The sequence below is a fragment of the Aromatoleum sp. genome (assembly GCF_032027225.1).
Classification (GTDB): domain Bacteria; phylum Pseudomonadota; class Gammaproteobacteria; order Burkholderiales; family Rhodocyclaceae; genus Aromatoleum.
The window spans coordinates 171,200-228,870 of the sequence record NZ_JAVSMM010000002.1 but is presented as its reverse complement, the minus strand read 5'-3'; the positions used below and the strand labels follow the sequence as shown (position 1 = coordinate 228,870).

At 67.2% G+C, this 57,671-nt stretch carries 46 protein-coding genes, 1 tRNA gene and 1 pseudogene (1 of these 48 cut by a window edge); 14 read left to right on the top strand and 34 right to left on the bottom strand.

Annotation, left to right across the window (positions count from 1 at the left end):
- Positions 1–237 precede the first annotated feature (237 nt).
- From ROZ37_RS04245 to ROZ37_RS04185, 13 genes are all read right to left on the bottom strand, one after another.
- Complete coding sequence (locus tag ROZ37_RS04245) at positions 238–5,820, bottom strand: hypothetical protein (protein ID WP_312657771.1); 5,583 nt, start codon at positions 5,818–5,820, stop codon at positions 238–240.
- A gap of 1 nt (position 5,821) precedes the next feature.
- Positions 5,822–6,016: a hypothetical protein gene (locus ROZ37_RS04240; RefSeq protein ID WP_312657770.1), complete on the bottom strand. Its 195-nt coding sequence runs from the start codon at positions 6,014–6,016 to the stop codon at positions 5,822–5,824.
- A gap of 100 nt (positions 6,017–6,116) precedes the next feature.
- A complete protein-coding gene (locus tag ROZ37_RS04235; RefSeq protein ID WP_312657769.1) occupies positions 6,117–6,365 on the bottom strand; it encodes a hypothetical protein in 249 nt (82 codons plus the stop codon).
- Positions 6,362–6,631 (bottom strand): hypothetical protein, encoded by a 270-nt coding sequence (locus ROZ37_RS04230; RefSeq protein ID WP_312657767.1) that lies wholly within the window; start codon positions 6,629–6,631, stop codon positions 6,362–6,364. Before ROZ37_RS04230 ends, ROZ37_RS04235 begins: the two co-directional genes overlap by 4 nt.
- Positions 6,632–6,820: 189 nt before the next feature.
- Entirely contained in the window at positions 6,821–7,126 is a 306-nt protein-coding gene (locus tag ROZ37_RS04225; RefSeq protein ID WP_312657765.1) for a hypothetical protein, read from the bottom strand.
- Entirely contained in the window at positions 7,119–7,589 is a 471-nt protein-coding gene (locus ROZ37_RS04220) for a hypothetical protein (protein ID WP_312657764.1), read from the bottom strand. The genes ROZ37_RS04225 and ROZ37_RS04220 overlap by 8 nt, the downstream gene beginning before the upstream one ends.
- A gap of 21 nt (positions 7,590–7,610) precedes the next feature.
- Positions 7,611–7,958: a hypothetical protein gene (locus ROZ37_RS04215; protein ID WP_312657763.1), complete on the bottom strand. Its 348-nt coding sequence runs from the start codon at positions 7,956–7,958 to the stop codon at positions 7,611–7,613.
- An 18-nt stretch (positions 7,959–7,976) separates the two neighbouring features.
- On the bottom strand, positions 7,977–8,546 hold the full coding sequence (locus ROZ37_RS04210; protein WP_312657761.1) for a hypothetical protein: 570 nt from the start codon (positions 8,544–8,546) through the stop codon (positions 7,977–7,979).
- Positions 8,543–9,214 (bottom strand): hypothetical protein, encoded by a 672-nt coding sequence (locus ROZ37_RS04205; RefSeq protein ID WP_312657760.1) that lies wholly within the window; start codon positions 9,212–9,214, stop codon positions 8,543–8,545. The genes ROZ37_RS04210 and ROZ37_RS04205 overlap by 4 nt, the downstream gene beginning before the upstream one ends.
- A 74-nt stretch (positions 9,215–9,288) precedes the next feature.
- Positions 9,289–9,762: a hypothetical protein gene (locus tag ROZ37_RS04200; protein WP_312657759.1), complete on the bottom strand. Its 474-nt coding sequence runs from the start codon at positions 9,760–9,762 to the stop codon at positions 9,289–9,291.
- A complete protein-coding gene (gene dnaB / locus ROZ37_RS04195; protein ID WP_312657758.1) occupies positions 9,755–11,086 on the bottom strand; it encodes a replicative DNA helicase in 1,332 nt (443 codons plus the stop codon). The genes ROZ37_RS04200 and dnaB overlap by 8 nt, the downstream gene beginning before the upstream one ends.
- Positions 11,083–11,880, bottom strand: coding sequence for a helix-turn-helix domain-containing protein (locus ROZ37_RS04190; RefSeq protein WP_312657756.1), 798 nt, complete (start codon positions 11,878–11,880; stop codon positions 11,083–11,085). The genes dnaB and ROZ37_RS04190 overlap by 4 nt, the downstream gene beginning before the upstream one ends.
- Before the next feature lie 311 nt (positions 11,881–12,191).
- Positions 12,192–12,425: an AlpA family phage regulatory protein gene (locus ROZ37_RS04185; RefSeq protein WP_312657754.1), complete on the bottom strand. Its 234-nt coding sequence runs from the start codon at positions 12,423–12,425 to the stop codon at positions 12,192–12,194.
- 263 nt (positions 12,426–12,688) lie between these two features.
- On the opposite strand from ROZ37_RS04185, the gene ROZ37_RS04180 reads away from it, so the two are divergent.
- On the top strand, positions 12,689–12,934 hold the full coding sequence (locus ROZ37_RS04180) for a hypothetical protein (protein ID WP_312657753.1): 246 nt from the start codon (positions 12,689–12,691) through the stop codon (positions 12,932–12,934).
- Positions 12,935–12,939: 5 nt separating this feature from the next.
- Here ROZ37_RS04180 and ROZ37_RS04175 read toward each other — a convergent pair whose 3' ends face one another.
- The 4 genes from ROZ37_RS04175 to ROZ37_RS04160 form a co-directional block, all read right to left on the bottom strand.
- Positions 12,940–13,248 (bottom strand): hypothetical protein, encoded by a 309-nt coding sequence (locus ROZ37_RS04175; protein ID WP_312657751.1) that lies wholly within the window; start codon positions 13,246–13,248, stop codon positions 12,940–12,942.
- 80 nt (positions 13,249–13,328) lie between these two features.
- Complete coding sequence (locus tag ROZ37_RS04170; RefSeq protein WP_312657749.1) at positions 13,329–14,570, bottom strand: phage integrase central domain-containing protein; 1,242 nt, start codon at positions 14,568–14,570, stop codon at positions 13,329–13,331.
- Positions 14,571–15,026: 456 nt separating this feature from the next.
- Positions 15,027–15,362, bottom strand: coding sequence for a hypothetical protein (locus ROZ37_RS04165; RefSeq protein WP_312657747.1), 336 nt, complete (start codon positions 15,360–15,362; stop codon positions 15,027–15,029).
- Positions 15,363–15,417: 55 nt separating this feature from the next.
- Complete coding sequence (locus ROZ37_RS04160; RefSeq protein ID WP_312657746.1) at positions 15,418–16,434, bottom strand: RNA methyltransferase; 1,017 nt, start codon at positions 16,432–16,434, stop codon at positions 15,418–15,420.
- Positions 16,435–16,554: 120 nt separating this feature from the next.
- On the opposite strand from ROZ37_RS04160, the gene ROZ37_RS04155 reads away from it, so the two are divergent.
- Positions 16,555–16,995 carry a nucleoside deaminase gene (locus tag ROZ37_RS04155; RefSeq protein ID WP_312657745.1) on the top strand — a complete coding sequence of 147 codons (441 nt, stop codon included), beginning with the start codon at positions 16,555–16,557 and terminating at the stop codon, positions 16,993–16,995.
- Positions 16,996–17,153: 158 nt separating this feature from the next.
- Here ROZ37_RS04155 and ROZ37_RS04150 read toward each other — a convergent pair whose 3' ends face one another.
- From ROZ37_RS04150 to ROZ37_RS04095, 12 genes are all read right to left on the bottom strand, one after another.
- Complete coding sequence (locus ROZ37_RS04150) at positions 17,154–18,305, bottom strand: ABC transporter substrate-binding protein (RefSeq protein WP_312657744.1); 1,152 nt, start codon at positions 18,303–18,305, stop codon at positions 17,154–17,156.
- A 155-nt stretch (positions 18,306–18,460) separates the two neighbouring features.
- A complete protein-coding gene (locus tag ROZ37_RS04145; RefSeq protein WP_312657743.1) occupies positions 18,461–19,189 on the bottom strand; it encodes an SDR family oxidoreductase in 729 nt (242 codons plus the stop codon).
- A 49-nt stretch (positions 19,190–19,238) separates the two neighbouring features.
- Positions 19,239–20,024, bottom strand: coding sequence for a cyclase family protein (locus ROZ37_RS04140; protein WP_312657742.1), 786 nt, complete (start codon positions 20,022–20,024; stop codon positions 19,239–19,241).
- A 184-nt stretch (positions 20,025–20,208) separates the two neighbouring features.
- Entirely contained in the window at positions 20,209–21,453 is a 1,245-nt protein-coding gene (locus tag ROZ37_RS04135; protein ID WP_312657741.1) for an SDR family NAD(P)-dependent oxidoreductase, read from the bottom strand.
- Positions 21,450–22,622 (bottom strand): thiolase family protein, encoded by a 1,173-nt coding sequence (locus ROZ37_RS04130; RefSeq protein WP_312657739.1) that lies wholly within the window; start codon positions 22,620–22,622, stop codon positions 21,450–21,452. The genes ROZ37_RS04135 and ROZ37_RS04130 overlap by 4 nt, the downstream gene beginning before the upstream one ends.
- Positions 22,619–24,253 carry an AMP-binding protein gene (locus ROZ37_RS04125; protein ID WP_312657737.1) on the bottom strand — a complete coding sequence of 545 codons (1,635 nt, stop codon included), beginning with the start codon at positions 24,251–24,253 and terminating at the stop codon, positions 22,619–22,621. Before ROZ37_RS04125 ends, ROZ37_RS04130 begins: the two co-directional genes overlap by 4 nt.
- Positions 24,254–24,267: 14 nt before the next feature.
- Positions 24,268–24,750, bottom strand: a complete 483-nt coding sequence (locus tag ROZ37_RS04120; RefSeq protein ID WP_312657736.1) for an aromatic-ring-hydroxylating dioxygenase subunit beta — start codon at positions 24,748–24,750, stop codon at positions 24,268–24,270.
- 10 nt (positions 24,751–24,760) lie between these two features.
- Positions 24,761–26,074, bottom strand: a complete 1,314-nt coding sequence (locus ROZ37_RS04115) for an aromatic ring-hydroxylating dioxygenase subunit alpha (RefSeq protein WP_312657734.1) — start codon at positions 26,072–26,074, stop codon at positions 24,761–24,763.
- Positions 26,075–26,112: 38 nt separating this feature from the next.
- Positions 26,113–27,102: a PDR/VanB family oxidoreductase gene (locus tag ROZ37_RS04110; RefSeq protein WP_312657733.1), complete on the bottom strand. Its 990-nt coding sequence runs from the start codon at positions 27,100–27,102 to the stop codon at positions 26,113–26,115.
- Between the two features lie 109 nt (positions 27,103–27,211).
- Positions 27,212–28,813, bottom strand: coding sequence for an indolepyruvate oxidoreductase subunit beta family protein (locus tag ROZ37_RS04105; RefSeq protein ID WP_312657732.1), 1,602 nt, complete (start codon positions 28,811–28,813; stop codon positions 27,212–27,214).
- Between the two features lie 10 nt (positions 28,814–28,823).
- Positions 28,824–31,025 carry an indolepyruvate ferredoxin oxidoreductase subunit alpha gene (locus ROZ37_RS04100; protein WP_312657730.1) on the bottom strand — a complete coding sequence of 734 codons (2,202 nt, stop codon included), beginning with the start codon at positions 31,023–31,025 and terminating at the stop codon, positions 28,824–28,826.
- 661 nt (positions 31,026–31,686) lie between these two features.
- Positions 31,687–32,148 carry an SRPBCC family protein gene (locus ROZ37_RS04095; RefSeq protein WP_312657729.1) on the bottom strand — a complete coding sequence of 154 codons (462 nt, stop codon included), beginning with the start codon at positions 32,146–32,148 and terminating at the stop codon, positions 31,687–31,689.
- A gap of 388 nt (positions 32,149–32,536) precedes the next feature.
- Here ROZ37_RS04095 and ROZ37_RS04090 point away from each other — a divergent pair, with 388 nt between their 5' ends.
- On the top strand, positions 32,537–33,961 hold the full coding sequence (locus tag ROZ37_RS04090) for an aldehyde dehydrogenase family protein (RefSeq protein WP_312657728.1): 1,425 nt from the start codon (positions 32,537–32,539) through the stop codon (positions 33,959–33,961).
- 261 nt (positions 33,962–34,222) lie between these two features.
- On the opposite strand, the gene ROZ37_RS04085 is transcribed toward ROZ37_RS04090, so the two are convergent.
- From ROZ37_RS04085 to ROZ37_RS04070, 4 genes are read right to left on the bottom strand one after another with little or no spacing between them, the layout of a single operon-like run.
- Entirely contained in the window at positions 34,223–35,485 is a 1,263-nt protein-coding gene (locus ROZ37_RS04085; RefSeq protein WP_312657727.1) for a DUF1329 domain-containing protein, read from the bottom strand.
- A gap of 19 nt (positions 35,486–35,504) precedes the next feature.
- Entirely contained in the window at positions 35,505–37,112 is a 1,608-nt protein-coding gene (locus ROZ37_RS04080; RefSeq protein ID WP_312657726.1) for a DUF1302 family protein, read from the bottom strand.
- Positions 37,113–37,164: 52 nt separating this feature from the next.
- A complete protein-coding gene (locus ROZ37_RS04075; protein ID WP_312657724.1) occupies positions 37,165–39,537 on the bottom strand; it encodes an MMPL family transporter in 2,373 nt (790 codons plus the stop codon).
- A gap of 51 nt (positions 39,538–39,588) precedes the next feature.
- On the bottom strand, positions 39,589–40,662 hold the full coding sequence (locus tag ROZ37_RS04070; RefSeq protein WP_312657722.1) for a YCF48-related protein: 1,074 nt from the start codon (positions 40,660–40,662) through the stop codon (positions 39,589–39,591).
- A gap of 464 nt (positions 40,663–41,126) precedes the next feature.
- On the opposite strand from ROZ37_RS04070, the gene ROZ37_RS04065 reads away from it, so the two are divergent.
- The 11 genes and pseudogenes from ROZ37_RS04065 (at position 41,127) to ROZ37_RS04015 (ending at position 53,032) form a co-directional block, all read left to right on the top strand.
- Complete coding sequence (locus tag ROZ37_RS04065) at positions 41,127–41,417, top strand: hypothetical protein (protein ID WP_312657720.1); 291 nt, start codon at positions 41,127–41,129, stop codon at positions 41,415–41,417.
- Positions 41,418–42,025: 608 nt separating this feature from the next.
- Complete coding sequence (locus ROZ37_RS04060) at positions 42,026–42,370, top strand: hypothetical protein (protein WP_312657718.1); 345 nt, start codon at positions 42,026–42,028, stop codon at positions 42,368–42,370.
- 750 nt (positions 42,371–43,120) lie between these two features.
- Positions 43,121–46,191, top strand: a pseudogene (gene fdnG, locus ROZ37_RS04055) (formate dehydrogenase-N subunit alpha).
- 1 nt (position 46,192) lies between these two features.
- Positions 46,193–47,128: a formate dehydrogenase subunit beta gene (gene fdxH / locus ROZ37_RS04050; protein WP_312657716.1), complete on the top strand. Its 936-nt coding sequence runs from the start codon at positions 46,193–46,195 to the stop codon at positions 47,126–47,128.
- A gap of 1 nt (position 47,129) precedes the next feature.
- On the top strand, positions 47,130–47,750 hold the full coding sequence (locus tag ROZ37_RS04045) for a formate dehydrogenase subunit gamma (protein ID WP_312657714.1): 621 nt from the start codon (positions 47,130–47,132) through the stop codon (positions 47,748–47,750).
- Entirely contained in the window at positions 47,747–48,745 is a 999-nt protein-coding gene (gene fdhE, locus ROZ37_RS04040; protein ID WP_312657712.1) for a formate dehydrogenase accessory protein FdhE, read from the top strand. The genes ROZ37_RS04045 and fdhE overlap by 4 nt, the downstream gene beginning before the upstream one ends.
- Entirely contained in the window at positions 48,745–50,193 is a 1,449-nt protein-coding gene (gene selA / locus ROZ37_RS04035) for an L-seryl-tRNA(Sec) selenium transferase (protein WP_312657710.1), read from the top strand. Before fdhE ends, selA begins: the two co-directional genes overlap by 1 nt.
- Complete coding sequence (gene selB, locus ROZ37_RS04030; RefSeq protein WP_312657709.1) at positions 50,190–52,106, top strand: selenocysteine-specific translation elongation factor; 1,917 nt, start codon at positions 50,190–50,192, stop codon at positions 52,104–52,106. The genes selA and selB overlap by 4 nt, the downstream gene beginning before the upstream one ends.
- 4 nt (positions 52,107–52,110) lie before the next feature.
- Positions 52,111–52,206, top strand: a tRNA-Sec gene (locus tag ROZ37_RS04025).
- Positions 52,207–52,223: 17 nt separating this feature from the next.
- Positions 52,224–52,649: a glycine cleavage system protein H gene (locus ROZ37_RS04020; RefSeq protein ID WP_312657707.1), complete on the top strand. Its 426-nt coding sequence runs from the start codon at positions 52,224–52,226 to the stop codon at positions 52,647–52,649.
- Complete coding sequence (locus ROZ37_RS04015; RefSeq protein ID WP_312657706.1) at positions 52,649–53,032, top strand: DsrE family protein; 384 nt, start codon at positions 52,649–52,651, stop codon at positions 53,030–53,032. Before ROZ37_RS04020 ends, ROZ37_RS04015 begins: the two co-directional genes overlap by 1 nt.
- A gap of 179 nt (positions 53,033–53,211) precedes the next feature.
- Here the strand turns inward: ROZ37_RS04015 and ROZ37_RS04010 are convergent, their stop codons facing one another.
- A protein-coding gene (locus tag ROZ37_RS04010) for an EAL domain-containing protein (RefSeq protein ID WP_312657705.1) crosses the window boundary here: on the bottom strand, positions 53,212–57,671 show its 3' portion. The gene runs 100 nt beyond the window's last position; the window shows 4,460 of its 4,560 coding nt (coding positions 101–4,560); its start codon lies off the right edge, out of view; it ends in the stop codon at positions 53,212–53,214.

Genomic DNA, 57,671 nt, shown 5'->3' with positions numbered 1-57,671 from the left:
AATCCTGTGGAGCCTCGGGGCGGCGACTCCCGGGCTCGTCATCGCCGTGGCGTTGTTGCCGTGGCGGGCGCGGCTTTACCAAGGGCACGAATGGTGGGTCCTTTGGGCCACTCTCTGGCCCTTTCTTCTGATCTACGCACTCTGGTTTGGGCTTGGCGCCTACCGTGACGCCTGGACAAGCTATCTCGCGAAAAGGGCGAACGCACGTTCAGTCGTTGGCAGGAACGCGCGCTGACGTCATTTACTGCCGGCGCTCGCCACACCGGACATGGCGCCGCGCATCGCGTCGGCTGCGCTGGTCGGCTCCACCCTGCCTTGGGCCACGTCCAGCCCGTAGCCGATCGGCTTGCCGAGCGCCGACACTGGAATGCCCGTGGAGATGCTCACGAGCGTGAGCGTGTCACGTGCGGCCCGCTTCCAGCTTCCGTCCTCCGCGATCGCTTTATAGACCGAGTGCGGAGCGCTGGCCGCGCTCTCGATCATCGACACCGCCGGCGCGGTGCTCATCCGGTCGTCGTAGGGTTTGCGGTTGAAGCTGTTCCAGACCAAGACCGCCCCCTGTCCGAATATCGGAACCATCGCCGCTGCGTTGCGTGCCGGGGCGCCCAGGAAGAACGCGAGGAAGTCGTCGAGATAGCCGTCGTCGTCCTCGTCGCCGAGTTCGCCGCGCATCCCCAGGACGATCGCCTCCGACACCCAACTTGGCACGAGGAAGCCGAGCAGGAGCACGTAGAACAACCGGCCCGCGCCGGCCTTCAGCCCGACGTCCTGCGCGATCTTCGCGAACTCAGTGCCCAGGATGTTCGCCTGCATGTTGAAGTAGCTCGTGAATTGCGTGAAAACCCGCGTGAAGGCCGTGCCCGACTCGAAGCTCGAGATGTCTTCCGGCGACAAGCTGCCTTGCGTCTCGCGCACGGCGGCGTTCGCGGCGCGGATCGCGTCCTGCTCGCTCGCCCCGTCTGCCGTCGCCTGGTCGAAGGCGCCGGCCCAGGTGATCGTATCGACAACGTTCTGGGCCGCGCTCTGCAGGAAATACGCGTGCTTCGCGCTCCACGCCTGCGCCTTCTCGTACGCGTTGGGGTTCAGCAGGAGGTCATCGATCGCCTGGCGCATCTGCATGACTTCGTTCTGCTGGCGGGTCGCCATGAACGGCGACAGCGCTGCGATCTGCTCGGCCACTTCGGAGGGCGCCCGGAGGTAGCGCCACGTCGCCGCCTTGAGGTAGTGAGGCTTCACCTTCACGGCGGCAATCGACAGGCCGGTGATCTGCTGCATGGCGTTCGTGAAGTTGACGAACATCGCCGCCATGCCAGAGCGCCGCCGCGCCCCGCGGAAGAATTTGTCGGTGAGCTTTCCTGCCCAGCCGGTGGCCGGCGTCTCGACGGTCTGCTTCGCCGCGCGGTTGAGCCACGGTAGCAGCAGGTCCGTGTAGGCCGTGGCGTCGTAGCGGTTCAGCATGCCGGCGAGCCCTTTTGCGCGGAGCGTGCGCATCACGTCACGCACCTTCGGCTCCATATGGGCGAAGAGCAGGGCCTTGTCCATGTGTTGCGGCAGCAGGCGCAGGTCGAGCGCGAGCGGCCGGTTGTACTCGACGCGGGATTTCGTGAAGCCGCGATTGGTCGCCGGGAACATGAACGCGTTGCCCTGGTTGATCGCGTCGAGCTGCGCGTTCAGCGCCGCGTCCTGCACTTCGAACGTGTCGGTGATCGCCGGCACGTAGCCGCCGCGATACACGCCGAACGGCGTTCCGAACTCGTGGGCGGTGATCTCTTCGAAGTAGCGGCCGAAAACGGCGCGGTGCGTCTTCTGCGCGAGCGGCTTGATCTCCTCGAGCAGATCCCACACCCCTTGGACGAAGTCGAAGTCGGCCTTCGTGAGCTTGCCCTCGGCGATCATCCGGCGCACGAAGGCATCCCAGCGCGACGTGTCGAGGACGCCCGGCGCGGGCTCCGTGGACCAGCCCCGGCCGAGCAGGAGCTTGCGCTTGTTCGAGTCGTTGCCGGTGTGCAGCAGCGCGTGCAGCAGTTCGGCCTTGCCGGCGTCCCCCTTCGAGAACCCGAACGTGTAGCCGAGTTCGGGCGCGTCGATCCTGCCGGGTTTCAACGTCGGCTCGATCGCCTTCAGCAGGTCGCGGTAGCGCTTGAGGTAGCGTGCCGCGTCGGCCCGGTAGGCGTCGGCCGCCTCGCTGATCGGGGTGAAGACGAAGCGCCGGAACGCGCCGGTGATCTTGCCGCTGTCCATGCGATCGACCCACGCTTCCACTCGGCGCAGCGCGGCGCGCACGCCCGCGAGGTAGCGCATCGTCTTCTCGCGCTCGGTGACGGCGCGGCCTTCGCCCGGCACGGTCTCGGGCACGCCGAGCTCGTTCAGGCGGTCGGTGAGCGCCTGCGTGACCTGCTCGCGGTCCATGAGCTGCCCGTCGATCTCCACCTGGCGCTCGCGTCGCGCGAGGTACCAGATCGACTCGACCGAGTCCGAGAGCGCGCGCAGTTCGCCGACGGTGAGATCGTCGAGCGGCTTCGCGGTCGCCTCGGCGTCGAGCAGCATCGGCTCGAGCACCGCGTAGAGATCCGGGTCGTAGGCCTTGACCGCCTCCATGTACTCGCGCGGATTCCTGCCGCGCGTCCCGAGCCCGTACTCGGCGAGGATCGCGCGGGCGGCGTTCCCGATGTCGGCGTTGCGTTCCTTTGCCAGCGCGTCGCCGGTCGTCGCGGCGATCTTGCGCAGGCGCGCGACCGTCTTCTGTGCGGCCGCCTGCGCCTCGTAGGCGGCCCGCGTGGCGGCGTGGTTGATGATCTGGTTGCGCTTCTGCCGGATCGCTTCCCGAATGTCGCCCTTCTTGAGCGCTTGTTCGGCGAGCTTGCCGGCCTTCACCTCGGCCGCGGCGTACTTCGCCGGGCGCAGCTTGCCGACCACCGTTTGCGCGATGAGCCCCGCGGCGTGCTCCTTCGCCATGCGCTCGATGAGGCGGGCGCTGCCGACTGCCTTCTGCAGGCCGGCGAGCTCGGTCGCAAGGAAGCGTGTCCGTACATCGTTGTGGATCGCCTCGTCGGCGGCGCGGCCGATCGCCTCCGGGCTCGTGAGATCCCCGTAGCGCTCGAGCATACGTAGATCGGTAAGCGCCTCCACCGCCTGGGCGAAGGGCTCGGCCTGCAGCAGCTCGCGCACCATCGCATCGCCGGACGAGAAGCCGAAGATCTCGGCGGCCTGGTCGGGGTGCATGCCTTCCTCGGCGAGTGCGCCGTACTTGCCGTAACCGAGCTTTTCCCACTCGACGGACGCGAGCGCGCCCTCCGGGTACATCGCCTTCAAGGCAGGAATCGACAAGCGATGGCCCGCGGTGGCTTTGATTTCCTCGCCGTCGGGCGCAGTCATCTCTCCGCGCTTGAACCAGCGCAGCGCGCGATAGACGGGCTTCGCGGCAACCTCGTCCCGTGCTTCCTTCCGGACTTCCTTGCGCTTGTCGATGGCGTCGCGGTTCAGGCGCTTCACCGTGGCCTCGCGCATCCGGGACGTCCACGTCATGTCGCGCACGCTGCGCGCTTCCATCTGCCCGAGCGCCTCGGCACTCGCGGCGCTCGTCATGCCCTGGTAGTCGTTCCAGTCGATGCCGAACTCGGCAGCCTGCTCGGCAGAAGTGAAGAGCGGATTCATCGCGCGGGCGCGCTGTGCGGCCTCGATCGCGCTATCGGTCGCGAGCATGCGATCGAGCACGCTGCGAACCTCCGGCGTCAGTTCGACGTTCAGCCCCTTCAGGCTGCGATAGACGGACGTGAGCCACGCGCGGAAGCGCTGGAAGAGGCTTTGCAGATCGATCGACGGCGCCTTGCCTTCCATCAGGAAGGACTCGAAACCTCGGGCGAACTTCTCGTGCTGCTCGCGCCGCTGATCGAGCGTCATCCCCTGCCAGGTGGCGAGATCCTGCACACCGAACCAGCCGAGCAGCGTCTGCATGTCCTGCTGCAGCGCGGGCGCGGTCTTCGCCATGTCGGCGTAGCTCTCCAGGAACCAATGGGCCGATTCGTGCAAGGCGGTTGAGAGATCCGCGTTCTTGAGCAGCGCAATGGTCCGCGTCTCGGGCACGAAGGCCCCGCGGCGCGTCTGCTCCAGGCTGTCGGCGGTGATGAGCGTTTCGCCGACGACGTTGGGCCGGTAGGTGCCGTAGAGCTCGGCCGGCGTCGTGCCCAGGCGTTGGGCCATGACGTCGAAGAAGGCGCGCGGCAGCGCCGCGTACTGGCGATTCACATCCGGCGTGAAGCGCCCCACGGTGTTGAACTGGTCGAACAGATCCTGCTCGATCTGGCTGAGTTCGGCCACGCGCTGCAGGTCTGCGGCCTGCTCGCCGGCAAGCTGCGCGATCTCGGCGCCGAGGTCCCGCTCCCCTTGGAAGAGTGCCTGCACTTCCGCCGGGCTCATGCCGTCCGGACGCGTGCGCACGTTCTCGAGCAGCGCCTCGGTGTAGGGCTTGCCCGCAAAGTGCGTCATGAACTGCGCGACGGGGATCTCGACGGCGGTGCCGTTCGCAAGGGCCGTGTCGAATTGTTCCGCGATGGCGGGCGACGCGGTGTCAAGCGCGACACCCGACTGCGCGAAGGCGCCCGCGAGAGCCTCCGCGTCGATGAATAGAGCCGCATTGGGTGCGGCCTGGCTGAGCATTTCCTGGAAGAGATCTGGCGCGCGTTCGCGCAGCTTCGACAGCTCGGCCGTCTTCACCAGTTCCTGCACTGCCTGAGCATCCTGCGCGCCTTGCTGCACCTGCTGCTCACGCTGTGCCCCGCGCGCCCGCACATGCAGCGCTGCCTCGATCACGGAGCGGGCAACCGCGCCGACCGTCGCGCCGACACCACCCTCGTAGAGCGTGCCGCCGAGGTCGAAGCCGGCGTTCGGGTTGGTCAGCAGGTTGCGTAGCGCGTCATGCCCCAGGTTCTCGGCCATCTCCTGCGCGCCTTCAGTGGCGCCGGCGATGCCGACCCGCGCGAGGGTCGCGGCGATCTGGTTTTTCACCGGCACGGCGAGCGGCCCGAGGATCTTGTCGAGCGCGTACTTCTCCGTGATGCCGGTCACGGCAGCGCCGCCGAGCACGGCGAGATCCTTCGCGCCCTGCGTCGCGAGGTCTGGCGCGATCCGCTCGTCCATGATGTCGGCGCCCTGCGCGAACAGGCCGATCCCGCGATCGATCGGCCAAGTGGCAATCTGCCCCGCGAGCTGCCCGAGCCCGCCCGTCACGTCATCGTAGAACGTGCGTCGCCCGGACGGCACCATCACCTTGTTGCGAGCAAATTGCTTCACGAGCGCGCCGCCTTCGCGCCAGCCTTCACCTATCAATGGGCCGGCAATGGAATCTGTCATCGCCTCGCCGCCTGCACGAGGCGTCGGCAACAGCGAGCCGATCGCCCCGGCAATGTTGCGCTGCGCGATGTCCAGCAGACCGCCATAGCCGGCAGCTTTGCTCCCGACAACCTCCACGGCGCCGCCGGCGAACTGGCGAACGGAGCGCTCGACCAGCGAGAGCTGGTCGACGTCGTCGTGTGCGAGCTTCGCGCGCTCCACGTCTGCGAGCAGTGCGGCGGTGGCCGGGGAGGTCTGCGCGAGCGCCTCGAAGTCGATCTCGCCGAGTCGCGCCTGCCTCTTCGTCTCGGCTGGCAGGTTGAACGCGGTGTCGATCGGGACGCCCGTCGAGCGCGCAACGCGGCGCGCTTCGGCCTGCGCGTCGGGGTTCGTGTCCATCGCGGTGACGAAGCCGAGCCGTACATCGTGCGCATTGGCTCGCGGGTTGAGTGTCGCAGCTACGGCCGCGTCGAAGTCGAATTCGTCGCCCATGTCAGCGCCTCCGGGGAGTTGGGAACAGCGTGCCGTAGGCGCTGGGGGGCACTTCCACGGGGCGGGGACGGGGGAACGCAGCGAAGAGCGCTTTGATGCCCTCGGCCTCCTCTCGGGCTTTGGTGGGGTCGATGCCGAGCGCGGCGGCGCGCTCAACGTAGTGCTCAACGTAGTGCTCGACATTGGGGTCGGTCATTGGGGTGTCCTTGAGTTGTTGCCGTACCTCGTGGCGGCGACGTTCGCATAGCCGAGGAATGACGCCAGCTCCTCGACGTTGAGATATCCATTTCGATTGATCATGGGAGCTCCTTGGCGGCGGCGACGCGCCGGACCGCACGGAGAAGACGGGCAATCTGCATGTTGTGTGGGTGCTTCTTGACCAGTGCCTCGTAGCGCTGAAGGCGCTCACCGTCAGAAGCACGGGGCTCGATTTCGATTCGCCGTCGGGCTTGTCGTAGGCGTTCGGCCAGCGGCAGGGCGAGGGACTGCGATCGCGCGGCTTCCAGATGCCGTAGACGGCTCTTTCTCGACGGTGCGATGCTCATTGCAGGAACCTCCGCTTGTCGGCCTCTTCAAGCGCGGTGAGTCGCGCCTCGATCTGTCCGCCCTCAATGACGCGAGCAAGAATCTGCAAAACGTTGGCCATGCGGCTTCCGTCCTGACTCTCGATCACACCGCCGCGCATGTCGCGGTAGAGGCGGGCGAGCTCGCGCTGCACCTCGTCGAGGTTGCGCAGCGGAATTCGAACCCGCCCGGGTCGGAGCCCATCCGCAGCGCGGCTGCGGCCTTCGGCGTCGTTTTCAGTGGCCATCGATGCCCCTAAGCCCCGAACTTCGCGGCATCACGTGCGCAGCGCGCGTCGCCTGGGGAACAAGAATCACAATGGAGCCGCCTTCCGCGCAATCGGGCTGGGGCACGCCGGTCTCCACGACAATGGGGACGTGGCGGGCGCCCTGCTCAAGACGCTCGACCCGGGAAAGAAGCCCCGCTCTCACTTGGGTTAGCTCCCGAGCAGCGTGTTCTTCCCGAGTGACAGAGACGACGAGTCGATACCGGACGGGCCGGTCAGCATCGTCGAACCCACGCCACCGCCGGCCGCCGCCGCGTTCGCGCCCAGCAAGCCCGAGATGTCCGGACGCTTCTTGTCCTGCATGCGGAACTCGCGCTCGGCCTGCTGTTGCTGCGCGAGCGCGGAACGCTCGGCCTTCTTCTGCGCACTGCGTTGGTCCTTCGCAGTGCTCCGCGCTTGGACCGCTTGTGCAACGGATGCGGCAGCCAGTACGGCTAAGGAAACGGGCTCACACATGGTCATGCTCCATTGAGAAGTTGAGGAATTGGTTATCTGGGCCGGTCGGCGTCGTTTCGATCGTGAAGCCGAGCCACCGAAGCCACCGCATCGATACCTTGTTGTCTCGGTGCACCCGGTTGTAGAGCACGGGGAAGCGCGCGTGCATTGCCTCGACCTCGATGCGGCTGGCCTCGATGAAGCCTTTGCGGATTTCGGCAATGCGATCGCTTGCGACCATCCACGGGACGCCGTAATGCAGGATCGGATCGGCGCGCGCGGCCACGACGCCGAAAATCACCACGGCCTCGTCACCTGCCCGCAACACGCGGCACGATTCGGATATCGCTGCCGCTTCCCGCACAGTGTCGGGCGGTGCAATGGCAGGGCGTGAGAGGCTCAGTTCGAGCCGGTCCGCTTCGCGGAGGTGGGTAGCGACGAACTCGACGTCTTCGGCGGTAACAGGGTGGATTTCAATATGCATGGCTGCTTCCGGGCTGATCTGTCATTGCAGCCACGCGATGCCGGCCGACACATTCGCCGCGCCACTGCTGACGAACGACACGCGCAGGTACCGCTTCGAGAGGGGCGGCAGTTCGAGCTTCTTCTCGCCGGTGCCGGAGAAGGCGGCGGTCTTGATGAGCGTCGAAAAGGTCGAGTTGTCATCGGAGTGCTCCACCACGGCTTGCACGGTGCCGGCGTTCGAGTGGATTGCCAGCCACAGCCCGAAGTCGTCGAGCGATACGAGGCTGCCGGCCGCGACCGGCCCGCGGTCGATCCGGTCGGTTCCTTCGGTTGTGCCGGCAGAGAGGGCCTGGCGATTTGCGAAGTGCAGTTGTGCGTCAATGATCACGTCGTTCTCCAGTTACGATCAGAGCTTGGCCCGCTTGCGGGCGTCGGCGGCTCGGGCAGCGAGCACCCGAACCCATACGGGGTTGTCCACCAAACCCGTCTTCTGCAGATGCGCTTGGAGTGGCGGATGCTTCGCGAGGAACGTCTTGGCGTCCTGCAGCGCGCGGCCGGCACCTTCGCGCCCGAAGTCCTGCTGCAGAACCTTCTTGGAGTCTTCGCGCCACATCTCGCGCATCTCCTGCGTGGGATTGCCGATGACGGGCATGCTCTCGGCCTGCAGCGCGCTGAGTCCGAGCGCACGGAACTGTTGCTCCCAGCCTCGCGCGTACGCCTCGGCGTCCTCCCTGGTCATAAGCGCCTGATCCATCGCTCGGTTCGCGACGGAGCGCGTCGCCACCTCATAAATGGGCTGGTTCGCGTACATGCGCTCAACCGCGTCCGGGTCGTCCAGAAGTTGTCGACGTTCCTGCGGTGGCGTCTGCGCCGGCTGCGCGGTCGCCTGCGCATCGGTGATCAGCGTGGAATTGCCAGCCGGTTCCGCGGGGCCGGCCATGCTCGGGTACATCCGGGCTGCGAGATCGTCGGTCATTGCGCCAGCTCCTGGGGATCAATCGCGGCCCGGGACACTTCCAAGGCGCCGCGGACCTTGTCGCGCACCTTCGCGAGACGGGTGCGCATGTCTTCCAGGGTGTAAGCCACTCCGCGACCGATATGCACGTGCTGCATCGTGAGCCGGCCTCGCCCCAAGCCCGTGTTGAACAGGGCGCTTTGCAGGGCTGCGGCGACGGAGCTCTCCGTGTGCATGTTGTCGATGCCGTCGAACCGACGCATGGCCTGGGCGGAGCCGACCCCGGAACGGAAGCCGCTCCACATGGCGTTTCGGCGCTCACCAAACGCGGCGTCGATCTGAGCGACGAGAGGGGCAAGGGCCTCTAGATGCTCGAGCATCTGCTCCGCGACGTTGTCAATCTCGGCGTCAAGCCGGGTGACGGTAGCTGCCGCGGCCTTCACCGCTTGCCGACGGTCCTCGAGGCCTTCCTCGGTCTGTTGGGCTGCCGCGGCGTTCTTGGCATCTTCCAGCCTGGCAATGGCACGCTCGTGCTCGGCGATCTCGCGTTCGAGCGCGTCGATCTCGTTGGGGGCGTTCTTGTCGCCTTCGAGCTGGCGCAAGGTGGCGGCGCCGCGCAGGGCGCGGCAGTCGGCGATGTCACGCCGCCGGGCGGCGATGTGGTCGTCGATGGTCTGGGGCAGCTTCATGTGGGGGCACTCCGTTTGAGATGCCCCGATCGTCACCCGTGCGCCGTTATGCGCAGTGAAAAGTCACGCCGAAATCACGCGCAAGCCGCCCTGAGCTTGGGCGACGTGCAGACGATGCCGCGGACGTCGCCTTTCACGACAAACTTCCCCCGCTCTGTGCCAATGCTTCGGATGGCGGCGCCCAGGGCCGGGCTCACGCGTCCGGCGTCGTCGGCAGCCCTCCTCAACGTCTGAACGGCGCTGCCGGGCGCCCTCCGGCCGTCGAAGATCCACCCAAGTTCGACCGCACCCAGCCGGTACTGGTGAGCCGTCAGCACCAACCAGGCGATCGGAAGCCCCTTGCACTGGGACGGGATCGGCACCCCATCTACGAGGCACTCCCGTCCAGCGAACTCGAAGACCGTAGGGGACATGCCGGCGGCCTCGCCCAGTTCAATGAGCCGAAGGGCCGCGGCGTAAAGCAACGGGTCGTTTCGGAAGGGCTCCAACGCTTCGACGTAGCCACGAAGCCGACGGGCTGCGCGGCTCATGAGGAGAGGGTCAGTCATCGAATCCCCTCCGGGCGAATCGCTGCTTGGTTTTCTGCTGCCGCGCCGCCTGGTAGCCACAGTCCGCGAACGAGGTGTATTCGCCGAGCCATGTCAGGCGCACGTCGCCGGTCTGCCCTTGGCGGTTCTTCCGGATCAGAACTTCGGCCGTGCCCTTGTCGGGAGTGTCGGGGTTGTAGACCTCGTCGCGGTAGATCATCAGGACGATGTCGGCGTCCTGCTCGATGGCCCCGGAGTCGCGCAGGTCGGCGAGCATCGGGCGCTTGTTCGGCCGCTTCTCGCACTCGCGGGAGAGCTGCGACAGCGCGATCACCGGGCAGCCGATTTCCTTCGCGAGCGTCTTGAGGCCGCGGCTGATTTGCTCGATCTCGGCGTTTCGGTTCGCGCCGTCGCCCGTCATCAGCTGCAGGTAATCGACGACGACGAGCGAGATCGGGTGCTTGCGGCGCACGCTCTGCACCTTCGCGCGGATGTCGCTGATGCGCTGCGCCGGCTGGTCGTCGACGTAGAGCCGCATGCCGTTGAGGCGCCCGACTGCGCTGGCGAGCCGGTCGTGATCGTCCGGCGTCAGCCCGCCGCCGATGATCTTCGACAGGTCGATGCGGCCGGCCGAGGCGAGCAGGCGATCGACGAGCTCGGTGTCGGCCATCTCCTGCGAGAAGGCGACGACGACGCCGTTCTCGGCGACGTTCGCGGCGATCTGCATCGCAAGGGAGGTCTTGCCCATCGCAGGGCGCGCGGCGATCAGCACGAGATTCCCGGCGCGCAGCCCACGCAGCTTCGCGTCGAGATGCGCAAACCCGGTCCTCAGTCCGTCCTTGCGCCCGTCCCACCGCTCACCCATTCCCGGCAGATGGTCGGTCAGCACGTCGCGCACGAGGCGCGGACCGCGGGTGACGGCGCCGTCGGCCAGTTTCGAGACAGCCGCCGAGGCGTTCGCCAGGATCTCGCGGACGTCCCCGTCGGCGTACGCCATGCTCGCGATCTGGCCCGCCGCAGCGAGCAACGCGCGGCGCATCGCCTTGTTGCGCACCGTCGAGACGTGCGCCGGTAGCATCGCGAAGCTGAAGCCCTGTTCGGCGCATTCGACCCAGTACCCGAGGTCCGCATCGCCGGGGCTCGGCTTCAGCATCTCGTCGAGTAGCACGACATCGACCGGGCGGCCCTGGTGCCAGGATGCGAGGATTGCCGCGAACGCGTCGCGGTGCGCTTCGATCGCGAAATGCTCCGGGGCGAGGCCGGCGACGCGGTCGGCCAGGATCTGACCCTGCAGGCAGCAGCCGATAACGATCTGCTCGGCGGCCGGGGCAATGATGGTACTCATGCTGCGCACTCCACCGGGCTAGCCGGAGCCGCTGCCGCACGACGGGCCATCTCGCCCTCAGTCGTCAGCACGTAGCCCTGTTCGGCAACGCGCCAGAACTTGAACCAGTTGTTCCGCACCGCGTTTCTGAACGTCGCCGGCCAGTCGGCATACCGCTTGGGGTTCCCCTTGTAGCGGGCAGAAAACTCGATCCAGGCAAGTCGCAGCCAGTCTTCAGGGATGCCGGCGTTCTCGACCCAGTCGAAAATCGGGTCGTCTGCAGCGATGAGTTTTTCGCCTGCCGCCTTACGTCCATCGACAAACGAATCGAAGGTGATTTGCGGTTTTCGGCTTTTCGCCTCGGGCGAAGCGGGGGCGGGTGCGGTCGCGCGCCCGTTTCCTTTCACTGACGGTTCATGGTGGTTCACTGATGGTTCGTCTGAAGTGGGCTTCAGGGGGTTCGGGAAGTGGGCTTCAGGGGTGGGGGAAGCAGGCTTCAGGGGTGAAGCAGGCTTCAGGGGTGAAGCAGGCTTCAGGGGTGAAGCAGGCTTCAGGGGTTGAACGGGAATGAAGTACCTGTTCGTGCCCTTTGGACCCTCGTTCTGCCGAACGATCAGCTCGCCGCTTTCTCGAAGCGACGCCAGAATGAAATTTGCATTGCGCTGGGTCATCCGGCACTTCTTCGCCAGTGTGGCTACGGCGGGATAGGCGTTCCCGTCATCGTCCGCGAAGTCAGCGATCGCCAGGAGCATCAGGAGATCGGTTCCGGAATGCCTCGACGCCTCCCATACACGAGACATGGTGCGGACGCTCATGTCAGCGCTCCGTGAACGGCGCGCCCCACTGGCTGCGCCGCTGATGCGCCGCGCCTCTATACTGGCTCAGGATCTGGTCGACAGAACGGGGGTCAAAATCGTGGAGGAACGCCCAGCATCGTCCGTCCCGACCCCACACGACGGCCGGAGCCTCGAGCCCGATCGAGATGTGATATGGGCCGCGGATGTTGGCGTATGCGACCGGGGCGTGAAACTGTATCCGCATGCTGTTTGCGGGTGCCGGACGCGGGCAGGTCGGGTCGATGTGCTGGCCCCCTGGGTGGTGGTGGCGGATCATTGGCTCGCCCCTGTCACACTGCGGTCGGGTTCTTGAGCCATGCGCGCACATCCTCGACCCGCCAGGCCGAGACGCGCCCCGACAACTTCACAGGCTTCGGGAATTTTCCCGCCTTCACCCAACGCCACAGCGTGGGGTGGGATATCGGCAGGATTACGGGGACAAGTTGTGACGGGCGAACGTAGCCTGTCTCGGGCAGTCGGCCTACGACTTCAACCGCCTCGGCGCGCGCTTCATTCTTGATCATGTCGGATACCTCCTGAGTGATTCCGACATGAATTAGATACCAAGTTTTGCAGTCGCTTCGTAGTCGAAAACCGGTAGAGGCGAAGATGGCGCGCGCATAATCATCCGTGCAAGTCCGCCAATTTCCGCCGCTCGCCGTCGGTGTATATTGTAACGATTTGTAAAAAACGAGGATTTGCGCAAACTGATTGGCGCTTCCGCAGGTGTACGCGTATTCGGCGAGTGAAGTGTTCCCCTACGGTCTTCTGGTCACGGGGAAGCGTCATGCAGGACACCTACGTTGGAGTCAACGATCAGGGGCTTCGGATCGGCAAGTACCACCAGAACTGCCGCCACAGCGATGAAATGGTCGATCGCGTCCGCGCCTTGCGCGAGGACGAGGGGCTCACCTACGCCGAGATCTCCGCCGCGACGGGGGTGCCGAAAGGGACCATCGCGTCCATCTGCAGGTACGATCGCCGCGGGCAGGCCTACACGCGATGGAAGCGCATTACCCCGTCAGCGCCTTGAGGCGGTCATCTCTTCCGGTGCACGAGGTCGCGGAGATAGTCATCGAGCGAAGCCACCATGCCACGGGCAAAGGTGGGATTGATGAAGGCCGCCCCGGTCGCATCGGCTACGTACGCGTTGCTTTTGCGCATAGCGACGAACGCCAACCCCGTTACTTCTCCGCAGCGGGCATCCTCGAGTAGATCCTCCAGCAGCGCGATGGTCTCCCTGCACACTTGCGGCGCGGTGGGGAACGGGACAACAACTCTCACCCGTGGGACACAACTGGTTGCGGAGTCCTCGGCGTCGGGGGCGGTAAAATTGGCGTAGGCCATGATGTGAAACCTCCATTTCACGTTGCGGATAGGGCCGGCGGATGTTGCACCATCCGTCGGCCCGCTTTGCGTGATACCCGTCACGCGGCGGAATTGCTCCTCATCGGGACGACTTCTCCCTCGGGCCGCTGCTTCGCGCAGAACCGCGACCACGTATCCATCATTCGCCTGCGCTTTTCGAGCAGATCGCCGCGCTGGTAAGCCCGTTCGGACTCGTCGCCGACGAGGTGGGCGAGGGCCTTCTCGCATATCTCGCGAGGAAAACCCGTTGTTTCGGCCGCCCAGTCGCGGAAGCACGAACGGAATCCATGCACCGTGAGATCCCCCCGGCCCATTCGGTCGAGCAGCGCGAGCATTGCCATATTGCTTAGCGGCTTCCCTTCCTTTAGGCCGGGGAAGATGTAGCCGTCCTTGGTTCGAAGCGGGTCGACTTCATCCAAGATCTTGAGGGCTCGGGCGCACAACGGCACCCGGTGTTCAGCGCCCATCTTCATGCGCTCGCCCGGAACGATCCACAGCTTCGACTCGCGGTCGATCTCGCTCCAGGTCGCGCCAATCACCTCCCCGGTACGGCAGGCGGTCAGGATCGTGAATTCGAGGGCTTTGGCCGCAATGCCAGCTTCCTTCCGGAGTTCAGCCATGAAAGCGCCGATCTGCTGATACGGCAGGGCGGCATGATGCGTCACCTTGGAGATCTTGTTCGGCTTTGCGAGCGAGTGCTCGAGGTGGCCCTTCCACTGCGCCGGGTTCTCTCCCGTGCGATAGCCCCGCGTTTTCGCCCAATCGAGCACCTTCTCGATGCGTCCGCGCAGCCGCGTCGCCGTCTCGGTCTTGGAACTCCAAATCGGCTCCAGACACTTCAGCACCAACCCGGTATCGACGTCGGCGACAGAAACCGTTCCGATATGCGGGCTCGCATAGGTGGCGAGGGTGTTCTCCCACTGGTCCCGATGCTTCGGGTTTTTCCAGCCGCTCGCCTGCCCCTCGATGTACTGTTTCGCGCACTCGTCGAACGTCAGGTGCTTGGCCGCCTCGAGCTCACGCCCGCGGCGCTCGGCGTCGCGTATGTCGATCGGGTCATCGCCGCGCAGCAAGACTTTGCGCTGCCGCACGGCCAATTCTCGGGCCTCGGCGAGCGTCACCGTGTGCAAAGGGCCCAGGCCCATCTCTCTGGCGCGCCCGTGGCGGGTGTATTTGAAAATCCAGCTCTTGCTGCCGGACGGCGAAATCTGAAGGTACAAGCCGCCGCCATCGCTGAGGTAGCCCGGCTTCTTGGCCTTGCTCACCGTAAGCGCTTTCAGCTTTTCAATTTCACGCCCCATGGTTTCTCCGCCTAACCTGCTACCCTATTTCCTACCCCCAAACCATGGTGCCATTTAACGACGCGGAATGCAACGGAGTGATACTTACTTTCCCTGAATAAACAGGCAAATATCTGAATTAACGATGGTTTATGATATTGACTGATTCTATGTGAAAGGCGAGTTTAGATCCCTCACTCTCCGCCAACCAGTAGTTAAAAAAGCCCTTGAGTTTTCAAGGGCTTTTTTGTTTTTTGTGGCGGCCGCGCATCTTGCGGGATGCCTGTGCTGCCATTGATTGCCGTCGTCGGCGTAATTCGTTCCGCGGTGGTTGTCTCACGGCGGCGGCAAGAAGATGACGAGCGGCCCACTGCCCGGCGTGCTCGACGTTGCTGCCGCGATGTTCGTCGCGGTGCTCGGCTTTGCGCTGCCCGCGCTCGAGTGCTCGTCATCCCGGGTGCTAACCACTCCCGAACTTCAGCCGCGATTCGGGTCGTCGCGCACCTCGCGCAGGACCTCGCCTTCGATGACGATGCCGCTGCCGCTTTGGCGCTGCGGACCCCGCTGATGTGCCTGCGCCTGCGCCTGCCGCATCGCTTTGCGCAGGTCGCGCGTCTTCCACCACACGTAGGCGCCGATGACGAGGGCGATGGCTGCGACGACTGCGAAGAACATCACCGAGAACGCGAGTGAGACACCGAAGACGATGACCGCGACGACTGCCGCGCCGAACTTCTGCAGCGGGCCCATCGGTTTTCCGGCGTTGCGGTTCAGGTTGTCGTAGAGCGCGTCGAGATGCGGGGGACGGTGCATGTTCATTCCTGTTGTGACTAGGGTGTCATTGGTTGACCACGGTCCGCGAAAAAATTCAACACGGACTCGGTTCGATGCTGCGTCCGCGCGCCCGGAGTTGGCCGCAGCCGCCGTCGATGTCTTGCCCGGCCGACTGACGCAACTTCGTCAGCACGCCGCGGGTATTGAGCGTGCGGGCGATCGCCAGCGCACGTTCGTCCGACGGGCGCCGGAACGCGACGCCGTCGACGCTGTTGTACGGGATCATGTTCATCACCGCGTACTTGCCGCGCAGCAGGCGGACGATCGCGTCGAGTTCCGCGTCGTTGTCATTGATGCCTTCGAGCAGCGTCCATTGATACTGGATGGGGTAGCCCGTCGTGCGTGCGAATCGTTCGGCGAGCTCGACGAGCTCTTCCGGATCGATGCGCGGCGCGCGCGGCATCAGTGCGGCACGGAGTTCCGCCCGCGTCGAGTGTAGCGATAGCGCGAGTGCCGGCTTGACCTTGCCTTGCGGCAGGCGCTCGAATACGCGTCGGTCGCCGACGGTCGAAAACACGAGGTTCTTGTGACCGACGCCGCCGATCGTGCTGAGGAACTCGATCGCTTCGAGGACGTTGTCGAGGTTGTGCGACGGTTCGCCCATGCCCATGAACACCACCTTCCTGACCGCGCGTCGTGCGCGCGCGAGGGCGACCTGCGCGATGATCTCGGCGCTGCCCAACTGGCGCAACAACCCGCCGCGCCCGGTCATGCAGAAGGTACAGCCGACGGCGCAGCCGACCTGCGTCGACACACAGAGGCCGTCGCGCGGCAGAAGCACGCTCTCGACCGTCTGGCCGTCGGCGAGCTCGACCAGCAGGCGTTCGGAGTCGTCCGCGGCGCGATGCGCCAGGCGCAGTCGCGCAAGCCCGTGCAGCTCGTCGGTCAGTTGCGGTAGCGCGTCGCGGACTGCGAGCGGAAGATAATCCTCCGGCCGCACGCGTCCGCCGTCCTGCGCGCGCGCCTCCACCCAAAGGCGCAATACATGTTGCGCGTGACAGGGCTTCGCTCCGTATGCGTACAGGCGCTGGCGGATATGTTCGAGGCGCATCGGGGAAGATCCTGCGGGGCGGTTCCGCGTTTGAAGGAGTCAGGAAAGACGTGCATTCTAGTCGTCACCCGGGCGCTTTCGGACACGGGGTTTCGGCCTAGACGCGCGAAGGAGATTCCGATGGATCGATTCCTGAAAGAGGCGATCGCCGAAGCGAGGCAGGGTCTCGCGGAGGGCGGCATTCCGATCGGATCGGTGCTCGTCATCGACGGCGAGATCGTCGGCCGCGGGCACAACCGGCGCATCCAGAACGGCAGTGCGATCCTGCACGCCGAGATGGATTGCCTCGAGAACGCCGGCCGTCTCGCTGCGTCGGATTATCTGCGGGCGACCTTGTACTCCACGTTGTCGCCATGCGACATGTGCAGCGGTGCGGCGCTGCTTTACAAGATTCCGCGCATCGTCGTCGGTGAGAACGTCAATTTTCGCGGGCCGGAGGACTACGTTACCGGCCGGGGCGTCGAGCTGATCGTCGCGAACGATCCCGAATGCGTCGAGATGATGGCACGCTTCATCGCGACGAGGCCCGCGCTGTGGAACGAGGATATCGGCGAACCCTAGCGGAGCGGCGTGTCGGCCGTTGACGCGCTAACGATTCCGCCAGGGACGGGCGCCAAAGCGTGCTCGCTCGACCCTCGGGTGCCGCGGGGCCGTTAGACGCTGCTATCGGCAGGGTGCGAGGGCGAGGCCTTCGCCTCGCTCCCCGCCCCATCGCCCGTTTACTTCGCCAGTGTCCAGCCGCCGTCCTTCACTGCGATCATCACGCGGCCGCGCTCGTCGAAGCCGCTGTGGTCGCCGCTGCTCATGTTGTACACGCCCTGCGTGCCGACGAGCTCTCTCGTCTGCTCGAGGCTGTCGCGCAGTGCGGCGCGGAACTCCTTCGTGCCGGGCTTCGCGGTCTTCGCCGCGAGCGGGATCGCCTGCTGGAGCAGCAGACCCGCGTCATAGACGTTGGCGCCGAAGGTCGCCGGCTTCGAGCCGTGCAGCTTTTCGTAGGCGCCGATGTAGTCGCTCGCGACCTTCTTGGACGGATTGCTGTCGGCGATTTCGGGCAGCACCAGCATCAGGCTCGCGGCGAGCACCGTGCCTTCGATCTTCTTGCCGCCGAGCTTCAGGAAGTCCGGCAGCGCGGCGCCGTGGGTCTGATAGACCCGGCCCTTGTAGCCCTGATCGTGCAGGGTCGTCTGCGGCAGCACCGACGGTCCGCCCGGCGCGGCCACCAGCACCGCGTCGGGACGTGCGGAAAGCAGCTTGAGACTCTGCCCGGTGACCGAGGTGTCGGAACGCTGGAAGCGCTCGTTCGCCGTGACCTTGAGACCGTTCTTCTCCGCGAGCGCCGAGAACACCTTGTGCCAGTTCTCGCCGTACGGGTCGCCGGTGCCGATGAAGCCGACGGTCTTCACGCCGCTCTTGACCATGTGCTCGACGAGCGCGCTGGCGATGATGTCGTCGTTCTGGGTGGTCTTGAAGACCCATTTCTTCTTGTCGTCCATCGGCGTGACGACGGCGGCGGTACCGACCGGGGCCAGCAGCGGGACGCCGGCTTCGGCGACGAACTGGATCACGCCCATCGCGTTCGGTGAGCCGGAGGGCCCGATGATTGCGTCGACGTTCTGCTCGGAGATCAGCTTTTTCACCGCGGTGACCGACGCGGTCGGGTCGCTTGCGTCGTCGAGGGCGATGTATTCGACCGTGAGGTCGCCGATCTTCGTCGGCAGCAGCGGCACGGTGTTCTTCTGCGGAATGCCGACGAGCGCGGTCGGCCCGGTCGCCGACGACACGACGCCGATCTTCACTTGCGCGAGCGCGGACTGCGAGGCGACGGCGAGCGTGGCGAAGGCGACGGCGGCGGGAAGTTTCTTCAGCATCATGGTTCGTCTCCGTGGGTTGGCGCCGTGCGGCGCCTGATTGTTATGGAACTGCTCGACTGCGGGTGGCTGGACTCGGACGGACAGGCAGCATCGGTGTCGTGGCTGCCTGCACGTTCTCCTCCGGGCCGGGGGATTTCTTTCGTCGCCTCCGGTCGTCAGATCGTGAGCGTGCCGACGCTCGCGCCGCCGCAGACGTAGAGCGTCTGGCCGGTGACGAAGCTGTTCTGCGGATCGGCGAAGAACATCACCGCGCGCGTGACGTCATCGGCGCGGCCAATGCGTCCGACCGGGATGTTCGCTGCGAGCCGGTTCTCGCGTTCGCTGCCGGCCGGGACGACGTCGTGGAACATGTCGGTTGCGATCGGGCCCGGCGCGACGACGTTGACCGTGATCCCCTTCGGCGCGAGCTCCAGCGCCCAGGTGCGCGCCATGCCGATCATGCCGGCCTTGGTCGCCGAGTACGCGGTGCGGGTCGCGAGTCCCAACGCGCCGCGCGACGACATCAGCACGACGCGCCCGAAACCGCGCGCCTGCATCCCGGGCAGCGCCGCCTGCATCAGGCTGATCGCCGCGCCGAGGTGGATCTGCGTGAGTCCTTGCAGCTCGTCGAGCGTGACCTCCGGCAAGAGCTTCGGCCAAATGACGCCGGCGTTGTGGATCAGGTGGCTCACCGGAAAGTCGCGCGCGATTTCACGTGCGGCGGCTTCGGTTGCCGCGGCATCGAGCAGGTCGACCTGCACGTTCGTCAGGCGCGGGTGATGCCAGTCGGCCGCGCGGCGCGCGAGCGACACGACGTCGTAGCCGTCGTCGAGCATCCGTCGGCAGATGTCGGCGCCGATCCCGGCGCTGCCGCCGGTGACGATGGCGACCTTTCTTTCGCTCATCGGCTTGTCCTCATGAGTGTTGGCTGAAAGGGCGATCGGGCTTCGCGGTTCAGGCGGTGGGCGCGAGCGCGAGCACGCGCAGCGGGCTGCCCGAACCGTTGCGGATCTTCAGCGGCGCCGCGAAGATCACCGCGCCCTGCGGCGGCAACTGGTCGAGGTTCGTCAGGCACTGCAGGCCGTAGCGGTTGTTGCCGTGCATGAAGTAGTGGCACGGGTAGGGCGGGTTAAGGTGATGCGCCTGGCCGGCGTCGGTGCCGATCGACTCGGTGCCGAAACCGTGGACGTTGCGCTCGCGGATCAGCCACGGCACGACCTCGGCGTCGGGCCCCGGCGAGTGCGCGCCGTCCCCGGCCATGTTCAGGTACTCCTTCGCGCCGCTGCGCTTCGACCAGTCGGTGCGCAGCAGCACCCACGCGCGCTCGGGAATGCGGCCGTGCTGCGCCTCCCACTTCTCGACGAAGTCGATCGTCAGCAGGAAGTCCGGGTTCTGCGCGGCCCCCCTGGAGACGTCGATCACGCACGCGGCGGCGATGAAGTTTTCGACCGGGATCGAGTCGACCGCGTTGTTCGGCTGGTCCTTGCCGGTGACCCAATGCACCGGCGCGTCGAAGTGCGTGCCGGTGTGCTCCGAGCACGAGAAGTTGTTCCAGTACCACGCCGGGCCGCGCTCGTCGTAGCGCGAGATTTCCTCGACGCGGAACGGCCACGCCTGGCCGAACTCGGGCGGCAGCACGATGGTCGGGAATTCCGGCGTCAGGGTCTGCGTGAGGTCGACGAGTCTGACGCGACCCGACAAGAGCTCGGTCATGAACTGCGCGAGGATCGGGGTGCTCACGTTGGGTGTCTCCTTCCTTGGCGGTGGCCTGCCCTTGCGGGTCTATTTGTTTGGTCTATCCGAACGGCAATCAAGTGGAACTTCCCGTTTGCCCCGAGCCTGTCGAAGCCCTACGCCTGCCCTTCGACAAGTTCGGGGCGAACGGTTGGATCTGATCGCCGGTTCAATTGATGCCTTGGCGCCTTCAGCCGCCGAGCTCGCGCTCGACCGCCTTGTGGTTTTCGCGCAGCCGCGCGCGCAATTCCTCGGCGACCTCGCCGACGTAGAGGTCCTCGACGCCTTCCTGCAGCGCGCGGACGATCGCCTTCGCGACGGCGGAAGGTGCGAGCTTCGGCGGCGGGGTCAGCTGCTCCCATTCGTCGTCGATCGGGCCGGGGAAGACGTTCAGCACGCGGATGCCGGACGCGCGGAATTCGGCCCGCAGCGTCTGCGCGAGCGACAGCGCGGCCGCCTTCGACGCCGACCACGCGCCGCGACCCGGCAGCGTCGCGACCGCATGGATCGACAGCACGTTGACCCACGCGACCGCATGGTTGTCGCCGTCGGCGGCGCGAGCGCCCATCGCCGGGCCGAACGCCTGTGCGAGGCGCATCAGGCCGAGCACATTCACGTCGAGCGCGTCGCGTGCGACGCCGACGTCCCGCCGCGTCATCACGCCGCCATCGCGCGGATGATCCGCCGTGTTCACCAGGATCTCGACCTTGCCGCCGACCGACGCCGCGAGGCGGTCGACCGAATCGGTGTCGGTGACGTCGAGTGCGACCGGCTCGATGCGCGGGTCGGACGCGACGAACGCGTCGAACGCGGCGTCGGCTTTCCACGTCGTCGGGTCGCCGACGAACACGGTCGCGGCGCCGGCGTCGAGCAGCGCTTTCGCGAGCGCGCGGCCGAGCGCACAGCGGCCGTCGGTGACGAGCGCACGGCGATGCTTCGGGTCGCAGTGGCTGGCGCGCAGTTGCGGCGAGTCGTTCATGTTCGGGGTGTCCTCCGGAGGCAGCGCGTGCAGCACGGCCTGCCCGCTGCGGTCGAGTCTCAAGGCGAGGCGCACGCGGCCGTCGTCGGCGCAGTCTTCATGCACATGCGCGACGACCGACGGTCCGGCATCCATCCTCACGGTGCCGACGCGCCACGGCAGGCGCTCGCGGAAATAGAGGTCGTTGCTGTGGCGCAAGGTCGTTGTCGCGACGAGGTGCCCGCCGTCGGCGACCGGCCGCCAGTCGAGCCGCTCGGACAGGCAGTCGCCGCAGACTTCGCGCGGCGGGTATTGCACCGCCTCGCAGTCGGCGCAGACCTGCATCTCGAAGCGGCCTTCCGCCGCGGCGCGCGCGAGGCCGAGCGCGGTGCGGCTGCGCGAGGCGGGCGGCAGCGTCGGCAGGCGGGTCCGAGCGACCGGATCCTTTTTCTTCGGTTTGCCGAGCGGCGCAGTCATGGGGTCCCCCGTTCGAGCAGCGCCGCGCCGGAGCACAGGCCGCGGTCGTAGTTGATCATGCCGAAGCCGGACACGAGGCCGACGCGGGCGTCCTTGACCTGCGTGTCGCCGGCGCCGTGCGTCAGCTGGCGCAGCGCCTGCACGAAGCCGAGGTAGCCGCCGGCCGCGCCCGCCTGGCCGACCGACAACTGCCCGCCCGAGGTGTTGAACGGGAAGGAGCCATCGATCGTGAAACGGTGCTCGCGGACGAAGGCCGGCGCTTCGCCTTTGCGGCAGAAGCCGAGGTCCTCGAACTGCAGCATGTTGATGACGGGGTAGTCGTCGTAGGTCTCGACAAAATCGACGTCGGCCGGCGCGAGTCCCGCGTGCTCGTACAGTGCGTCGCGGTCCATCGCCCAGCCGCCGCGGAACTGGATCGGGTCTTCGGGGAACGCGTTGTGGCGCTCGATCGTCGAGCGGATACGCGCGAACGGCAGGCCGAGCGCGGCGGCCCGCTCGTCGCTCATCACGAGGTAGCCTTCGGCGCCGGCGCACGGCATCACGCAGTCGAAGAGGTGGATCGGATCGGTGATCGGCCGCGCGTCGAGGTACTGCGCGAGCGTCAGCGGTTTCTTCATCAGCGCGTGCGGATTGCGCATCGCGTTGTCGCGCTGCGCGACGCACAGCTTGCCGAAGTCCTCGCGGGTCGCGCCGTACTGCTTCATGTAGTAGTCGGTCAGCAGCGCGAAGCTCGCGTTCGGGCCGCCGGCGCCATAGGGGTAGACCGCGTCCTGCGCGAAGCGCGAGAACTGGCTGACGGTGTTGCGGAAGGAGTCGACCTGGTTGGTGTCGCCGGCGATGCACGCGATGACCTCCGCGTCGCCCGCCTGCACCGCGCGCGCCGCCCGGCGCAGCGCGACGACGCCGGACGCGCCGCCCATCGGGATGTGATCGAGCCAGCGCGGCGTCATGCCGAGGTGCTGCATCAGGCCGACCGCGGTGTCCGGGCCGAGCGTGAAGCTCGACACGCAGACGCCGTCGATGTCGGCTTTTGCGATGCCCGCGCCGCGGATCAACCCGGCGAGGGCGCGGCCGAGCCACCAGTGCGCGCTGTGCGTCGAGTAGCGTTCGTACGGCACCGTGACCGGCACCGCGACGGCGACGCCCTCGTAGCTGAGCCGGCGCGTCACTTGGGGATCTCCTGGCGCTTCTTCATCGCGCAGGTGTCGACGCAGTTCTCGCCGCCGACGAGCGTCGGCGCGAGCGCCTTCAGTTCGCCGCGCTGGATCTTGTTCGTCGCCGTCAGCGGCAGGTTGTCGACGAACGCGACGTAGCCCGGCGCCTTGTAGTACGCGAGCTGGCCGAGCGTCCAGTCGACGAGTTTGGCGGCGGCCGCTTGCATCGCTGCGCGGTCCGCGGGTGGCTGCTGGGCGACGATGCAGGCCATCACTTCGTCGCCGCGCACCGGGTCGGGCACCGCGGCGACCGCGACGGCTTTCACGAGCGGGTGCTGCTGCAGCACGCTCTCGACTTCGACCGCGGCGATGTTCTCGCCGCTGCGGCGGATCACGTTCTTCTTGCGGTCGACGAAATGCAGGTGGCCGTCGGCGTCGCGGCGCACGACGTCGCCGGTGTGGAACCAGCCGCCGGCCCAGGCCTCGGCGGTCGCCGCTTCGTCCTTCAGATAGCCGGCGAGGAAACCGTAGCGGGGATCGTCGCCGGTGTGGCGGACGAGCAGTTCGCCGTGCTCCTCGATCGCGGCGTCGCAACCGTCGTCGGCGGCGACGCGCACCTCGACGTCCGGCTCCTCGCGCCCGAAGCAGCTCGTGCCGATCTTCCTCGGCTCGCGGTTCGCGATGATCACCGCGCCCGCGCCGGTTTCGGTCATCGCCCACGCTTCGAGCAGCGGGAAGCCGAAGCGGTCTTCGAAGACGCGGTGCAGGCTACGGTCGACGCCCGCGCCGAAGCCGAAGCGCACCGAATGCGCGCGGTCTTCGGGCGACGGATCGGCCTTCATCAGCATTGCCGGCATCACGCCTAGGTAATGCACGACGGTCGCGCGCGCATCGCGCACGTCCGCCCACCAGCTCCTCGGGTGGAAGCGGTCGAGCGGGATCAGGCAGCCGCCGGTCGTGACCATCGCCATCGCCGAATACGCCATCGCGTTCATATGCACGAGCGGCAGCGGCGTGATCATCCGCTCCTCGCCCGGATACAGGCGCGCGAGCCCGCCGACGTCCGCGTACCAGCGGCCAGCGTGCAGGAAGTAGCGATTCGGCAGGATGCAGCCTTTCGGCCGGCCGGTCGTGCCGGACGTGTAGAGCAGCGCGCATTCGGTCAGCTCGCCGATGGGCGTCCCGGCGAGCGGGGCGGCGAAGGCGGCGGGCGGCGGCGCCTCGCCGTCGGCGACGACGCGGAACGGACGATCGGCGCGATCGGCCGCGGCGACGAGGTCCGCGTGGCGCTCGGGCAGCGCGACCGCGAGCGCGATCTCGGAATGGCCGATCAGGTATTCGAGCTCGGCCGCGCGCAGGTCCGCATTGATCGGCACGACCGACACGCCGAGCGCGTTCAGCGCGAACCAGTGCAGGAAGAACGCCGGGCGGTTTTCGAGCAGCAGCCCGACGCGGTGGCCGTGACCATAGCCGGCCGCGGCGTAGGCGTCGCGCAGCGCGGCGATCCTCGCATCCGCGTCGCGATAGCTGAGCTCGCCCGCCTCGATGCCGTAGATCGCCGCGGTTTCCGGCAGCACACACAGGAAGGGCCGGTCGGCCCAGCGCGCGGCCGAGTCGGTGAAGAGCTGATGGACGGTGTCGCTCACGTCGTCGTCCCCGCTCACATGAAGAGCTGGATGTTCGCGAACGCGGCGTCGCAGTTCACCAGGTCGACGCGCTTCAGGCGGATCTTCAGCGCATCGCCGTCGGCGACGAGGTGGTGCGTCGTCCAGCCGGCGTACAGCGTCTGACGGTCCTGGCGCGTCTCGACGTAATGGAACGCGGTGCGCACGACATGCGCGCCCGCCAGGTCCGACGATTCGATCGTCGGCGCCTGCAGCAGGTGGTGGCAGCGGCTCTTCGGCTGCTGCGAGAAGGTGCGCTGGCCGGCGAGGCGTTCGACGCGCACGCGCAGCAGGAGCTTGTCCTCGTACATCAGCGAAGTCTGCAGCTTCGGGTCGGTCTGCCCGTGCGAGAGCGGCATCCAGTAGTAGCCGTCGTCGGCGAAGAGGTTCAGCCAGTCTTCGAAGCGCTGCTCGTCGAGCATGCGCGCTTCGGCGTAGACGAAGTCGGTCAGGGTCTTGTGCGTGATGTCGATCGTCATTGTCCTGGCCTCACATGCTCTCGGTCATGAAGCGCGCCCACGCGCGGAACTGGTTGCGCATCTGCCACTCGTTCGTGCCGTTGGTCGCGACGTTCTTCTGGTCCTTCTCGGCGGGGTCGAACAGCCGCGCGACGTTGATCCAGTCGCGCCCGCGCGACTGCAGCGCTTCCTGCGCCCGCTCGTACATCTCGAGGTCGTCGTGGCCGACGACGGAGGTCGGAGCGTTGATCAGCCGGTTGTACATCAGCGTGCGTTCGAGCAGCAGGTCGGGCGCGCCGACGAGGCGGAAGGTCCAGGATTCGACGAGCGTCTTGTTCGCCGAAATCGGCTTGAAGAGGCGCAGCGTCTGGATCGGTCCCTTGATCATGATGTTCGGGAAATACACGGTGTTGTGCCGCGTGTCGCCGAGGATCTCTTTCGCGCGCTCCTCGCCGTAGGCGGCGACCATCTGCTCCCAGTAGCCGGGCGCCGGCGTATACGCCGCGTGGATCGAGTCGGCGACGCCGGTGTGGCCGTGGCCGTTGTCCCACACGCGGATGCCCATGTTCTCGAAGAACTCGTACGAGGACACGAAGGGCGCGAAGAGCTCGACCGCCATCGGCTTCGGCGTGCCTTCGGGCGCTTCCTTCCAGACCTTCACCGCGGTGCCGGCCGACGACTCGTGCGCGACCATCGGGTGACAGGTGTCGGTCTGGTTGTCGACGAGCATCTTCCAGTTGCAGTCGTGCATGTAGCGCAGCACGCCGCCGGCGACTTCGAGCCGGCCTTCGGGCGAGCGCTCGACCATGTTGTCGATCGTCGACAGCGACTCGCCGAAGAAGTCCTCGAACGAGATGCCGTCCGGGTTGAGGCGGCAGAACACGAAGTCGCGGTAGACGTGCACGTTGTCGACCGCGGCCATGCCGTGCTTCGCCTCGCACGAGTCGAAGCCGGTGTTCTCGTAGCCTTTCTTCAGCGGCACCGCGAGCAGCGCGCCGTCGGTCTTGAACGTCCACGCGTGGTACGGGCAGCGGAAGAACTTGCCGGTGTTGCCGCAGGTCTCGCCGGCGACCTTCACGCCCTTGTGCGGGCAGCGGTTGTAGAGCACGCGGATGGAATCGTCGGTGTGGCGGACCATTACGACCGGCTCGGTGCCGACGGTCGTCGTGTAGAAGTCGCCCTTGTTCGGCACCTGGCTCGCGTGGCCGACATAGACCCAGGTGTTCGCGAAGAGATGTTCCATCTCGAGCTCGAACAGCTCCTGGTCGATGTAGGTGTCCTTATGCACTTCGAGGTCGCGCACGAGCGCGCGCACCGCATCGGGGTTCTCTCTGTAGCGGTCCATCCTGGTCTCCTCCTGCGAGTTTTCTCGTCTGTGGTTTTTTAGAGATCGAGCACCAGGCGCGGCGTCTTCGCGCGCGAGATGCAGATCTGGATCAGCTTGCCTTCGGCCTTCTCCGAGTCCGTCAGGAAATAGTCGCGGTGATCCGGCACGCCTTCGAGCACCGTCGCCGAGCACACGCCGCATTCGCCGCGCTTGCAGTCGATCATCGGGTCGCAGCCGGCTTCTTCCATCACTTCGGCGATCGTCTTGTCGGCGGGCACCGTCAGCACGCGGCCGGACTGGCGCAGCTCGAGTTCGAACGGCCGGTCGCCCGCGACCGGCGCGGCGGTCGCGAAGAGCTCGAAATGCACGCTCTCGGCCGGCCAGCCGCGCGTCTTCGCGCCGACGATCGTCGCGTCGATCATGCCTTTCGGACCGCAGACATAGAGGTGCGGGAACGCGCCGCGCGCGGGCTTCAGCGCATCGAGCAGCGCGGCGAGGTCGAGCCGCGTCGCGTCGTCGTCGTCCGCATGCAGCACGAGCGCGTCGCCGGCGAGCGCCGACAGCTCATCGACGAACGCGAGCTGGTCGCGGCTGCGGCCGCTGTAATGCAGCACGAACGGGCGGCCGGCTGCCTTCAGCGCCGCCGCCATGGATGCGATTGGCGTGATGCCGATGCCGCCGGCGAGCAGCACCACCGGAGCCTCGCCCGGAGCCGCGTCGTGCAGCGGGAAATCATTCTTCGGCCCCGTGACAGTGACGCGGTCGCCGGCTTTCAGCGCGTGCATGAAGCGCGAGCCACCGCGGCTCGCATCTTCGATGCGTACGCCGAGGTGGTAACGTGTCGGCTGGTCGAGCGCGGCGGCGTCGGGTGCGAGCTCGATCAGCGAGTAGCAGCGCGCGTCGGGGAGGCCGGGGACGGCGACCTGCAGATGCGCGCCGGCGGTGAAGGCAGGCAGGGCAGCGCCGTCGGGCGCGGCGAGCTCGAACGCGCGGATCAGCGGCGTGGGCGTCGTGACGGAGCGGACTTCGAGTTCGAAGGTGCGCATGGTGATCGTTCCTCACAACTGTTCGCCCTGAGCCTGTCGAAGGGCAGTGCCAGGGCTTCGACAAGCTCAGCCCGAACGGTATTGGGTTGATTTCCGGTTCAACAATCCATCAGGCCGCGACACGGGGTCCGCCGACTTTCTGTGGCGCGGCCGCGCCCAAAGGTCCCGCGCGGGCTTGCAGGAGCTGGGCGAGCTGCGCGTCGAGCGCCTTGCCTTCCTCGTCGGCGAGCGCGGCTTCGCGCAGGCGGCGCAGCGTCGTGGCGGCGTCGGGCTGGCCGAGCAGGCGGTCGGCGGCGCTCATCAGACGCGCGAAGCGCTTGTCGCCGCGGTCATGCGTGCCGCTGTAGCCCTTGATCAGCCGGCGGCAGTTCAGCACCTCGACGCCGAGTGCGTAGTCGGCGCCTGCGATGCGCGTCGCGCGTTCGAGCCAGTCGCGCATATGCGCGGTTTCGAGCTCGTGGCGCAGCGTGCTGCGGCGAAAGCGCCGCATGCCGGCGACGCCGTACAGCGCGAGGAACCATGTCAGCGTTCCCGTCTTCACGCGCCGGCCCTTTTCGACGCGGCGGCGGATCAAGCCGCCGACCGACTTCGAGTTCTCGAGCCAGCGGCCGAGCGCGGCGGGCAGCGTGCCGCAGATTTCTTCGAGGCGCGGGTGCATGAACTCGGTCGTATAGACGAGCTGGTCGGCCTTCGCGCCGACTTCCGTGCGCACACGCTCGAAGCGGCTGCCGCGGGTCTTCAGGTCGGCGACGCGGATCACGTCGTCGTAGCTCATCGCGACCGCGACGTAGCGCGCGGCGGCCTGCGTCAGCGCCCAGTCGCGCGCGTCGCCGCCGGTCTTCGCGTCGAGCTCGCGGATGCGCTGTAGCGTGCGCAGGTATTCCTCGGCGTACGCGGCGTCCTGGTAGTCGATCAGCCGCCGCACGCCGGCGACGAGTAGCGGCTGCGCGCCTTTCGGGAAGCGCCGGACGAGGTCGAGCAGCCCCTGCACGCGCGGGTGCGCGGCGTGGGCGGGCACGGCCGGCAGCGCGCGCGACGTGTCGATCGAATCCGGCTCGGCCGGAGCCGAAGCCGCGGCATCGAAACCGAGCGCGAACGCACGCAGGCTCGCGTCGACGCCGACCCCGCCGTGGCGGATCGTCGCCTCGAACGCGTCGCGGCCGAACGGCAGCGCGCCCGACCCGGCGATCGCACCGAAAAGGCTCGCGGAGATCACGCTGCCGGCGCGCTCTGCGAGCTGCTGCAGGTCGAAGCACAGCAGGCGTTTCGCGGCTTCGCGGCCGGCGTCGATGACCTTGTTCGGATCGGCGATGCCGTTGCCGGGCGCGGCCTTCTCGGCGACCGCGTAGCTGCGGTGCGTCGAGGTGATCAGCGTCGTGCGGTCCGGCGTCACCAGGCCGCGCTGCATCGCGCGCCCGGCCTCCATCAGCTCGGCGGCGACGACGAGGTCGACGTCGCCCGGGTTCGGCATCATCGCGAGCGCCGGTGGACGGCCGGCGGCCTGAGCCGCAGCCTCGGGCAGCAGCTCGAGATAGTAGATCGTCGCGCCGGTGCGCTGCGCGACGCCCGGAACGGACGTCGTCTGCGCCCACCAGCCGGCGGCTTCGGCCATCTCGACGATCCAGTCGGCGAGCACGCCGCCGCCCTGTCCGCCCATCGCGAGGATCGCGATCTTGATCGGGGTGCCCGGGTGAAGAACGATTCGGCTCATGTCGGATTCCTCACAGCGCGAAGCGCGCGAGACGCGCCGCGCGGCGGCGCTGCAGCCAGCCGATCACCGCGCCGCGCACCTTTGCGACGAAGCGGTCGCCGGATGTCGGGTTGTGGATGATGTCGGCGCGGTAGAAGGACGGGCACAGCACGGCCGCTTCGGCGACTTCGCCGCAGTTGCCGCAGCCGACGCAGCTCGCATCGACGTGCGCGACCGGGTCTTCCTTCAGCGGATCGCCGCTGTCCTTGACCGACAGCGACGGACAGCCGGAGAGCCGGATGCACGCGTGGTCGCCGGTGCAGACGTCGGGGTCGACGCCGAAGCGCTCCTTGACGACGCGCTCGCCGGCTTTCACCGCCTTGTTGAACAGCGGCTTCACCCGGCGCTGCTTGTTCAGCATGCATTCGGACTGCGCGATGATGACCTTCGGGCCGTCGGTCGTCGTCGTCAGCGCCTCTTCGAGCGTGTCGCGCAGCCGGGCCACGTCGTAGGTGCGGTCGATCGTGCGCACCCATTTGACCCCGGTGCCGCGGATCGCCTTCTCGATCGGGTTCTTCGTCGTGCGGTCGGGGTTGTCGGCGCGCGACGACAGAATGTCCTGGCCGCCGGTCGCCGACGAGTAGAAGTTGTCGATGATGACGATGACGCCGTCGTTCTTGTTGAACACCGCGTTGCCGATCCCGGAGGTCAGGCCGTTGTGCCAGAAGCCGCCGTCGCCCATCACCGAGATTGAGCGCTTGCCGCTCTTGACGTTGAACGCCGCGCTCGACGCCGCGCCGAGACCGTAGCCCATCGTCGTCGCGCCGAGGTTGAACGGCGGCAGGATCGAGAACAGGTGGCAGCCGATGTCGCACGAGATGTGATGCTCGCCGAGGTCGGCCTGCACGAGCTTCATCGCCGCGAAGATCGGGCGCTCCGGACAGCCGGTACAGAAGCCGGCCGGGCGGGAGGGCACGACCGACGCGAGATCCTTCACTTTCGGGTGGAAGGTGATCGGCATCGCGTCGGGCTGCGGCGCCGGTACGGGTGTGGCGGCGTCACGACTCGGGCCGGCGTCGCCGATCGCCCCCGACGCGAGCGCCTGCGGCTCGTTCGCCTTCAGGAAGGCCTCGATGCCGTCGCGCATCACCTGCGTCGTGTATTCGCCGGCCATCGGCAGCACGTCCTTGCCGGTGAGCCGCGTCGCGACGCCCGCCTTGCGCAGGATCGCGTGCAGGTTTTGTTCGATGAAGTCGGGCTGGCCTTCCTCGAGCAGCAGTACCGCGCGCTTCGTCTGGCAGAACTCGATGATTTCGTCGTCGATGACCGGGTAGGTCACGTTCATCACGTACAGCGGGATGCGGCTGTTGCCGAACGAGTCGGCGAGACCGAGGAGCTGCAGCGCGCGGATCACGCCGTTGTAGAGGCCGCCCTGCAGGATCAGGCCGACGTCCTCGAAGTCGCCGTCGAAGAACTCGTTGAGCTGCTTCTCGCGGATGAACTTCACCGCCGCCGGCCAGCGGTCACGGATCTTCTCGTGTTCGTGCGCGAAGGACGCCGGCGGCAGCACGATGCGGCCGGTGTCGCGCTTCGGGTTCGCGAGCGCTTCGGCGAGGCTGAACGCGGGGCGGCGGTTTTCGCGGGTGATGAAGCGGCCATGCACGTGGCACGAGCGCACGCGCATCTGGAGCATCACCGGCGTGTTGCTCGCCTCCGACAGTTCGAAGCCGTCCTCGACCGCCTGGACGATGGATTCGAGGTTGGGGCGCGGGTCGAGCAGCCACATCTGCGACTTCATCGCGAACGCGTGCGACCGCTCCTGCATGATCGACGAGCCTTCGCCGTAGTCCTCGCCGATGATGATCAACGCGCCGCCGGTGACGCCGCCAGACGCGAGATTCGCGAGCGCGTCAGAGGCGACGTTCGTGCCGACCGTGGACTTCCACGTCACCGCGCCGCGGATCGGGTACATCACGGAGGCGGCGAGCGTCGCGGCCGCGGTCGCCTCGGACGCGCTCGCCTCGAAATGCACGCCGAGCTCGTCGAGGATCTCCTTCGCGTCGGCGAGGACATCCATCAGGTGAGAGATTGGCGAGCCCTGGTAGCCGGCGACGTAACCGACGCCCGACTGCAGCAACGCCTTCGTGACCGCGAGGATGCCTTCGCCGCGGAACTCCTCGCCCGCGGGGATGCGCAGCTGCTGGACTTCCTTCTTGAACGAGCGCTCAGCCATGGCTCGCCCTCCGGCAAGCGATGCCACGGCCCGTGCCTCTCCTCCGGGTCCCGGCGCGTCCACCGCACTCGCGCAGCGACGTCGTCGCGGCGTGCTCGATCTCGGCCATCTTGTCTCCTCGTTATTCCCTCTGTCCGCGTCCGAAGCGTGGTCGGAAGCGAACGGGGATTCGTTGTGGAAACTACTTTAGGTATGAACAGTTCTCGTGTCAATGGAAAGCATGAAATTTCATGGAACTCGAAATTTCACCTGCAACGACGGGGTTTTACCGACCCTGTGCAACGAGCACGAAGCCTTGTCCTGCCCACCGCCGAAAGGGCGGGAGGCCCAGTCGACAGGCCCGTTTCGCCAGGCCGAAGCGGCGTGCCGCACTCGTTGCGACCGTGCTTCGCTGTCCGGCTTGCAATCGCCGCCACCGTTCACGACCGGTGACCGGAGCGCGCGTGATTCGACCCCGGTTCCAGCCTGCCGGTAGGTGAAGAGTGGACGCGCGAGCGGCCCGGCACGCCCCCCATGCCGGGGGGCGCGCGTTGCCGCGACGCGACTCGGGCAAGGGCCCGACACCGCGCCAGCGCGTTCGCGAGGTGGAGCCCGAAGCGCAGGACAGCCTCCCAGTCGCGGCGATGTCGGCGCGCGCGACCGGCAGAGCAGGACGCTTCGGTTACGGCGCTTCGTCGGGCGCCGCTCTTCCGCGTGCGACTTCGACGGCAAGGCGGTCGAGATTCTGTTCGTTGGCCGTGGCGACGAAGTCCGCGATGCGCTCGTAGTGCGCAACGCTGTCGAAAGTCTGAAGCCATGTCACTTCGGTGCCTCCGTCTCTCGGCGCGAGTTCGATGGTCAGGAAGAAGTGATGCTCGTCGAGATGCTCGATTTCGAACAGGCAGTCGGGAACCACACGGATGAAACGGCTTTTGTTCGGGTAGTTCCTGCCGTCGGGCCCGTGCATCGTCAGCAGCCACTTTCCGCCGGGCCTGAACTCGAACTCGTGAATCGTGTTGGTGAAGCCCTTCGGCCCCCACCACTTTGCGATGCGTGCCGCGTCGCTCATCGCCGCAAAGACCTCGGACGGACTGGCCGCGATCAGCCGCTGCCTCGAATCCGATCGTTTCTCGACTGGTTCCATTTGAACTCCCGCTGGTTCCATGGATATTCGTGCCGCCTGACGTACAGCTTAGCCAGCAAACAAGAAGCAGGAATTCTTCATCCGGCAACTGAATCTCGCTCGGGCTCGGCCCTTCGACTCGGCTCGGGACAGGCTTGTCGAAGCCGGGCCGATCGCCGTAGGCGACGGGTGCATCCGGGGCAGCGAAACGCGCTGGAATCGCCCGCCATCGCAACTGCCGCCGTTGCAGACAGCAGGCGGACGCCGCGCGCGGAAGGCGGTCGTCGATCGGCGCGCCCGACTTGCCGACTTCGGCTAACGCCTCATCGCAATGCTCGCCTAGTCTTGTCGCTCGGCGGCAAACGCGAGCGGCCGAACCGTACCGAAAAACATCACAAGAGGAGACGACATGCGGGTTTTCACCATGATCATCAACGGCCAGCCGGTGAGGGCCGAGAGCACTTTCGACGTCATCAACCCGGCGACCGGCGAGCCGTTTGCGCAAGTGCAGGCCGGCAACGCGACGCACGTGGACGCGGCGGTCGCCGCGGCGCGGGCGGCGTTCCCGGGTTGGAGCGCGCTGCCGGCGACCGAGCGCAAGCGCCTGCTGCACGAGATTGGCGCGATCATCGAAGCGAACATGCCTGAGCTGATGGAGCTCGTGACGAAGGAAAGCGGCAAGCCGCTCGGCGGCCTGAACGGCATCGGGTCCGGAATGGAAGTCGGCGGCGCGATCGCGTGGACGCACGCGACCGCCGACCTGGAGTTGCCGGTCGAGGTCATCCAGGACAACGACGATGCGCGCGTCGAAGTGCATCGCAAGCCGCTCGGCGTCGTCGCGTCGATCACGCCGTGGAATTGGCCGCTGATGATCGCGATCTGGCACGTGATTCCGGCACTGCGCGCGGGCAACACCGTCGTCATGAAACCGGCGTCGTCGACGCCGACCGCGACGCTCCGCTTCGTCGAGTTGGCGAACACGATCCTGCCGCCGGGCGTGCTGAACATCATCACGGGCGAGTCGGGCGTCGGCTCCGCGATCGCGAAGCATCCGGGCATCGACAAGATCGTGTTCACCGGCTCGACGCCGACCGGCCGCAGCATCATGCAGAACGCGGCGGCGAACCTGAAGCGGCTGACGCTGGAACTGGGCGGCAACGACGCCGGCATCGTGCTGCCGGACGTCGACCCGAAGGCGATCGCGCCGAAGCTGTTCGGCGTCGGCTTCCACAACAACGGCCAGACCTGCGCGTGCCTCAAGCGCCTCTACGTGCACGACAGCATCTACGACGACGTCGTCGCCGAGCTTGCGCGCATCGCCGGTGAAACGGTCGTCGATGACGGGCTCGCCGAGGGTGCCCAGCTCGGGCCGGTGCAGAACAAGGCCCAGCTCAACTTCGTGCGCGAGCTCGTCGAGGATGCGAAGGAGCAGGGCGCGCGCATCGTCGCCGGCGGCAAGGTGAAGGCGGGTGCGGGCTTCTTCTTCGAGCCGACCGTGATCGCCGACGCGAAGGACGGCATGCGCGTCGTCGATGAAGAGCAGTTCGGGCCGGTGCTGCCGGTGATTCGCTACACGGACGTCGATGACGCGATCCGTCGCGCGAACGACAACGAGAACGGGCTCGGCGGCTCGATCTGGTCGAACGACCGCGCAAAAGCGGCCGAACTCGCGTTGCGGCTCGAATGCGGCACCGCCTGGATCAACGAGCACGGCGCGCTGCAGCCGAACGCCCCGTTCGGCGGCGTCAAGCAGTCCGGGCTGGGCGTCGAGTTCGGCAGTTACGGACTCGCGGAATACACGTCGATCCAGACGCTGAAGATCATGAAGCGTTAACGGTCCCGCCTACCCGCCGCGACGTCCCCTCGCCGCAGTGGGGAATTCCTTCGGCCCCTCACGGGGCCGCTTCTTTTTTCAGGCAGCGGCCGCCGGTGTAAGACCAGCGGAGCGGGGCCCGGAGCAAGCCGGTCGTCGCGGCTCGTCTGTGCTGAAAAAAAAACGCCCGGCGAAACCGCCGCCGGGCGAGTGGAGGACGTGCATGAAACCGTGAAGCGGGTGGCGGATGTGGCGCGTGGCGCGCTCACGTCCGCCGGCTGTTCAGCGGCCCGCCGCCTGCAGCGTCTGCAGCGAGTAGTCCTTGGCGCTCACGCCCGGAATGTTCGTCTTCCACGTTCCGCTATCGACGAGGAACACCGTCGCGTGGTTGCGCTGGAAGTCGATGATCGCGCCGCCGCTCGTACGCACGTCGCCGAAGCCGTCCTCGGCCTTCGCCGCGTAGGAGTGGAATTCCATGAACTTCCAGAACTCGCCCTTGCGGTTGTACGCCTCGCCGTAATAGATGCGCGGGTACTTCGTATCGACGTAGAGCACCTTCTTGCTGTACGGATGCTCGGACGGCGTCGTCGCTTCGATGACGTACACCTCGCGCGGCTCGAAGCGGTTGTTGTTCATGTTCCAGTACGGCGCGGCGTTTTCGAGCACCGGGTACTTCTCGGCGAAGTCCTTGCCGTTCTTGTTCCACAGCGGCGTCTTGCTGTTCGCGACCGCGAGCACCCAGCGCTTGCCGACCATCTTGTAGCCGGGGTACCAGCACGGGCGCGCGTTGAAGATCTCGAGATCGTCCTGCAGCTGGTCCGACGAGCCGATCGGGTCCATCCACGCGCCGCCCGACAGCCGCCGCACGCGGCGCACCGCCGGGATGTAGGCCCAGACGTCATTCACCTTCGTCGAGTCGTACATGATGCTGAAGGTGCCGAGGCCCTTCATGTCGGCCGGTCCCTTGAAGTACAGCAGCTGGCGGCTGCGTTCGGCGCCGTCGCCTTCGACCGCCTCGCCGGACAGCCGGCCCTTCATCGCGTAGCGCGTGAATTCGGCGACCGGCTCGGCGTGCACGCCTTTGGCGCCGTCGATCAGCGCCTGCGTGAAGAACGGCACATACGCGACGTCGCCGGAGAGCTGGCCGAGGTGCCAGTTCCAGACGACCTTCTCGGCGGCCTGCGGATCCTTCATGTCGATGTTCGGGAAGGGCTGGCCCGCGCCCCAGCCGTCGACCTGACAGGTCTCGGCGTTGATCTTCGTCTTGCCGGCGTTGGCCTGCGAGGCTTTCACCCATTTCGGGTCGAGCGGGATCTCCTTCGACTTCGCGAGCGGCAGCTTCCAGCCGTTGTTGCGGATGCGCCATTCCATGCGCTCCGACAGCAGGCTCTCGATCGTGTGGCTCTCGAAGGTATCGCTCTTGACCTTGTCGATGTTCTCGGCCGAGATCACCGTGCCTTCGGGCAGTTCGGCCGCGCCGGCCACAAGCGTGGTCGTCATCAGCGCGGCGGCGAGCGCGCCGAGCAGGGGGGTGTGCAGTGTCATCGTGGTTCTCCGTCCGGTGTCAGAACAGGTAGGTCAGGCTCGTGTAGAGCTGGTCGCGGTCGTGGAAGACGCCGAAGAAGCCGGCGTCGTCGCAGGTGCCGGCATTGGGCGGAGCGCACTTGCGGGCGTCGCGCCATTCGTGCGACCAGAACGCGTCGTACTCGACCTTCCAGCGCCAATCCTTCGCCAGCTCCACCGTCACCGACGGCACCGCGAAGCCGCCGCCGTAGGTCAGGTCCTTGCCGACGACGAACTCGGGCTTGATGCGCCCGTTGTCGTAGCTCAGGCTGAAAATGCCGGTCAGCAGGAAGGAGTGCTCCTTCGTCCTGGCGCCCCAGCCGACCGAGTTCAGCAGCCGGTCGTTGCGGTCGTAGTTCAGCACCCACTTGTCGAAGAGCTGCACCGAGAAGAACATCGGCTTCTCGCTGCCGAGCAGGCTTTGCGTCGCCGCGATGTTCTTGTCCATCCGCAGCATCCACGCGAGCACGTTCTTGCGCTCGATGCCGTCGAAGCCGGGCGCGACGACCTGCGAGGCGAACGAATTCGGCACGAGCGAGATCTGGTACGGCAGATCCTTGATGTACGCGACCTCGGTGCTGAACACCGCGTCGGCCCATTCCGCGTAGCCGCTGGCAGTGAAGCCGAAGACGTCGACCATCGGATAGATCACGTTGCCGAAGAGGCCGGTCGTGTCGCGGCGTCCGACCGTGTCGACGGGACTCGTGCCGGGCATGCCGTTGAACTTGCTCGTGCCGTTCATGATCGGCATCGGCCAGAACGTCTTCAGGTACGACACCGAATAGTTGATGTCGCCGGCAAGGCCGCTCCAGCGGATGCCGCCGGTCACGTCCTTGTAGTCGCCTTCCCGGTTGTCGAAGTCGTACGGGTCGATGTTGCGGAAATCGACGCCGGCATACGGCTGCCCGGACCAGCGGCCGCCGTAGATGTCGAGCTCGGTGCCGATGTCCTCCTTGCGGTCCCAGCCGGGACGCACGAAGGCCTCGATGCCGCCGTCCAGTTCCGGCACATCGACGTTCAGCTTGAACATGATGTTGGTCTTGCGCAGCTCCTCGTTCGCGGGCTCCAGGAAAGTGCGCCAGGTGTAGTCGAAGCCGTGGACGAGGTCGTTCGCCGCGAAGAAATCGGTCTCGCCCCAGGCGATCTGCTGCTTGCCGAAGCGCATCCGCGAGCGGTCGCCGAGCGGGAAGTCGATGTACAGCTCGCGCACGACGTCGCCGATGTCGTTGCGGTTGTAGAGCTTCATGATGTTGCCGCGCGAGCCATCGTGGTAGTTGTTCGCGCCCATCTTCTCGAGGTCGTTCAGGAAGCTCGTCCGGAACTCGCCGACCGCGCGCAGCTTCGCGACGACGGAGACGTCCTCGGTCGCCTTCCAGTCGATGTTCAGCCGCGCGGTCGTGCGCGCCATCGACAGCTTGCCGCGCTCATTTTCGGGCGTGTCGTCCCAGTTCCGGGTGTTCCACGACAGCTCCTCGCGCAGGTAGCCGTCGATCCGCAGCGCGTCGTCGGCGGCGTGCAGCGGCATTGCGGACGCCGCGAGTGCCGCCGCGGCGCCGAGCTTCTTCAGGCCGGCACGCACGCGCGCCCCGGACGCTCCTTTCCTTTTCATGTTGTCTCCCTGGGTGGATCGAAGAGGTGCTGCGTGGAAGGAAACCGGTGGATCAGGCGCCCTGCATCGCGGGGTGCAGCACGGCGGGCGCCGCGCGCTCGCGCGGGCCGAAGATGAACGCGGGGCGGAACACGTAGATCACCGACGGCATCACGAAGAGCGCCGACATCGCCGAGATCCCGAGCCAGATCGCCATCAGCAGGCCCATCTCGGCCTGGAAGCGCAGCGACGACACCCACCACAGCAGCGTGCTGAAGATCAGCACGCTCGCGGTGACGACGACGCCCATGCCGGCGGAGTGGAGCGCGGTCGCGATCGCCTGCTCGGCGGAGTGCCCGGCGGCGATCTCTTCCTTGATGCGGTCCGCAATGTAGAACGCGTAATCGACGCCGAGCCCGATGCCGAGCGCCGCGACCGGCACGGTGTTGATGTTCATGCCGATGCCTTTCCACGCCATGAAGCTGAAGGTCAGCGTGTTCGAGATGATCACCGGCACCATGAAGAGCATCCCGGCGACGGTCGAGCGATAGACCACCGTGCAGATCACGACGAGCACGAGCAGCGCGAGCGCGACCGCCTCGATCTGGCTCGACAGGATCACCTCGTTCACCGCCGCCATCACGCCGATCAGCCCGCCGGCGAGCTGCCACCGGCCTTCCGGCAGCGGGTTCTGCGCGACGAACTCCTTCACGCGCGCGACCGCGGTGCGGATCGTCTCGCCCTGGCGGTCGCGGAACATCATCGTGATCGCGCCGTTCGCGTACTGGTTGTCGGAGAAGCGGTCGATGTCGCCGGGTTCGGAGACCGAATCGAGGATCGCCATCAGGCTGCCGTTGACCTTCTGGCTGTCGCCGAGCTCGAGGTAGCGCGGGTTGCCTTCGCGCAGCGTGCTATTGACGACCGGCAGCACGTCGGCGATCGACACCGTGCCGCCGACTTCGGGCTGCGCCTCGATGAAACGCTGGAAGCGGTTCATCGCCAGCAGCACGTCGTTGCTCTTGACGAGACCCTCCTTGCCGTCCTCGCCGAGCACGATGAACATCCGGTCGACGCCCTGGAAGCGCGCGTTGATCGCGGCCGAATCGCGGTTGTACGTCGACTCTGGCCACAGGATCGGCGAGCCCGGGTTCGCGTCGCCGATTTTCAGGTTGAACGCGTAAAGCCCCGACAGCGCGACGACGACGACGCTGCAGCCTATCACCGCGAAGCGAAAGCGCGACGTCGCCATCCAGACGCCGAGGTCGAGCACGCGACGCAACAGCGGCGCGAGGTTCAGCGGGTGCACCGTGCCGTGCGGGCGGCGGATGTACGATAGGAGCACCGGCGTCAGGATCACCGCGCTGATCGTCAGCGTCGACACCCAGACGACCGACAGCACCGTGAGCTTCTGCAGCATCGGGATCGGGGAGAGCGCGACGACCGCCATGCACGCGGCGTCGGCGATGACGCCGAGCATGCCGGGACGGAAGAGGTCCGCGAGTGCGACGCGGGCGGCGTGCCGCGCGACGCCGTCGCCGGGCGGCAGCAGCTCGAGCTCGTCATCGAAGCGATTGACGATCTGCACCGAGTGCGACACCGCGCGCGACGTGATCAGCATCGCGACGACGATCACGAGCGGCTCGAAGTGGATGCCGAGCAGGCGGCAGATGCCGAGCGCCCAGATCGCGCTGACGACGCCGGCCAGCAGCGGCAGCAGCACGCCGCGCCAGGTGCGCAGCAGCACGAAGAGCATCGCGAGCGTCAGGCCCAGCGCGGCGGCGACGAGGTTCACTGTCTCCGGCACGTAGTGATTGACCCAGCCGTAGAGGATCGGGTCGCCGACGACGCGGATCTCGACCGTGCCGTCATCGACCTTGGCGACGAGGTCGCGGATCTCGGTGAACACCTTCGCGTAATCGACTTCGCGGTCGATGAAGTCCACCGTGATCAGCGTCGCCTGCAGGTCCTTCGACACGAAGGGGCCATAGACGAGCGGATTGCGCAGCACCGATTCGCGCAGCGCCGCGAGTTCCTCCGCGTTCGCCGGCAGGTCCGGCCACATCAGCGGCCGCGTCTCGATGCCGTCGGTCGACGCGCGCACTTCCTTGAGCTTCTTCGACGCCAGCGACGTGATCTGGTACGGGTTGACCGCGGACACTTCGCGCAGCCCCAGCGTCACGGTGCGGACCTTCTCCAGCACCGCGGGCTGGAAAATCTCGCCTTCGGGCACCTCGAACATGATCGTGACCATGTTCGAGCCGCCGAACGTGTCCTTGAATTTCTCGTGCGTCTGCACGTACTCGTGCCGCGACGGCAGCATGTCCTCGAAGACGGTGCGGACTTCGATGTGCAGCGCGAACCAGCTCAGCAACAAGGTCAGCAGCGCGAGGCTGGCGACGACCCAGTCGCGCCGGCGAATGCAGAAGGCGGCAATGCGTTCGATCATGGTGGTCCTCGGGGAGGGGGAATGACGGCGCGCGGACGGGTGGGGTGGCGCTCAGTTGCCGAGCGGCGTCCAGCGCGAGCCGTCCCAGCGTCCGACGTTGGCGCCGGCGAACCAGGTCAGCTCGCCGCTGGGGACGACGCGGGTATGCCAGGACAGGTCGCGCGCGTCGAGACGCCCGGTGCTCCAGGTCGCGGCGTCCGCGTCTGCGCGCACCCAGCGCCCGAGACTGCCGGCGCCGATCCAGCGGCTCCCCGCGCTGTCCCACGCGATGTCGAACAGGTGGTCGTGGACGCCGACGTCCACCTGGCTCCACTCCCGGCCGCCGTCGCGCGTCACGAGCACGACGCCCTCGAGTCCGACGGCGACGCCGACGTCCGCGTCGCGGAATGCGACCGCCATCAGCGAGCTCGGCACCGGCGCTTCGACTTCGGTCCAGCTCGCGCCGTCGTCGTCGCTGACGAGGATGCGGCCGAACTCGCCGACGACGCGGATGCGCCCGTCGCCCAGCAGCGCCGCGTCGTTCCACGCGACGTCCTCTTCGTCGCGCAGCCGCGCCCACGTGCGGCCGTGGTCGCGGCTCATCAGAAGCGCGCCCATCTCGCCGGTCGCGACCGCCACGCCGCCGTCCGCGACGCGCACCCGGTTCAGCTTGTTCGCGACCTCGGAGCGCGGCACGTCAGCCGCCGCGGTCCATGTGCGGCCCGCGTCGGCGGTGAAGAGGATCACGCCATCGTTGCCGACCGCGACCGCGTGCGACGCATCCCATACCGCGATGTCCTGCAGCGTCCGGTCGGTTGGCGTCGGGAAGCGCTCCGCATGGCCGTCCCTGCCGAGCGCGAGGATCTTGCCGTTCGAACCGGCGACCCACACCTTGTCTCCGGCAAGCGCGAGGCCGTAGAAATGGTCGCGCTGTTCGAGCACTGGCGGCTGCACGGTGCTGCCGACCGGCTGCGGCTTGATGAAAAGCCCCGCCCACAGCAGCCCGCCGATGATAGCCCACGGCAGGATCGCGACCGGCGCGCGCGAGAGCGATCTGCGCGGCGCGTGGGCGCCGGCGGCGCGCGGCGGCGCCGCGAACGGGTACGTCGGCGCGCAGCCCGAAACGTTGTCAGGAAATCTGTCCATGGGCGTATCGCTCTCCGGGTTCCTCGACTGTCGGCGAAATGCAGGGTTTTCCATGGCTGTAACCCTAGGGCCGGGGCAATCGAGAGACTATCCGCAGCCCGCAAGACCTATCCCGTTCGTGCAACTGAATCCACACGGCTAGAGGGGGAACAGCACCGGATTCCGCTGGGCGCCATCGCAGATGCGCGCCGCAGTCGGACGGCCGCGGCGGAGAGGTGGTGAGGACCGCCCCCGGTCTTGAAGGGTGACCTAGATGGAGGTCGGGCGAGGCGGGCACCCAGTCGTAACGTCGTAGTGCCGGAATGCTGGAACGTCGGAACGTCGGAACGTCGGAACGTCGGAACGTCGGAACGTCGGAACGTCGGAGCGGCGTTTGCTGCCGGCGCAGCGAAAGGCGAGGGGGCGCTGCAGATACCTTTTATGGCGCTCTGCCTGTCGAGCGTGTTCGAGTGAAGAGGATAGCGATGACAAGGAACGCCCGCGCCGTGGCACCCGAAGGCTTCCGCTACGAGGCGGGCGTCGTGTCGATCGACGAGGAGCGCGAACTCGTCGATTGCCTCGCCGCGTTGCCGCTAAAGGAGTTCGAATTCCACGGCTACGTCGGCAAGCGGCGCGTCATGTCGTTCGGCTGGCATTACGACTTCGGCGATGCGAGCTGCGCCGAACTGATGACATCCCGGCGTTCCTGCTGCCGCTGCGCGAACGCGCCGCCGCCTTCGCCGACCTCCCGCCCGACGACCTCCCGCCCGCGCTGATCACCGAATACCGCCCCGGCGCCGCGATCGGCTGACACCGCGACCGACCAGCCTTCGGCGACGTCATCGGCATTTCGCTGCTTTCGTCGCGCGTGTTCCGTTTTCGGCGCAAGTCGGGCGCGAAGTGGGAGCGCTATTCGCTCATCGCCGAGCCCCGGTCCGCGTACCTGCTGCGAGGCCCGTCGCGCAAGGAATGGGAGCACAGCATTCCGGGCGTGGAAGGACTGCGCTATTCGGTGACGTTTCGCAGCGTCGTAGGGGCGGGACGTTGACGCGTGATTTTGAAGGGGGCGGTTCGAGCCTCCGGCAACCGAGCCGGTTCGAGCGATATTGATTTGGTACCGGCCAACTCACCGTCCGTGGCGGCGGATTTGACTGACTGGTCGCGGCTGAAGCTAATGGCTCCGGGTGGCGGCTGCTTTCGGCCCGTTGCCATCCTTTTCAGCTTCGATACCTTTCGTCCGGTGAACAGGCGTGGGGCGTTATCTTTAGAGCGAGAGACCGGTAACGCAGCACATGCTTCGCTGCGCTCGGCCGATTTTTGCTGGTCGTGCCGTGGGAGGGGCTGCGGCGTCTGACTCTGCGATTTCGATCTTGTGATTGGCATAATGGTCTCCGTCCTGCGCGCCGCGTTCGTGCTGACCGGGCTGTACTTTCGGGGCTTCCTTATTCTGCTCGGAGATGGCTGGAATTTCGGCTTCCTCGCCGGATCTGCGCTGGTGCTCGAGTGCCATAGGCCCGAGGAGAAGACTCGCGTTCAGTCGCTCAAAGAATTCGTCGTATTCGGATTGATGGCCGCGGGATCGTTCATCGCCGGCGGGGGGCTGTCGGCGTATGGCTGGAGCGTTGTGCTTTGGGTATCGCTTGTTCCGCTCGTCTTGTCAGGACTGGCGCTCGCGGCGGCGATGAACAGGCAGGCGCTCGTTGCCGCCGAACGAGCGGGGAGGCTGTAGCGCAATGCCTGCACCACGGTCTGCGTTTTTACCCGGGACCAAAGTTGCATATGCCAAGAACCAGTCTATAAATTTTACAAAGACGGCGTTTGCGGCTGCACGTGGTACGGGGAGCAGGCTGCCTCTGCGCTCCCCAGGGCGGCCGCCGACGTCTGACTCGTGGCTGGAGCGGAAATACCGGGACGAGGTAAGGGCGGTTGAGGCGGGGCACGCCGCTTGCTCACTCGCTCGACCGCGGCGGGAGAGGAGCGTTTCGCCCCCCTGTGCAGGGGAGCGCGTGAGGCTTGGGCGCTCACTCCGTCGCAATTCTGCGGCGATCTGTCGACCCGGCAGTCGCCGACGAGTTTGCTTGCTTTGGGAGGCTGCATGCATCCACTTCCCTGGCGCGCCATGTGCGCCACTGTCTGTCTTTTCGCGGCGGGATGCGGTGAGAAGCCCGCACCGGTTGCCACGCCGCCGGAGCCCGCGACGACTACGCCCGGGACTGCCCCGACGACGACGCCGCCTGCGCCGATTTCGCCTTCGCCCTCCACCGATGCCGTGACGCCAGCGTCGCCTGCCGCAGGTCCCGGCACGGGCGGCACGGCCGTCGGGGGCGTCGTGGCGGGGCAGGGGGAAGGCGGCGCGAACCAGGGCGAGGCGCCGGCGCCGACTGGCGGGGACGGCGCCGCGCTGCCGGCGCCGAACGGTAAAGATGGAACTGCGCAGCCGTCCGGCTCCGCTCCGAAATAACCCTTCAGGAGAACCTCGATGTACATGGATCGAAGGCAATTCTTCCGGGTCAGCGGCGCGGGGCTCGCGTCCTCAACCCTGGCCGCGTTGGGCTTCTCGGCCAGCGAGGCGCTCGCCGAGACGCGCCACTTCAAGCTGGCACGCGCCGACGAGACGCGCAGTACCTGTCCGTACTGCTCCGTCGCCTGCGGCCTTCTGATGTACAGCCTGGGCGACAAGGCCAAGAACGCGCTGCCCGAGATCATCCACATCGAAGGCGATCCGGACCACCCGGTCAACCGCGGGACGCTGTGCCCCAAAGGCGCGGGCCTGCTCGACTTCGTGCGCAGCCCCAACCGCCTGGCGTACCCGGAGATCCGCGAGCCCGGCGCGAAGGAGTGGAAGCGGGTGAGCTGGGACGAAGCGCTGACGCGCCTCGCCACGCTGATGAAGGCCGACCGCGACGCCAACTTCGTGGCGAACACGGACGACGGCAAGGTCGTGAACCGCTGGACCACCACAGGGATGCTCTGCGCATCCGCCGCCTCCAACGAGACCGGTTACATCACGCACAAGGCGATGCGATCCCTCGGGATGCTCGTCTTCGACAACCAGGCGCGTGTCTGACACGGACCTACGGTGGCCAGTCTGGCCCCGACGTTCGGACGCGGCGCGATGACCAACCACTGGGTGGACATCCGGAACGCCGATGTCGTGCTGATCATGGGCGGCAACGCCGCCGAAGCGCACCCCTGCGGCTTCAAGTGGGTCATCGAGGCCAAGCACCACAACAAGGCGCGGCTGATCGTCGTCGATCCGCGCTTCACGCGCTCGGCCGCGATGAGCGACTACTACGCGCCGATCCGCGCCGGCAGCGACATCGCCTTTCTGGGCGGCGTCATCAATTACCTGCTGTCGAACGACAAGATCCAGCACGAGTACGTCGCGAACTACACCAACGCGAGCTTCATTGTCGGCGAGGGCTACAGCTTCCAGGACGGACTCTTCTCCGGCTACGACGAGGCGAAGCGCAAGTACGACCCCGCAAGCTGGGGCTACGAGATGGAGGGCGAGTTCGCCAAGACCGACCCGACGATGCAGCACGAGCGTTGCGTGCTGCAGGTGATGAAGCGGCATTTCTCGCGCTACACGCCCGAGATGGTGAGCCGCATCACCGGCACCCCGCAGGCGCAGTTCCTGAAAGTGTGCGAGATGATCGCGACCACCGCCACGCCCGACAGGGCGATGACGATCATGTACGCGCTGGGCTGGACGCAGCACAGCATGGGCTCGCAGATGATTCGCACCGGCGCGATCATGCAGCTCTTGCTCGGCAACATCGGCATCGCGGGCGGCGGCATGAACGCGCTGCGCGGGCACAGCAACATCCAGGGCCTGACCGACCTCGGCCTGCTCTCCAACTCGTTGCCGGGCTATCTCTCGCTCGCGCGCGACGACGAGCAGGACCTGCAGACCTACTACAAGACGCGCGCGCTGGCACCGCTGCGGCCGAACCAGATGAGCTACTGGCAGAACTACCCGAAGTTCTTCGTCAGTCTGCAGAAGGCGTGGTGGGGCGACGCGGCGACGGCCGACAACGACTGGGCGTTTCACTACCTGCCCAAGATCGACAAGTTGTACGACGTGCTGCAGGCCTTCGAGCTGATGAACATGGGCCAGCTCAACGGCTACATCTGCCAGGGTTTCAACCCGGTCGGCTCCTTCCCGAACAAGAAGAAGATCATCGCGGGCCTGTCGAAGCTGAAGTTCCTCGCGATCATCGATCCACTGGACACCGAGACGGCGGAGTTCTGGCGCAACTTCGGCGAGTACAACGACGTCAAGTCGGAAGAGATCCAGACCACGGTGTTCAAGCTGCCGTCGACCTGTTTCGCCGAGGAGGACGGCGCGCTCACCAACTCCGGCCGCTGGCTGCAATGGCACTGGAAGGGCGCCCCTCCGCCGGGAGAGGCGCGCGGCGACAACGAGATCATCGGCGAGCTGTTTTTGCGCATCCGCGCGATGTACGCGAAGGACGGCGGCGCTTTCCCCGACCCGATCGTCAAGCTGACCTGGCCGTACAAGATTCCGTCGGCGCCGTCGCCTGAAGAACTGGCGATGGAATACAACGGCAAGGCGCTCGCCGATGTCACGGCGCCGCCCGATCCGAAGAACCCGGGCGCCGCACCGGCGGTGCTCGTGCACTCCGGCCGGCAGCTCGCCGGTTTCGGCCAACTGCGCGACGACGGCAGCACGGCCTGCGGCTGCTGGATCTACGCGGGAGCCTGGACCGAGGCCGGGAACCAGATGGCACGGCGCGACAGCTCCGACCCGTGGGGCATCGGCCAGACGCTGAACTGGGCATGGGCGTGGCCGGCCAACCGGCGCATCCTCTACAACGCCGCATCCACCGCCCCCGACGGCAAGCCGTGGGATCCGGGGCGCACGCTGATGTACTGGAACGGCAGCGCCTGGGCCGGCGCCGACGTGCCGGACATCCGTCCCGACGCCGACCCCGCGGACCCGCAGCGGGTGCAGCGGCCGAGGGCGTCGCGCGCCTCTTCGCCCCGACGGGAATGGCCGAGGGGCCGCTGCCCGAGCATTACGAACCCTTCGAATCGCCGCTCGAGAACAACCCGATGAACGCCAACCCGAAGGCGCGCGCGAACCCGGCGGCGCGGGTGTTCAAGGGCGATCTCGAGGCGTTCGGCAAGCCGGCCGAGTTCCCGTACGTGGCGACGAGTTACCGCCTGACCGAGCATTTCCACTACTGGACCAAGAACGTCCTGTCGAACGCCATCATTCAGCCGCAGCAATTCGTCGAGCTCAGCCCCGAGCTGGCGAAGGACAAGGGCATCGCCAACGGCGACATGGTGAAGGTGTCGTCCAACCGCGGCTTCATCAAGGCCGTGGCGATGGTCACGCCGCGCATCCCGCGGCTGACGGTGGACGGCAGGACGGTCGATACGGTCGGTCTGCCGAATCACTGGGGTTTCGTCGGCCTCGCAAAGCCCGGCTACCTGGTGAACACGCTCACGCCGTTCGTGGGGGATGCGAACACGCAGACTCCCGAATACAAGTCTTTCACCGTCAATATCGAGAGGGCATGACATGAGCTCGTTGCAATCTCTCGACATCGCGGCGCGATCGGCGACCACCAAGCCGACGCCCCAGGCGCGGCAGCACGTCACCGAAGTGGCGAAGCTGATCGATGTGTCCAGCTGCATCGGCTGCAAGGCGTGCCAGGTCGCGTGCATGCAGTGGAACGACTTGCGGGACGAGGTCGGCGTCAACGTCGGGCAGTACGACAACCCGTCCGACCTGACGCCGCAGTCCTGGACCGTCATGCGCTACGCCGAAGTGCAGATGAAGCAGCCGGACGAGAGCACCCGACTCGAATGGCTCATCCGCAAGGACGGCTGCATGCACTGCGAGGACCCGGGCTGCCTCAAGGCCTGCCCGGCGCCCGGCGCAATCGTGAAGTACACCAACGGCATCGTCGACTTCATCAGCGAGCACTGCATCGGCTGCGGCTACTGCGTGAGCGGCTGTCCGTTCGACATCCCTCGCATCTCCCGGACGGACAACCGCGCCTACAAGTGCTCGCTGTGCTCCGACCGGGTCGCTGTCGGGCTGGAGCCCGCGTGCGCGAAGGTGTGTCCGACCGGCGCGATCCGCTTCGGCAGCAAGGAGGACATGCTGGAGTTTGGTGCGCAGCGCGTCGCGGAACTGAAGGAGCGCGGCTATGCGCAACCGGCGGTGTACGACCCCGCCGGCGTCGGCGGCACACACGTGGTGTACGTGCTACAGCACGGCGACCAGCCGGGGCTCTACAACGACCTGCCGGCCGACCCGACGATAAGTCCGCTGGTGGCGCTGTGGAAGGGCATCACCAAGCCGCTGGCCACCGCGGCGATGATCGGTGCCGCGGTCGTCGGCTTCTTCCACTACGTCAAGGTGGGTCCGCTCGAAACCGACGAGACGGACGACGACGCGGACGACGGCAGGCCGCGCCGACGCGACGAAGACCGCGTGCGAGGAGAGTGAGATGGCTCGACTGATTCGCCGCTACAACGACGGCACACGCGTCAATCACTGGATCGTCGCGCTGCTGTTCCTCGCCGCCGGTCTGTCCGGCCTGGCCCTGTTCCATCCCCTGTTCTGGCCTTTCACCGGCTTGTTCGGCGGCGGTCAGTGGACCAAGACGCTGCATCCGTTCTTCGGCGTGGTCATGGTGCTGGGCTTCGTGATCCTGTTCTTCCAGGTCTGGCGCGACAACTTCTGGACGCGCAACGACAGCGCTTGGGTGCGCCGCTCGTCCCGGCTGCTGCGCGGCCGCGAGGAAGAGATGCCGCCGGTGGCGAAGTACAACGCCGGGCAGAAGGGGGTGTTCTGGCTGTTCGCGGTGTGCCTGCTGGTGCTGCTGGTGACCGGCTTCCTCTTCTGGGTGCCGTGGTTCGCGGGCGCCGTTCCGATACCGGTGCGGCGTTTCGCCGTGCTGCTTCACGCCTTCGCAGCCTTCCTGATGGTGCTGGGCGTGATCATCCACGTGTACGCGGCGATCTGGGTCAAGGGCTCGATGCGCGCGATGACGCGCGGCACGGTGTCCCCATCCTGGGCGCGTCGCCACCATCCGCTGTGGTATCGCGACATCGGCGCCGACAAGTGACGACGATCCCGCTGCTCACCCCCGAAGAGATTGCGGTGCGCTCCGGCCGGCAGGCGCCGGTGCTGCACCTGCCCGTCCGCAGCGAGATCTTTGCCGAGCGCGAGATCCGTCTGCGCGAGCTCGCAGCCGACCACGCGATGCGCGACTACCTGCTATTGATAACCGACCTGACGCGCGCGCAGCACGCGCTGCTGCAGGACTATCCCGACGTCGCACTGCCCGATGCGGACGCGCTCGCCGCCGCGGTGCGCGCGGGCAGGCCGTCGCTGCCGGCCGAACTCTGGCCGCGCGATCCGCGCTGGCGCGACGGCCTGCATCGTCTGCTCGAGGCCTTGCTCCCGCGCGTGCCAACCGACGTCGTGCGCTCGACGGTCGAGGCCTTGCGCTCGCTGGATGCCGATGCGCTGGAAAGCCAGGCCGACCGGCTGTTGGGGAATGACGCTTCCGGGCTCGATCTGGCCGCTGCGCCTTTCATCGCCGCGGCGCTCCAGGCGTACTGGACGCATCTCGTGCTGGCCACGCAGGCTGTCCACGGCGCCGAGCGGCTCGCACCCTTCGGCCGCATCGAGGACGCCACGCGCTGCCCGTGCTGCGGCTTCGTGCCGGTGGCGAGTGTCGCCCGCATCGACGCCACGTCCGGCGGACTGCGCTACCTGCAGTGCGCGTTGTGCTCGACACAGTGGCACATGGTGCGAATCAAGTGCAGCCACTGCGAAAGCACGAAGGGCATCCACTACCAGTCGCTGGAACGGGTGGACGCCGGCGTGAGCGAGCCGCTGAAGGCGGCGGTCGAGGCGGAGACCTGCGACGAGTGCGGCAGCTACCTCAAGATCGTCCGCAAGGACCGCGACCCGCAGGTGGAGCCGGTGGCCGATGACCTCGCTTCGCTGACGCTCGACCTGCTGGTGTCGGAGGCGGGCTTCGAGCGGCATGGCACCAACCTGCTGCTCCTGTTCGGGGAGCCGGACAAACCCGACGACGGCGGAGGCGGCTGATGTCCGCGCCCGAAGAGTCCGTGGTTCACGGCTCGAAGGCGAGGCTCAAGGATCTGCCTTCGATCGACAAGCTGCTGCGACTGCCCGCGGTGCAGGCGCTCGCCGCCGCCCATGGTCACACGCTGGTTGCCGCCGAGACGCGCGGCCTGCTCGACGGCTTGCGGGCGCTCGCGCTTGTCGGCGAGCTGGATCTCCGGCTTCTCGATCGCGAGGTGATGACAGCGGAACTCGCGTCCCGCGTCCGGGCGCGCATCGCGCCCCGGTTGAAACGCGTCATCAACCTGACCGGCACCGTGATCCATACCAACCTCGGGCGTGCGGTGCTGCCGCCTTCGGCGGTCGCGCACGTGGCCCGCATGATGGAAGGGCCGAACAACCTCGAGTACGAGCTCGCGGGCGGCGGCCGCGGCGATCGCGACACGCTGGTCGAAGGGCTGCTGTGCGAGATCACCGGCGCCGAGGCCGCGACGGTCGTCAACAACAACGCCGGTGCAGTGCTGCTCACCATTGCCGCGCTTGCGGGCGGGCGTGAAGCCATCGTCTCGCGCGGGGAACTGGTCGAGATCGGCGGCGCCTTCCGCATGCCCGACGTGATGGCGAGCGCGGGCGCGACGATGGTGGAAGTGGGCACGACGAACCGCACCCATCTCGCCGATTACGCGCGCGCGATCACGCCGCGCACCGCACTGCTGATGAAGGTCCACACCAGCAACTACATCGTGCAGGGTTTCACTGCCTCGGTGTCCGAAGCCGAGCTTGCCGGCCTCGCGCGCGAGCACGGGCTGCCGCTGGCGACTGACCTGGGGAGCGGCTCACTCGTCGATATGACGCAGTACGGCTTGCCGAAGGAGCCGACGCCGCAGGAGATGCTGACCGCCGGCTGCGATGTCGTGACCTTCTCCGGCGACAAGCTGCTGGGCGGCCCGCAGGCCGGCCTGATCGTGGGGCGGCGCGAAATGGTCGCGCGCATCCGCAAGTTTCCGATGAAGCGGGCGCTGCGCCTGTCGAAGCTGCCGCTGGCGGCGCTGGAAGCGACGCTGGCGCTGTACCTGCAACCCGAGCTGCTGACGCGCGAGCTGCCCACTCTGCGCTGGCTCGTGCGGCCGATGGACCAGATCGAAGGCGTCGCGCAGGCGCTGCTGGCGCCGCTGCGCACCACGCTCGCTCCGCGCTACGACGTCCAGGTCGTGCCGCTTTGCAGCCAGATCGGTTCCGGCTCGTTGCCGGTGGACCGGCTGCCGTCGGCCGGCCTCGCGCTCGCGCCGGTGCTGCCCGGCCGGCGCGGCGTCGGCACCGCGCTCGATGCGCTGGCGTCGGCGCTGCGCGCGCTGCCGATGCCGATCATCGGCCGCATCGCCGATGACCGCCTGCTGCTCGATTGCCGCTGTCTCGACGAACCGGGGCCGGTGCTCGCGCAGCTCCCGGCCTTGAAACAGGCGCTCGCATGATCGTCGGGACCGCCGGTCACATCGACCACGGGAAGACGGCGCTGGTGCGCGCGCTCACCGGCGTCGACGGCGACCGGCTGCCGGAGGAGCGACGCCGCGGCATCACCATCGAGCCGGGTTTCGCCTTCATGCCCCAGGACGATGGCCCGGCGATCGGCTTCGTCGATGTCCCCGGACATGAAAAACTCGTGCACGCGATGGTCGCGGGCGCGAGCGGCATCGACTTCGCGCTGCTGCTGGTCGCGGCCGATGACGGCGTGATGCCGCAGACGACCGAGCACCTGACGATCCTCTCGCTGCTGGAGATCCCGCGCGGCGCCGTCGTGCTCACCAAGGCCGACCGCGTGGATGACGTGATGCTGGCGCAGCGCGAACAGCAGGCGAGGGCGCTGCTGGCGACGGCGGGACGCGCCGACTGGCCCGTGCTCGAAGTGTCCGCGCTGCGCGGCGATGGCATCGAGCCGCTGCGCGACCTGCTGCGGCGCGAGGCGCAAAGCCCCACTGTCCGCGGCGACCCTGCGGCCGGCTTTCGCATGTCGCTGGACCGCGTGTTCACCGTCGTCGGCATCGGCACCGTCGTGGCCGGTTGCATTGCCTCCGGCTGCGTGCGCGTCGGCGATCTGCTCGCACTCGCCCATGACCCAGCACGGCCGCTGCGCGTACGCAGCCTGCAGAGTCACGGCGCCGCGGTCGAGGAGGCCGGGCCGGGCCAGCGCTGCGCGATCGGGCTGGCGGGACTCGCGCGCGAGAACGTGGACCGAGGCCATGTTCTGTGCACGCCGGTCATCGCGCAGCAAAGCGAACGCCTGGACGTGCGTTTGAGGGTCGCTCCCACTGCAGCCCGGGCGTTACGCTCGGGCACGCTGGTCCATCTCCACCTCGGCACGCAGAAGGGCATGGCGACCGTTGCCGTGCTGGGCGCAGCCGCGATCGAGCCGGGCGCGGAAGGACTCGCGCAACTGGTGCTGCGCACGCCGCTTCACGCCTGGCAGACCGATCGATTCGTGCTGCGCGACGCCGCGGCGGCGCGGACGCTCGGTGGTGGCACGGTGCTCGCGGTCGATGCGCCGGCGCGCTATCGGCAGACGCCGGAGCGCCTGGCCTGGCTGCACGCGCAAAGCGCCGACAGCCCATCGGAGCGCTTCGCCGCCACCTTGGCGCACGCGCCGTTCGGCATGCACGGGGACGCGTGGCTCCATGTCGCCGGCTACGCGGCGTGGCCGTTCGACGTCGAGCATGTCCCGGGTGCGCTCGCCGCGGGAGGCGGGTGGTTCATCGACGCGGCACACCTCGCGCAAGCGCAGGCGGAAGTCCTGCAGGTGCTGCACGACTTCCACGCACAGTCGCCGCAGGAGGTCGGCCTCGACGCGAAGCGGGCGCGCCGGCTCGCCGCCCCGCGCATGGCCGAGCCGCTGTGGGACAACCTCGTCGAGCGCCTGCGCAGCGATGACCGCATCGGAGTGCGCAACGGCTTCCTGCATTTGCCGGCCCATGGCGAGCGCTTGCGCGCGGCCGATCGCGTCGTGGCCGAACGTGCGCTGCCACTGCTGCTCGACGGCGGCTTCGATCCACCCTGGGTCCGCGACCTTGCCGCCGCCGCGCGTCTGCCGGAAACTCAGGTCCGCGAGGTGCTCCGACGGCTGGCGCAGACGGGCGAGGTGTTCCAGGTCGTGAAGGATCTCTTCTATCCGGTGCCTACAATCCACAAGCTTGCAACGCTTGCCCGCGAGATCGGCGAGCGCGACGGTGCGATCGCCGCCGCTGCGTTCCGTGATGCAACGGAACTCGGCCGCAAGCGTGCGATCCAGATCCTCGAATTCTTCGACCGCGTCGGACTGTTGCGGCGCGTCGGCGACGAGCACCGGCTGCGGCCGGATACGCTGCTGTTCGCCGACGTGCGGGAGGCTTCATGAACAAGGAAGAAATTCGTCCCCGGTGGGGCGGCTGGGCTTCAAACCCAGTGGGCGGCGCCATGCGTCGCCGGGCGGGTTCGACTCCCGTTTTCTTCCGCCATTTCTTCGCGTGACGCGATGGACATCCTCGGTTTCGCCTATCCCGACGACGCCTGGTTCTTCCTCGCGCACGACATGTGGTGCCGCCCTCGCGAGGACCGCTGCATGGAAGTCGGGATAAGCGCCTTCGGCATCCACCTTTCCGGCGATGTCTACATGTGCCGACCGAAGCCGGTGGGCACGGTCCTGGGCCAAGGCGAGACGGTAGCCGTGGCCGAACTCAGCAAAGCGGTCGTGTCGATCAAGACACCGGTCTCGGGTCGCGTCGTCGAAGTGAACTCGCTGCTGGCGGAAACGCCCGAACTGGTGCATCGCGATCCTTACGGACGCGGCTGGCTCGTGCGGATCGCACCCGAGCGCTGGACGGAGGACGTGGCGAATCTCGTGCACGGCGAGTCGCTGGCGCCGGCCGCGATTGCGCGCATGCGCCTGGAGAAGCTGTGATGGCTCAACGCCGTGGCCTCGCGATCATGGTCTGGTCCTGCGGCCCCGACGACGCCGACCGGGCGGCCACGCCGTTCGTCGCCGCGCAGGCCGCCGCCGCGCTCGACCTGGAAGTTGAGCTGCTGTTCACCGCGCGCTCGGTCCACTGGCTGCTCGCGGCCCGGCACGACACCCCGATCGGCTTCGGGCGCGAAACGATGCCACTGGCGACATACCTGCAAGCTTGCGTCGAAGCCGGGGTGCAGATGCGCGCCTGCAGCCAGGCCCTCGCCGCGCTGGGGTTGCCGCGCGAGGCGCTCGTGTCGCAATGCTCCGGGCTCGGCGGCATGGTCGCCTTTGTCGAGCGCACACAAGATCCCCGGTGGAGTACCCTGGTTTTCTGAACTCTAAGCTGCGTTGGCGCGAGCAGTAGCGCGCACCTCGACGTCGGACGGGTGGTCGCGGACCGGTCTATGGACCAATCGAATCCCGACAGCGGGGAATCAAGAGCGCTGCGCTCGACCCGTTTGCGCCTTACTCCACAGAGTACGTCGGTGACCGTCCAGCTCATTCAGCAGGTCGCTCACGTCGCATTCCCATCCTGGCGTTTGAGCAGGGCAATTACCTCAGCCGGCAGCAGGGGCTCCGAAAAGAAATAACCTTGCCCGAGATTGCAGCCGGTCGCTTTCAGAATGGCGTACTGACCGGCGTGTTCGATGCCCTCGGCGACTACCTGCATGCCGAGGGTATGGGACATGCCAATGATCGCCCGCGCGATTGCGTTGTCATCCTCGTCATGCTCGATCGCATCGATGAAGCTCTTGTCGATCTTGACGTGGTCGATCGGAAGCCGCTTCAGGCAGCTGAGCGATGAATATCCGGTGCCGAAATCGTCGATCGTCACGTGCACCCCGAGCTCGCGCAACTCGGTAAGTGGGCCGAGCAACCGCTCCAGGTCGCCGTTCAACGCACGCTCGGTCACCTCGACCTCGAGGAATCTCGCATCGACACCGGTATCGACGAGCGCCTGGCGGATAGACGGCACCATCCCGGGACGCCGAAATTGCCGCGGCGACACATTGATCGCAACCCGAGGCGGCTCGGGCAGCAACGCCTGCCACGCTTTGATCTGCGTACACGCCGCCCGGAGCACCCACTCGCCGATCGGGATGATCAGCCCACTATCCTCGGCTATCGGTATGAACTGCACGGGCGGTACCAGACCGCGGGTCGGATGGCGCCATCGCAGCAGTGCCTCGACACTGGCGATTCCCTTCTCGGCCAGCTCGACCTGGGGCTGGAAGACGAGGAAGAACTCCTGCTGGTCGATCGCGCGGCGCAAATCGAGTTCCATGTCCTGACGCTGCTGCGCCCGTGTGTTGAGTTCGCTGGAAAAGAACTGCAGCGCATTCTTGCCGGTCTCCTTCGCCTCGTACATCGCCGTGTCCGCATTCTTGAGCAGCGTCTGGATGTCGTGGCCGTCCTCGGGATAGTTGCTGATGCCGACACTCGCTGTCGTGTTGACGTCGCGCTCGCCCAGCCGCGCCGGCGTCGCCAAGCTCTCGAGAATGCGCTCCGCCATGATCCTTACTTCCGCGGGCTGGGCATCCTCGATGAGCACGCTGAACTCGTCGCCGCCCATGCGCGCGACTGTGTCCTGCGCGCGCACGCACTGGCCTATGCGTCGGCCGATCTCCTCGAGCAGCCGGTCGCCCGCATCGTGACCGAGGGTGTCGTTGATCGTCTTGAAGTTGTCGAGATCGATGAACAGCAGCGACAGCCGCGAGTGCTGGCGTTCGCAACGGGCGATGGCATGCGCGAGGCGATCGAAGAAGAGGTTGCGGTTGGCCAGTCCGGTAAGCTCATCGTGCGTCGCCGCGTACTCGAGCCGCTGCCTCTCCTTGACTTGGCTGAGATCGGTGAACACGGCGACATAGTTCGTCACGATCCCGCTCGGGGCGGCCACCGGACTGACTGCCAGCCAAGCCGGTATCGGCGTGTTGTCCTTGCGCTGGCAGGCGATCTCACCCTGCCAGCGGCCATCGCGGCCGACGCCCTCCCAGATCGTCGCAGCAATGCTTTCGTGGGCCTCGTCGAGTGCGAATTGGGCTGCGTCATGTCCGCTGACGTCTTCGAGCGCGAATCCGGTCAGGCGCATGAAAGTCGGATTGACGCTGACGATCCGATGCGCCACGTCGGTGATCGCCACGCCTTCACCGACGCTTTCGAACGCCCGTCCGTAAAGCAGCGTCTGCCGTTCCGATCGTCTGAGTTCGGTGACGTCCGTCGCAAGCGTGCAAATCGCATGGATGCTGCCGTTTTCAGCGAACAGTGGAAAGCGCATCGCCAGCAGGTGGCGCTCGCCGTCCGGCAGTGGCAGTGAATCCTCGGACTGGATCGGCGCACGTCGACGCAACACCTCGATTTCCCGGTCATGCAGCACCTCGACGATCTGGCGCGGCAGCACCTCGACGTCGGTCTTGCCGGCGACCGTGTCGGGCGCCATGCCGAAGAGCTGTCCGAAGCCGGCATTGACGAACTCGTACTCCCCCGAGATGCGCTTGATCATGATCAGCGCGCTCGAGTTGTTCATGATCGCGAGCAGCCGCTCCTGGCTCTCGCGCAGGCGGCGCTCGGTCTCAACGAGATTCGTCGTGTCGGCGAGCACGGCGATGGCGCCGGTAATCTCGCTGCCCTCGTCACGGTACACCGCCGAGCGCGCGAGGTAATGCCGCTTGCCGTCGGCGAGCAGCCGCTCGCCGCCCTCGCCGGAGCGGATGGCGTCGACCAGCATCGCGGCGACCTCGCTCAAGCTGTTCGACGCCTCGTAGTCGCGCAGGTCGCGACCGGCGGCGCGCGGACCCATGTCGAACATCTTGGCGGCTTCCTCGTTGTAGCGCCGCAGGCGCAAACCCGCATCGACGACGATAATCGGGAACCGCAGGTTGCCCAGGATCATTTCGAGGTCGCGGTTCGCGCGTCCGAGTTCGCCGGTCTTCTGCTGCAGCTCGGCGTTCGACGTCGCGAGCTCCTCGTTCATCGACTGCAGCTCTTCGTTCGACGCCTTGAGCTCCTCGACCGTCGACTGCAGCTCCTCGTTGAGTGGCTGCAACTGCTCCTGCGACGCCGCGAGCTCGTCGATCAGCGTCTGGACGTATTCGCGCGCGGACGTCAGCTCGTCGCGAGCCGCGCGCAGCGCCGGTCCCTCGTCGTCGCCCTCCGCCGCGTGCCCCGCGGCTGCGGGATCCGCGAGCGGTGCATATTCGAACACGCACAGGTATTCGTGGTCCCGCTCGTCGGACCCAAAGGGGTAGACGACTAGCCGGATGCCGCGGCGGGGAGCGTCGGGCAGCGGCCGGATCGGCCCTGCGGCCGGCGTGCGGTCGTGGTCGACGCGGAACACCAGCGTGTGCAGTTCGGTCCGGTAGTTTTCGCGGATGTACATCGGCAGGCTCAGGTTCGCCGCGCCAGCAGGCACCGTCAGGAAGGGCGACGCGTCGCCGTGGATGTGCCGGATCTCGAGCCGTCGGTCGACGACGATCGCCGCGCGCGTATAGAGGCTCGCGAGCGCGGACAACAACCGGTCGTCGCGGCCGGCGCCCGATTCCGCCCGGCGGCGCCCGGGCTCGACGACCGTGCGCGGCGCGCCACTGCGCAGCGGCGCCGCTCGGGCGCTCGCGGACGTGCGCCGATACAGCTGCACGCCGACGTCCACCGGCGCGAATAGCTCCTCGGCTTGCGCCACCGCTTCCGACTTTCCTAGCAGGAGGTGGCCGCCCGGTCGCAATGCGTAGCCGAAGGTGCCGAGAACCCTGACCTGGCAGGCAGGCTGCAGGTAGATCAGCAGGTTGCGACAACTCAGTAGATCGAGCCGGGTGAAGGGCGGGTCGACCAGCACGTCGTGCCGCGCAAACACGACCATGTCGCGGAGGCGCTTGGCCACCTCGAAGCCGTCGTCGGCGGGCACGAAGTAGCGCTCGACCCGCGCAGGTTCGACATCGACGAGAGCCCCGGCCGGGTAGCGGCCGGCGCGCCCCACGGCGAGTGCAGCGGTGTCGATGTCGCTGGCGAAGATCTGCACGGCGGCGTGCACGCCGGCGGCGTGCAGCGCCTCGTCGAGCACGATGGCGATCGAGTACGCCTCCTCGCCGGTAGCACAGGCGGGCACCCAGACGCGAATCGGATCGTCGAGATGCTTGCCGTCCACCAGTTCGGCCGCGACCTGCGCGAGCGCGGCGAATGCGGCCGGGTCGCGGAAGAACGCGGTGACCGAGATCAGAAACTCGCGCTGCAGCCGCTCGAGCTCGTCTGCATCTCCGCACGCGAGCTCAACGTACTCGTCGAGCCCGCGCGCGTGGGTGGCCGCGACGCGGCGGTGGATGCGTCGCCACAGCATCGCTTCCTTGTAGCGCGAGAAGTCGACGTTGCTCTGCTGGCGAAGCCGGCCCAGCAGCCGCTTCAGCGCTGCGTGATCGCACGTCGGCGGGACCGCGTCGTGCAACCCGGAAAGCCGCACGAGTTCGTCGGCGATCCGCGTTGGATCCAGCACCCAGTCGACGCAGCCGGTGTCGATGGCCGCACGCGGCATGCCATCGTACTGGGCCGACGCCGGGTCCTGGGCGAACGAGAAGCCGCCCTCGGCCTTGATCGCGCGCACGCCGGCCGCGCCGTCGCTGCCGGTGCCCGACAGGATCACGCCGACGACGAGCATCTCGCGCGCCTCCTCCGCGAGCGAGCAGAGTAGCTCGTTGACCGACGGACTGGGCCGCATGTGCGGCGCGATCGCCACCAATCGCAGCGTGCCGTCGCGAAACACCGCGTTCATGCTCGGCGGCACGACGTAGGCGACGTTCGGCCGGGGTGCGTCGCCGTCCGTGAGGGTGCGCACCACGATCGACGTCCGCTCGCCGATCAGCTGCGGCAGCGCGGTGTCATGGTCGGCCGCGGCATGCTGCGCCACGACGTAGGCGAACCCGAGATTGGCGGGCAAGCGCCCGAACAGCTCGAACAGTGGGGCAAGCCCGCCGGCCGAGGCGCCGATCG

Excerpts from the sequence above, each read along its gene's own strand:
- ROZ37_RS04245 (WP_312657771.1), bottom strand. The coding sequence starts at position 5,820 with ATGGGCGACGAATTCGACTTCGACGCGGCCGTAGCTGCGACACTCAAC.
- ROZ37_RS04240 (WP_312657770.1), bottom strand. The coding sequence starts at position 6,016 with ATGACCGACCCCAATGTCGAGCACTACGTTGAGCACTACGTTGAGCGC.
- ROZ37_RS04235 (WP_312657769.1), bottom strand. The coding sequence starts at position 6,365 with ATGAGCATCGCACCGTCGAGAAAGAGCCGTCTACGGCATCTGGAAGCC.
- ROZ37_RS04230 (WP_312657767.1), bottom strand. The coding sequence starts at position 6,631 with ATGGCCACTGAAAACGACGCCGAAGGCCGCAGCCGCGCTGCGGATGGG.
- ROZ37_RS04225 (WP_312657765.1), bottom strand. The coding sequence starts at position 7,126 with ATGTGTGAGCCCGTTTCCTTAGCCGTACTGGCTGCCGCATCCGTTGCA.
- ROZ37_RS04220 (WP_312657764.1), bottom strand. The coding sequence starts at position 7,589 with ATGCATATTGAAATCCACCCTGTTACCGCCGAAGACGTCGAGTTCGTC.
- ROZ37_RS04210 (WP_312657761.1), bottom strand. The coding sequence starts at position 8,546 with ATGACCGACGATCTCGCAGCCCGGATGTACCCGAGCATGGCCGGCCCC.
- ROZ37_RS04205 (WP_312657760.1), bottom strand. The coding sequence starts at position 9,214 with ATGAAGCTGCCCCAGACCATCGACGACCACATCGCCGCCCGGCGGCGT.
- ROZ37_RS04200 (WP_312657759.1), bottom strand. The coding sequence starts at position 9,762 with ATGACTGACCCTCTCCTCATGAGCCGCGCAGCCCGTCGGCTTCGTGGC.
- dnaB (WP_312657758.1), bottom strand. The coding sequence starts at position 11,086 with ATGAGTACCATCATTGCCCCGGCCGCCGAGCAGATCGTTATCGGCTGC.
- ROZ37_RS04190 (WP_312657756.1), bottom strand. The coding sequence starts at position 11,880 with ATGAGCGTCCGCACCATGTCTCGTGTATGGGAGGCGTCGAGGCATTCC.
- ROZ37_RS04185 (WP_312657754.1), bottom strand. The coding sequence starts at position 12,425 with ATGATCAAGAATGAAGCGCGCGCCGAGGCGGTTGAAGTCGTAGGCCGA.
- ROZ37_RS04180 (WP_312657753.1), top strand. The coding sequence starts at position 12,689 with ATGCAGGACACCTACGTTGGAGTCAACGATCAGGGGCTTCGGATCGGC.
- ROZ37_RS04175 (WP_312657751.1), bottom strand. The coding sequence starts at position 13,248 with ATGGCCTACGCCAATTTTACCGCCCCCGACGCCGAGGACTCCGCAACC.
- ROZ37_RS04170 (WP_312657749.1), bottom strand. The coding sequence starts at position 14,570 with ATGGGGCGTGAAATTGAAAAGCTGAAAGCGCTTACGGTGAGCAAGGCC.
- ROZ37_RS04165 (WP_312657747.1), bottom strand. The coding sequence starts at position 15,362 with ATGCACCGTCCCCCGCATCTCGACGCGCTCTACGACAACCTGAACCGC.
- ROZ37_RS04160 (WP_312657746.1), bottom strand. The coding sequence starts at position 16,434 with ATGCGCCTCGAACATATCCGCCAGCGCCTGTACGCATACGGAGCGAAG.
- ROZ37_RS04155 (WP_312657745.1), top strand. The coding sequence starts at position 16,555 with ATGGATCGATTCCTGAAAGAGGCGATCGCCGAAGCGAGGCAGGGTCTC.
- ROZ37_RS04150 (WP_312657744.1), bottom strand. The coding sequence starts at position 18,305 with ATGATGCTGAAGAAACTTCCCGCCGCCGTCGCCTTCGCCACGCTCGCC.
- ROZ37_RS04145 (WP_312657743.1), bottom strand. The coding sequence starts at position 19,189 with ATGAGCGAAAGAAAGGTCGCCATCGTCACCGGCGGCAGCGCCGGGATC.
- ROZ37_RS04135 (WP_312657741.1), bottom strand. The coding sequence starts at position 21,453 with ATGACTGCGCCGCTCGGCAAACCGAAGAAAAAGGATCCGGTCGCTCGG.
- ROZ37_RS04120 (WP_312657736.1), bottom strand. The coding sequence starts at position 24,750 with ATGACGATCGACATCACGCACAAGACCCTGACCGACTTCGTCTACGCC.
- ROZ37_RS04115 (WP_312657734.1), bottom strand. The coding sequence starts at position 26,074 with ATGGACCGCTACAGAGAGAACCCCGATGCGGTGCGCGCGCTCGTGCGC.
- ROZ37_RS04110 (WP_312657733.1), bottom strand. The coding sequence starts at position 27,102 with ATGCGCACCTTCGAACTCGAAGTCCGCTCCGTCACGACGCCCACGCCG.
- ROZ37_RS04105 (WP_312657732.1), bottom strand. The coding sequence starts at position 28,813 with ATGAGCCGAATCGTTCTTCACCCGGGCACCCCGATCAAGATCGCGATC.
- ROZ37_RS04100 (WP_312657730.1), bottom strand. The coding sequence starts at position 31,025 with ATGGCTGAGCGCTCGTTCAAGAAGGAAGTCCAGCAGCTGCGCATCCCC.
- ROZ37_RS04095 (WP_312657729.1), bottom strand. The coding sequence starts at position 32,148 with ATGGAACCAGTCGAGAAACGATCGGATTCGAGGCAGCGGCTGATCGCG.
- ROZ37_RS04090 (WP_312657728.1), top strand. The coding sequence starts at position 32,537 with ATGCGGGTTTTCACCATGATCATCAACGGCCAGCCGGTGAGGGCCGAG.
- ROZ37_RS04085 (WP_312657727.1), bottom strand. The coding sequence starts at position 35,485 with ATGACACTGCACACCCCCCTGCTCGGCGCGCTCGCCGCCGCGCTGATG.
- ROZ37_RS04080 (WP_312657726.1), bottom strand. The coding sequence starts at position 37,112 with ATGAAAAGGAAAGGAGCGTCCGGGGCGCGCGTGCGTGCCGGCCTGAAG.
- ROZ37_RS04075 (WP_312657724.1), bottom strand. The coding sequence starts at position 39,537 with ATGATCGAACGCATTGCCGCCTTCTGCATTCGCCGGCGCGACTGGGTC.
- ROZ37_RS04070 (WP_312657722.1), bottom strand. The coding sequence starts at position 40,662 with ATGGACAGATTTCCTGACAACGTTTCGGGCTGCGCGCCGACGTACCCG.
- ROZ37_RS04065 (WP_312657720.1), top strand. The coding sequence starts at position 41,127 with ATGACAAGGAACGCCCGCGCCGTGGCACCCGAAGGCTTCCGCTACGAG.
- ROZ37_RS04060 (WP_312657718.1), top strand. The coding sequence starts at position 42,026 with ATGGTCTCCGTCCTGCGCGCCGCGTTCGTGCTGACCGGGCTGTACTTT.
- fdxH (WP_312657716.1), top strand. The coding sequence starts at position 46,193 with ATGAGCTCGTTGCAATCTCTCGACATCGCGGCGCGATCGGCGACCACC.
- ROZ37_RS04045 (WP_312657714.1), top strand. The coding sequence starts at position 47,130 with ATGGCTCGACTGATTCGCCGCTACAACGACGGCACACGCGTCAATCAC.
- selA (WP_312657710.1), top strand. The coding sequence starts at position 48,745 with ATGTCCGCGCCCGAAGAGTCCGTGGTTCACGGCTCGAAGGCGAGGCTC.
- selB (WP_312657709.1), top strand. The coding sequence starts at position 50,190 with ATGATCGTCGGGACCGCCGGTCACATCGACCACGGGAAGACGGCGCTG.
- ROZ37_RS04020 (WP_312657707.1), top strand. The coding sequence starts at position 52,224 with ATGGACATCCTCGGTTTCGCCTATCCCGACGACGCCTGGTTCTTCCTC.
- ROZ37_RS04015 (WP_312657706.1), top strand. The coding sequence starts at position 52,649 with ATGGCTCAACGCCGTGGCCTCGCGATCATGGTCTGGTCCTGCGGCCCC.